This window comes from Fictibacillus barbaricus (assembly GCF_031457135.1).
GTDB lineage: Bacteria > Bacillota > Bacilli > Bacillales > Fictibacillaceae > Fictibacillus > Fictibacillus barbaricus_A.
Map to the genome: position 1 here is coordinate 1 of NZ_JAVDWA010000004.1, position 57,671 is coordinate 57,671.

Sequence of the window (57,671 nt, forward strand, 5' to 3'; positions counted from 1 at the left end):
CGGAAGGTTATTTGTCATGGACAAATTCAGTATAACATGAATAATTGTAGGCTTTTAATGAAAAATGTTGACAAACTATTAGCTGGTTTTGTGGAATAAAATCATACGTTACTCTTCTAAAAAGTCATTAATATATTCTTTCAATTCTTCTTTAACATCTTCAATCGTCTCATCAAGTAATTCACCAATAATTTTACTGCCAGGAATTTTTTTTGAAGTGGGCATTCCTAAAAAATAACGATTGCATTCCCATATGTTAATTGTATGTAAATCAATAAGTTCCTCATTATCTTCAGAAATTCCAATCGAAATCGAGGAACGATATTCAGTCATAAAAGGGTCGTTACCCTCTTTATAAAACCCAGCATCAAAATCTAAATTCTTCTTAGCAAAAACAGGTTTATACTTCAATAACAAACGATCAATATGGTCTTTTAAAGCAGCTTCGGTATTTCTGATTTTCTCCAATAAATCCTCTGAAAACTCTTTTTGTTGATATTTCATATAGAAATCACTTCTTTTCATAAAAGATTGATTAAAAATTCGAGAGTTATTAATTATCTCCTTCTTCAACAATCCTGCCCCGTTAGTGCAATAGTCTGTCTATTAATACGTTCAATATAAAATAAAATATTGATAAACAAACAACAAAATAAACCAATCTAAGAAGATGTTTCCTCCAATTAGCTTTATCCTTTAAGAATACGGACAAAAATATTAAGATACCTACTATTAAGATTTGAAAATACATTGACATTAAAACCACCGTTATCCGTTTAATTTTATATTAGTTTGTACCATACATCTTCGGAGTTCAACTAAAAAAGATATTCTCATCTTCAAGAAACGCACCCGATAGTGGAGAAACTTAACACTTTAACAAAATTCAATCAACAGGCATGTGCCATACTAGTGAATATCTCCAACAAAGGTGTATTTTGAATTGATTACTTGGTAAATAAGTATTATAAATATCAATTAACTCTTTTTTACTAATTTACTAAATACCTATCATTTTTCATATGTTCATGCATAGCAACTATTTCTTCTTCCGTTTTCAATCGCTGAGGTTTTCTCTTTAAATAGTACTTTTTAAAGGAATTGCTGACTGTGTAATTCGGATTCCATTCAATTCATAGTCAAGAGAAACAATCTATCTATTTGGGTCGCAAATCTCAAATGTTGCGTTCCCTCTTTATGCATTAGGAATATCAAATGCAACTTCAAAGGAATTAGGAATTTTAAACGTATTAGCATTTTCCCCATTTTTGTTATTTACATTATTTGCTGGCTTACATGCTGACAGGTCAATCAAGAAGACTACCCTCATCACAGCAAATTTTGGGAGAGACTTTCCCATGGTTTTTTCCCCTTTATGGAAATTAAAAATTGTGCATCAACATAGGGATGAAAGTAGTTAATATACTCCTTACTTATTAATTTCGATGATAATATCATTTTAATTCTATTAAGATGACACATGTCTTAGCGCAAAGTCATATATTAAAAGTAACACCAATAAAGAATCTTTTTATTTAATAAAATAGACTTCACCTTTTAATTGGTTTTAAGGATGCGACAGCATCCTAAGGAGGAAAAGAAATGAATAGAGAAAAAGAACAAAAAAATGTAAGTCCTTGGATGAAGCCGTTAAGTCCACCACCTCCTCTCGGGTGTCAACAAACAACTGAATCTTAACTTGAAAATAGATAAAGCCAGCATGTTAAGCTGGCTTTTCATTATTTGCTTATTATTATTTTTCCTGCCCGTTTGTTTAATAAAAAGAGCTGCAGCATAGCTCCGATGATTCAATAAAAGCGCCCGATTGCGTAGTAACATTTGTGGTTAACTTATCCCAAATTGGTCATTATCTTTTTACTCTTCCTCAGCAAAACGTTTCTTCTGTCTAATGTGATGAAATATTTTCATCACATTTAACATCAGACTTATTCATTATTATCCTAAGTTCTCTTCTTGTATCAGGATGTAATATGAGGTGATCTGTTAAATCTAGTTGAGAATTTTTAACTTTCTTCCCCCATTTCCTTGAAAAAGACTGCCAATCACAAACCATTTCAATGAGATATTTTCTAGGCATTGGCAGTGCCTGTTTATTCTTTGGATCAACAACCCAATAATCCGAATGATGTTTATTCTTGTGTTGATGGTGTAGCCAAGCATACTTCCATTTCAATTCTTCATTGGCACTTATTTCTCTATCGGTGGAGAATTTTATCGCGTAAGGTAAAAATTCAGCTGGAGAAAATTTTGACAAATCGTGTGTGATTCCTTGTAGATAAAGCCCTTCTTTCCAACATTCAACAAGAACATTTATTTTATGTTCAATAATATATACAAGGTTTTTCAAACAAGATTTTAACATTAAAACACCTCCAAAATCGTTTGCTTCTTCCTACCCATTAAAAAAATCCCACCCCCAAGACATTTGTCTTGGGGACGAGATTATATAATCGTGGTACCACCCCAGTTTATTCATATGTCACCATATTAACCTTATCAGGTACGGCAATATTGCTTATACCTTAGCTCTATAACAGGAGCTCTGTCACGCTATCACCCATTAAAGGATCCAACTTGACACTCAGAGACTTGTTTCAATCGATGGTCCTTACTCCCTTTTCAGCAAACAGGAGCTCTCTGTAAAGAAACTTTCGGTTTACTCTTCTCTTCATCGCATTTTATTTTAATTATGGTGACATTTTCTGTAAATTAGTGTAAATTCAATGCATAAATTCTTAACTACATTGTATTTGGACTTTACTAGAAAAAACACAAATTCATACTTCAAGGGCTGCGCCAAATATTAGAGCATTACAACCTCAATATTATCTACTTAAAAGTCATGCTTGGTTACGGTTAATTGGATAATGACCCCAAAAGGATCTCGCACTATGCTATAGCCAGGGCTAAATGAATTTGCTTTAAAAGGTTTTAAGATATGGACTTGATTATGCTTAATTAGATTATGATAGATTGTTTCAATGACTGAGAAATCTTTAGATTGAATACATAAAGATGAGCTATTACTTAATTGCCATGGACGAGTTGAGTCCATTTCTTCTTCAGCAATCATGATTTTGTTACTGCCAATTTGTAAAACAGAATGCGTTATATAGTCATCCTGACCTTCTTCATACTCAAACCGCGGATTAATCTCTTTCATTTCTTTATAGCTTTTCTTAAATAAGACCTCTGCCCCTAAATACTGTTCATAAAATGCAATTGCAAGAGCCCCGTGCCCATTAAACGATAAAAAAGGAATTACTTCAAAATTCATTCTATTGCCTCCTTTGTAGATGTTCTTTACACTTATCAGTATAAAATCATAAGGTGACAGGAGCTGGCACCTATAAGGAGATTTTTTATGAAAAAAGTTGAGCGTTTAAATCAGATGTTACATTTTATCAATCAAAAACAAATGTTCACATTGAAAGATTTAATAAATGAATTTCAAATTTCTAAAAGGACAGCGCTACGTGATATTGCATCATTAGAGGAAATCGGTGTTCCTCTTTTAGTAGATTATGGTCGGTATGGAGGGTATCGATTACTGAAATCGATGACATTACCACCGATTTCCTTTACGAGCCACGAGGTATTTGCGCTTTATTTTGCCATGCAAGCGCTGCAAAGCTTCACAAGTAGTCCTTTTCAAATATCTTTTCATTCTATTAATGAGAAGTTTTTAAATGGCGTTTCACAAAAGCATCGTGATCAAATCGAAAGCTTTCAAAAGAGAGTATCTTTCTACCACACTGAACAGATGTATGAATGTGTTTACCTGGAGGAACTCTTGATAGCTGCGGTTCACACTAAAGCTTTAAAACTACAATACACAACCCCCTATAAAACAACAACCCGGTGCATACTGCCTATATCCATTTATGCAATGAAAGGTTATTGGTACTGCCAAGCTTATGATTTAGATAAAAAAGCTTATCGTGTTTTTCGCTGCGACAGAATTACCTCATTAGAAGCAATAGAACTTGACATTGCCGAAGATTTAAAAGAAATAAATATATATAACGTCCATAGTCTCTGGAAACCCTCAGAACAAGCCTCCCGTTTTAAATGCTTGATTACAGAAACAAGTTTAGAATTATTTAAACAACAACAATATCCTTCCATGAAAGTAGTACATGAAAATGAAAATATGTATTTGATGGGAACGTATGAGCCAACTGAAACAAAATTTATCATTCAGTATTTATCTAGTTTTGGTAAGTCTATAAAAATAGTGGAGCCAGCCTCTCTGAAAGAACAGTTAAAGCAGTACTATTTAGATTTAATAAATCATTTGTAATGTGTATGTAAAATAATCAAATATGACTATCAGTAGAAAGGACACTCCGTCATAGGGTAGGAGAAACCATCACTGTGATTTAACACCTTAAACCTTTGTGTACTGATTAGTAATGGTTTTCCCATTTACTATTTATGTAGAATTAGTATTACCAAATATGAATTAATGTTGACATCCGCTATAGTAACAAGAGATGGATGGCATTTGGAAAATATACCCTTTTAGACATTACTTATTTTTTTCGGATTCATTATTAAAAGAAAGAAAAAAATCCACAAGCCAATTATTTTTATCAAGTATAAGGTGTGAAGTTAGTAGGGTTAACAAATATGTAATCGCTCCATATTCTTCTTGAATCCCAAATATATAACCTACACAAAAAAATAACAGAATTGAGAACAGAATCAATAAAACTAAGTGTGTAATACCTATTTTCATCATGTAATCTCCTTATGATATTGGATTTATCCCCGTAATTATACAAAAGTCATCATTTCATACCTTATTCAAAAACCCTGTTACATTTCTAGGTAACTAGTCTTCAGATGACTCATCATATCGTTCTTCAATTCTTGCACCCTTAAGCTTTATAACTAAATCAAGTAAATGATAATTTTTTTTCTTTAAAAACAGCATTTCAATGACGAAAGCAAATAGACATAACCCCATTACTGAATCAATTATATTTTGAACTAACATTGAACCAATTTTTAGACTACGAGTGATAATATCAGTAAATAAAATAAGAAAGAAAAACACCCGCAATATTTTTTGCTTTTTTGAAAGATTAGATACAGGTTCAAAAAAAGTATTTAACTTCATAAAAATTTCTCCAATTTACCTTTAATTTATATATTTCATTATACCTCAAATATGTTGATGACTGCTTTTTCATTCTACCGATTATTGGTATTTCTTCATCAACTAACTCAGCTTCGTTAGTTCAGTAACTTCAAATAAAAAAAGAGTACTTCTCCTTCTTGAAGAAAAGCACCCGTTAGTTGAAGAAAGTTATATTTTGTTAACTTTTGTACTATCTATTACATAGTCCACCTTTGGCATTTTATCGTAATTCGGTAGGTGGTTTTGTTTTTGGTACCATTGATATGCTTTTAATATTCCCACCTTCAGGTTAATTTCAGGTGAATACAACCCTGAATTTTTAAGTTTTTCCGTTGACATCAAAAACGTATTATCACGAAATGGGAAAAACTCCCTTGGCACAACTCCTATTTCATTCATTTTGGTCGTTGAAATTTCCACCTTAGGGACCTCTTGTTCTAATACCGAAATAGCTGTTTTGATTAATTGTCGCCAAGATACCTCTTCAGAGTTTGCCAAATTATATACCTGTCCAATTGAATTCTCGTTAAAAATCGTACTTGAAAATACGTTAACAAGGTCATCAATGTGTATAAACTGTACTAAGGTGTTACCATCACCTGGATAAGGTATAGGTAGTTTATATTGAATACGTTCAAACAGAAATGCTTCTCTATACAGGTTGTTCCCTTCCCCATAAATATATGGAGGACGAAAAATGATTATAGGGAACCCTTTGATTTTGTATAATTGAATCAAATAATCTTCTGCATTTTTCTTATCTTCACCATATTGTCCCCAATTTGGGTTGTAACCCGTTTCAGCAGTCTCTGATAAACGTGATTCAGAAGATTTATAGACCGCACCAGAGCTACAAAACACATATCTCTTAAGTCTATTTGGATTTATCACAGAAGTTAGAAATCGAACATCTTCCTCGGTATAAGCGGAAATGTCAAATACATAATCATACTCTATTTCATTTAAAGTATTAAATAGTTCATTTTTATTTCTCCTGTTACAAATATAATGTTTATGAACTCCCTCATAGTCAATAACTCGTTTTCCTCTTGTTAGGATATCTACTTCATAACCCTTAGAAATTAAATGAACCACTAATGCCTTACTAACAAATTCAGTTCCGCCCATAACTAGTATTCGACTCATATATCCAACTCCTAAGATAAAGTTTCTATTCTACACTTACTCAACAATCCTACACGTTCGTTGGATAAGTTCAATAAAAATTACACTTCTACTTCTTGAAGAAATGCACCGTTGAATAAAAAAGTTATTACTAGAATTTCATTTTGACCGCACGAGTTGCTACAAAGCATTTTATAAATTTATCGAGTGGTCGACTTCCACCAAAATCATCTTCGTATAAACCTGCAATAACAAAACCAGCGTCAATCTGCCCCTGTATTTGTGCCTCTAAACTATGACCGTACTCAATAGTCTTATTAGCCATCAAATGTTCAGTTATTTCTTCACTAGTCATCTGATCTAGCGTGGATGAAGGAATTGAGTTTTTCACAACAAGATTCCCCTTCATATCCTCTTCGTCATCAAAAATAAACAATAGAGGATTAGTAAATCCCGAAATAAGAACGCCCTTGTCTTTTAATACTCTAGATGCTTCCTTCCAAACAGGAGTTATATCTTCAACAAATAAGTTTGCTACTGGATGCACAATAAGATCAAAAGATTCATCACCAAATACAGATAGATCAGACATATCTCCCTGTATCGTAGTTAGCTCTAAATCATTTTCCGTAGCAACTAATTCATCTTTTTCTAATTGTTTTCTAGAAATGTCCAAAACGGTTACTTCTGCCCCAGTGGCTGCTAGGACAGGGCCTTGTTGTCCACCTCCAGAAGCTAGACAGAGTATCTTTAGTCCTTTTAAAGAACTAGGAAACCAACTTTTCGGTACTGGTTTTCCTGCTGTTACAGTAATCTTCCATTCTCCTATTTTGCTCTTTTCGATAATCTCTTTGGATACAGCCTTTGTATATACCGAACCTTCTTCTACTTTTTTGTCCCAAGCTTTGCGATTCTGTTTCACAATGTTCATATATCTATCTCCTAGTTGTTTGGATTGTCTTTAGTTCATTCCATTCCATAAAAAAAGCATTTCTCCTTCTTGAAGAAATGCACCCGATCGTGGAATAACACTTTACAAAATTGCTTCGCTTTTTAATCCATGTTTCAACGTTGAAGTCTTTTACTTTTGAGTAAACAATTTTGGTGTCTAAAAAAGTTTTAAAAATTCTTTTGCTGCTTTTGATAAGTAACTATTCTTTCTCCAAATTACTTTGGGTTCAGATATTAAGGTCTGATCCTTTAGCTGAATGACTCTCAATCCTCCCATAGAATGGAGGGATAATAACGAGAGGGGTAAGATCGTTGCACCAAACCCCGATGAAACGAGACCCAGTAACATAATTAAATCCTGACATTCGCATAATATATTTGGTTCTAAATCTAACCGTTGAAATTCATTGACAATTTGTCCATAGGCACCTAAACCATAGTTTGGTCGCAGAAGGATCAATGGCAAATCGATGATTTCCTCTAACCTGCATTGTTCTGATCCACTCCACGTCCATTTTTCAGGCAAAACAAGCACATATGGATCACTTTTCAATGTCATTTGAGAGATGCTTTTTTCTGTTATTGGACTATTTGTTATCGCAATCTCAATCTGACGTTTCGATAACATTTTTATGAGATGAATCGTTTCACCCTCCCATACTTTGAATGTAAGACCAGGATTTTTCTCACGAATCTCTACCACCTTAGAAAGAATTAAAGATGCACAATAAAGATTGGATCCAACAGATAAAATCCCACTGGCGCCTTTCCTCAATTCTTGAACTTCAACCATTGTTTCATCAAGTTTATTTAATAGTTCTTTTGCTCGAAGAAGTAATCTTTCCCCCTCCAAGGTTAAATTAAGACTTTTGTTATCCCGATCAAATAAAACGACGCCTAGCTCTTCTTCCATTTGTTTGAGTTGTTTGCTCAAAGGGGGTTGAGCCATATTTAATTTCTTTGCAGCGGTCGTGATTTTACCTTCTTCTGCTATAGTTACAAAGTATTTTAACTGTCGAATATCCAAGATGAAACCTCCATCATACCCAAAAGATATAGTAAAAAGATAAAACAGATATTTTAAGTATCGATAAATTGAGTATACACTAAGATTTAGTGTGATTCATATGTTGAAGGAGTGTGACTTTGTTGTTCAAAAAAAATACCATACAATTTCCAAAGCTTTTATCGGTTGGGAATATATCGAATGGATTTGTGGCCTGGCTTTTTGGTTCAGCAGGACCATTATTAATTGTATTACAAGCTGCTGCAAAAGGTCATTTGTCTGGTAGCATAACCAGCTCATGGATTTTCGCCATTTATGGAATGGGGGGACTCCTAACGCTCATCGTCTCCTTATATTATGGGCAGCCCATAGGCTACGCCTTTTCTATACCTGGAGCCATTCTTGTCGGCTCAAGCTTAACCCATTATTCTTTCAACCAGGTGGTTGGTGCCTATATTATAACCGGGATCCTTATTTTTCTTTTAGGATTATCTGGTTTTGTTACAAAATTGATGAAGGTTTTGCCTATGCCGGTTATGATGGGAATGGTGTCAGGCGTCTTACTCCCTTTCGGAACTGGAATGATCGGCTCGGTTGTAAAAAATCCTTTACTCAACGGAATCCCGTTATTTGTCTTTTTTGCTCTTTCTTTTTTCTTGCGATTTTCAAAAAAATTTCCGCCTATATTAGGGGCCATCATTGCAGCAATTCTTTGTCTTAAATTTTTGCCGAACGTTTCTGTACAGCCTCTTCATATAAAAATGGGCATTCCCCATTTTATCATCCCATCATTTAGTTTTTCCGTTGTAGGGGAACTTGTCATTCCGTTACTCTTAACGGTTATTGCCATACAAAATGCCCAAGGGATTGCTATGTTAGAGACCCATGGCTATCGTCCACCGATCAAAGCCATGACCAATTGGAGCGGAATCGGCACCATTATTAATGCTTTTTTTGGAGGCCACCCAGCCTGTATTGCAGGTCCCATGACGGGCTTACTTGTTAATAAAGAATCAGGCAAACTTGAACATAGGTATGTCGCTGCTATTGTATTAGGAGTATTATCCTGTCTATTTGCTCTATTCTCTCCAATAGCTTCGCAAATTCCACATGTCATTCCTGCCTCATTAATTCAATTACTAGGTGGCATCGCCATGATTAGTGTACTGGTTGACTCTTTGAAAATGAGTTTCTCTGGTCCCTTCAAATCAGGCGCCCTCTTTTCTTTTATAATTACAATCTCTGGGATCTCTATTCTCCATATCGGAGCGCCATTCTGGGGTCTGGTTGGGGGTACCTTGGCAACCGTATTCTTGGATAAACAAGATTTTTATTTATCCGAATCAAATGACCAAAAAAATGAAACTAAATTAAGTGAAGCTCTTTACAAGGACAAAATTTCCTAACACCGTTACTTAAGACTTCGGATACATCTCATGACACAATAAACAGACACCTAGACATAGTGCGGTCTAGGTGTCATTTATTTCTTTTTATAGAATAAAAACCTCATTTACTTATGATAAGGCTCTCCACTATTAGTGCCACACTACATCTTCAACAATCCGGCCCAATCCATAAAGAAAGGGTACATTTCATATTACAGAAATGCACCCGTTTTACTCCATTTGAAATATATTCAGTTAATAATTTCGCCCTTGTTTTCGGCCAAATTTTTGTGCCATTCACTTCGCTCCGTAGTTGTCAGTTTCGCCCACTCAGTTTCTTCACCAATAATTCTTAAAGGTTCTTGAGAACGATAAGATCGTGTTAAGTTACCCGGGAACTTTTTGTCAGTAACATTTGGGTCGTTTTCAAATTCACCTGTTGGTTCTATTTTATAAACGCGTTCTCTTCCTTCTCCTTTTGCTAATGCTGCTGCAAGTCCTGCACCATTGGTATTAGCAGTGAAATAAATGTGGTTCATTTTAATCCCAGGTTTGTAATTTGAATTTCCACCCGCTGTCAGCAAATCACCAACCTGTAAATCTGCCTTTGTTCCATGATAAAATGGACCTTCATCAGAAGGTGCACCGCGATATGAGTTTGACAATTCATAATTTCTTTTTGCATTATCAGAATCACCCAACTCCTCATAGCATTTGGCAATGTTTAAATATAACGTTGAGGTTGCACTCTTAACATTATCATCATTTATATTTAGTGCACACTGTAAAGAGGTTTCCATCCATTTCAATTTGTCTGTAATACTCTTTTGTTTACGAGCCAAATGATAAGCTGCAATAAACCTTTCATAGTCGTCTTTTGCTTCGTGCCATGCTTGATGAAACATCGTGATTGCACCTTCAACATTTCCGCCATCTTCCATGTTCATCCCACTCATACAGAGTTTAATAACGACGTTGTTTTGATCAAATTTTATATTCATCTAATCTTACCTCCAAATTAAAGAAATCAAATTTTTGAACTACATTTCTCCAAAACCCTTTAAAATCCCATGCCTTACAGTGATATTTTTCAAAAAATAAATTTTTTCCGCTAACTGTCCGAAACAAACCAATGTAGTATATCTGGATATAAAAATTTTTTTCCCACTTAACCAACTTCACATGATTTTCATAAACTTGTTCTGTTTTTCTTTGAATGGCTAGTACATTTGAAATTAGAAAGTGTCTTCTTGCCTCTAAAGTCATACAGTAGATTAAGAATTTCATCTTTTTTTCATGTTGTATTAAGAGGTTAAACTTTTCAAAGATATTCAATAAAGACACACACCAATCTTATGGTTCATTCAGGCTTGTAAAATAAGAATTCGATTAAAATATTATCATTTCTTATTTAACAATCCTGCTCGTTTGTTTAATAAGTTCCAAAAAAAGGCATTAATCCTTCTTGGATCAACGCACCCGATAGTGAAGTAAGGACTGTATTATAGTTTTGCTATTTTAATAGCTCTTTTTACAGCTTGAGCTAATTGACCTGGGACTATTTTTTTGCCTAACTGAATAATCTGTTCCTCCATTATTACATAACCACGACGTGGTTTTCTTTGATAAGGTCGAACATCATATCCATCTTTCTTATTCCACTCGAATTGAATTAGCTTCAAGTTTTTGGTTGCCTTTCCATAGCCGTTGATTCCCAGAACTCTTTCGATAATTGACTGTTTACTCTCCACATTTGGTTCTTTTGAATGGCATAATTCCATAGACTTTAATAATTTTTCTTAAAATTCAAGTTCATTGTATGGATAATTAACCTTAGAAACTACATCAATCGTTCTATTTAATCCTTCCAATTTTTTAGATTCCCCACAAGAAATGATAATCAAATCATTGAGCGGATTACAATAAATAAGTACAACACCATAACTTTTTAACATTACTAATCCTCGCAACTGAGTTTTAATTAGGGTAACTACCATCATTTTTTCTTCATTTTCTCAATAAAACCTTCTTCAACTATACTGCACGTTTGTTTAATAAGTTCCATAAAAAAAGGCGTTAATCCTTCTTGGATAAACGCACCCGATTGCTCAATAACATTAATTCACATTATTGATGTTTTTTAAGATAATCAAGCAACTGCTTGTAATCACTCGATTTATACAATACCTGTTTAGTGTCAAAAACCACATAGGTAGGCAATTTCTTTAATTTTAGGAACCCGTATCTTTTTTGTGCACTTTTTAATGAAGTTGCAGCATTAATTTTGCTTACATTTAAAATTCCTTGTTTTCTTAAACTGTCGCTTGATACTGTATCTAATTTCTTATCTAATACAAAAAGAGAAAACGTTCCCTCTTTTTCTGCACTTAATGGATGTTGATTTAAATCAATATCTTTCTTTTCTAAACAACCAACTAATAAAAACACAATGGCAACAATCGTAAATCCAATTCTAATCTTCATATATCCCCCTCAATAAATGGTTAACTATACTAATATCTTTTTTCTCATTGCATTTATATGTTCAACAATCCTGCTACGATTGCTTATTACCAATTATTTCAAATTATATCATTGAACTCAATCCTAAATTCAATAAAAAAAGTACGTCTACTAAAACGCACTTTAGAAATATCTACTATAAAAATCCTGTCTTTGCTTCCCACTAAATTGAGCGTATATGATTATAGCACGACTAGATATACGCTTTATGATGTACCTGATGAGATCAATACTCATCCTTCTTCTAGGTTTCCTATTTGTGATAAACAAACATGGGTCTGTATCGTCTCTTGAATCCAGATACCTTTTTAACCATAATGAGCACCGAGTATTAAAGTAAACTTCACGTTCTTTATCACCTTTTCCGTGTACAATAACAGAGTTTGTTATAAAGTTAATATCATTACGGTTTAATTTTACTACTTCCCCAATACGACAACCTGTTGAGTAAAAGAACTCAAACAAAGCATTTTCCATAGTGTTTTGACAAGATTCTCTTAAATGTTCAATTTCAAGTTCAGTTAGGAATTTTGGAATTCTCTTGCCTAGCTTTGGTTCTTTCAATTTTGCTGCAGGGTTCTGATTAATAAAACCTTCATCATGAGTCCATTTGAAAAAAGAGCGAATAAACCTAACTCGGTGCCCTAAGCTTGATTGTTTTAAATGCTCTCCTTTGTCAATTAAATAAGCTTTTAACTGATCGGTAGCTACTTCATTCATATCAATGTCTCCAAAATACCGAAGTAACAAATTATACTGATACGAATACGTTTTTAATGTTATTAATGAATACCCTTCTATCTTTTTATCAAGCTGGTACTTCTCCCACGCGTTCGAAAATAACATTTGACCTCACACTCCATGAACCAATTAAAATTTTATTATAGTATTGGCATGGAAAGGAAAAGCCAAACACTGTTTATTCAACAATCTAATAACTAATCAAAAACAAATTAAAGGATGCTTTTGAATAAAAGCACCCGAATGTTGAATGACTCATAATTGATTTGTAAAGTAAAGGGATTAATTAGGTCTTTCGTATGTCACATAAGTTCCTGCAATAATATCATGGAGTGATCGTTTATCTTTTCTAAATATGACCATGCATACACTAACTATTATGCCAATTCCTAATGTGATTCCATAGACGAGCCCTGCCACTACTAAGCGTAAGATCATCGTTCCTAATCCGAGCTTTTCACTATTGACTTTCGCGATTCGAATTCCTGTGATTTTCTTTCCTATCGTATAACCGTACCAAATGACAGGAACAATCAATGCATAAAGAAAATTAATAAAATTTACGTAAATGTTTTCATTCATATTACCTGTAATAAAGTAACTTATTAATGAAAGAGGTAATGAAACAATAAGTCCATCTAAAATAGTAGCAAGTAATCTAATCAAAAATCCTGCATGTTGTGTAAACAAGATAATTCTCCTTTAATATTTTTGATATTTTATTTTTAATAAATTATCCATTAAATTTAATAAATAAGCACTCCTCAATCTTTTATAAAAATGCATGTCGATTCTAACTCTTTTATACAATAAAAAAAGCACTTCTTCTTCTTGAAGAAATGTAACATTTACTTCAAGAAGAAACTTTCAATTGATACAAATAGGATAAATATAGATACAACTATACTTAGCCAGCCGTAACTTTTTTGTCCCTTTTGAAATTCCCTTAATCCGATTACTAACATCGTAAAACTTAAAAACAATATCATATATGGTTGAAATTTAAAGTTCTCAGTAACCAATCCATACCCTGCAAGTGAAGTGACTATTATTGATAAAATAATCTGCAAAATCTTTAACAATTTAACCTCCCCTTTTTTACCAAGTTACCACATACTCCTAATTGGTTGTTCAACTATCCTGCCACGTTTGCTGAAGTAAAGGTGCAGATCTTCTTCTTGAAGAAATGCACCCGTTAGTTGAATAAGAAACCATTAAAATTTATAGAAATCAATTTAAAGAAAAGGGCGATAAATTAGAAAATAGCCACTTAGAGATACGATTCCAATGCTCAAAACATAAGTTAACTTATTGTTTACTTTTTTATAGAACCAACCGCCTAATATAATTAGACTAAGAAAGTCGAAAATAAGTTGAAACAAAAAAGTATCATTTTTATAAAAATAAATACCCACACCAATTGTTTCTGCAACTAATCCGCTTACTGGTAATGCGTATAATAAACTATTTAACTTATTCGGTTTATTCCAGAAATGAAGTATGTAAGCAATGATACCACCTACTAAGACAACAATATTATACAACATAAATAAATTCCATTGAAAACCTTCAGTGTAAAACCTAGGTATAAAATAACCAAGTAAATATAACAAAAAATAAAAGCTAAAATTCATACTGAACAAGTACAAGATTACGTTAATAGCAGCATTTTTATTTGAAGAACTAAAATATATAACTAATGTTGTCGTAAATATCCAAAAACCAAATAAAGTGGCTATTGAACTGAAATTCCACAGATTGTCGTTCGGAAAAAAATCTGATAGTCGTGTTATTATTCCTGCCAAAATGCCCAGACCAGTAGAGAGAATATATGACTTCAAACTATTCAATTTTATTTTTATCAACTCTTCCATTTATAGTTCAATTGTTTTTCAGAATAATTAAACAATCCTGCTACGTTTGTTCAATAAATACAATAAAAAAGAGCATTTCTCCTTCTTACAGAAATTCACCCGATTGTTGAATAAGAAAAGTCTCATTTTTTTACATCAGAAAATTCTTTTAAACTTCTCTGCATCAAGTCTACTTGTTTTAAAGTAAATATGTATAATAATCCTGTGAATGTACAACTTTGAATCCTACTGCTTTATATAACCCAAGGGCATGGTCATTTTTTGTTTCAACTTCTAGGTGTACCGAATGCCCATCAGAACTTTGATCTTTTATGACTAGGCGCAACACTTTCCTGCCGATTCCTTTACCTTGGTGCTCTGGTAAAATGGAAAATCCATATATCCAAGCTTGCCCATCTTTTCGTGAAACACGAATTTTCCCTACTGTCTTTTTATTCACATCGATCATTAACATATCGGTGTTTCCCTCTTTGTCAAACGAATGTTCCATCGATTGGGCATCTTCTTGGGACATTCCGAATGCTTCAACAGACAAACGTATACGCATGTCCAAATCATCTACTTTTGCTTGTCGAAGTGTTAAACCCTCTACTGGATCTAAGGATCTTTCTTGCCACACCATTTGATGTTCTGAAAATGTATAATTAGCACCTAGTTTATACAAAAAAGCTTTTGCAGCATTTGATTCCGCTGGTGTATTCAATAAGATTTTTTTGTATTGGCTTTGTTTAACTGTATCCATTCCTTCTTGGAACAACTGATGAAAATGTCCCTTCCGTCGCTCACTTGGTTTCACCATGCCGCAAACTTCGACTGTAGAACCAAAAGGATACAAACCTAAAAACGCGACAAGTTCGTCTTTTTCATAATGAAAAAAGTCTAGTTGATAAGATTTGCGATTCTCTAGCATATCCCAGTTAAGTTTCAGCTGTATATTATCATGATTCTCACACACTTTTTGTAGTTTTTTAATATCTTGAAGTTGTTGTTTCGTTAACATAGTAATCTCCTTTATTTTTTAATCTAAGTTACAAGCCTTTATTAGTTCAATAAAAAAAACACATTCGTTTCCTAAAGAAATGCACCCTTTAATGGAATAAAGTTTCCTACTCTTAGTTAAAATCCATTTGGACCATCACCGCTATTCCAATCACCACCATATTTCCCTTGCCTTATACTTGGGTCAACACCATTTGTATGTTTATCATTCCTTCTTTTCTTTCTTCTGAAATCTATAATAAATGCTAACACTAACACTAAAATTACAATGACTAAAATTAACAACCACCACAAAATTAATTCCCCCTTTTTAAAGCGAAATTTTCAAAAATATATTAATTCTTAAATTCATGTATTCAACAATCCTGCTCGTTTGTTCAATAAGTTCAATAAAAAAGTGCAGATCTCCTTCTTAGAGAAATGCACCCTTTAACTGAATAACTCTTTTTATTATCTAACTGACAACATTTTTCTAATAAGTCGTATTTGACCTCTATGATTAATTTCATCTTCAAAGACGTGGAACCAAATAAAATAATTATTAGATTGGTTGTTATCCCATAATCTATTTTCATACAGCCATTTGTCATTTAGCTTAGCAAATTCTTGTAACGTTCTTTGTCGTACTTCTTCAAGTTTATTGATGTAAAAATCTAAGGAATTACCCTTGATATTCTGTCTTCCTTTTTCACCAAGACTATATGGGTCTCCCCATTCAGCCATCTCTTGTTGATTTGGAGTTCTGCCATCAAATATCTCAATTTGAAATCCCTTTTCAATTGCTGCGATGTGTAATAACAATGCTCCTATGCTATTAAAATCTTCACTTGGCAAAAAATCTAATTCTTCGGTAGTTAACCCTTTTACAGCGTCTAACGTTGTCTTTCTAGCATAATCCATCTGTGAAACTAAATGACCTATTTGATGAGTAAAACCCTGTAATTCAGAAATCTTAAAATCCATTGAAACAAACACCCACTTTTTAAATTTACTTCAGAAATAAGGAGTAACTCTAAACAAGTTACTTTACAATCCTGCACGTTTGTTCAATAGTTCCATAAAAAAGGCATTAATCCTTCTTGGATCAACGCACCCCATTTAAGTAAAAATTACTTTTTAGTTTTTTCTTTATTATCAAAGGCAATTTCTATAAAGAATAATAATAAAACGGCAATGATTTCTGTTTTCAATGGAATTGTAATGCTTTCCATATATTCATCTACTGTATGCAATGCTAGCCAAGTAAATGTCCAATCAATAACCATCCGTATAATAAATAATTTATATTTACCTGATACATATCGTGATGAACATGCGATTAAAGTTATAGAGAATAAATCCACCACACCACCAAAAAGAAACAACAACAACACAAATCCTATAAGGGAGTATGGCGACGTATATCGTACTCCAAATAAATTAAAAAAGCCTACAATCCCAAAGAATATACTCCCTATAACAAACGTAAAGGATATGACAACTAAGAGGATTAAAGCTTTAATAACCAATACTTTTTCAAATAAATTCATATCTCGAAATGGATTTTTTTTATTTTTATGATTCATTACTTAGTCACAATTCCTTATTCGTAAACTTTCAAATTTATAACATTTATCGCCCATCATTATAGCATATCTTCTTCCACTAACCTGCCCGTTTGTTTAATAAGTTCCGTAAAAAAAGGCGTTAATCCTTCTTGGATCAACGTACCCGATTGTGAAAGTAGCACTGAATCATCAAATACTCCGAACACACCGAAATTTTGGGAATTGCATAACATGCTATGACAAATTGTTTTTATCGCTAATAAATGAGGTGATGAATTTATGGTTTCATATATGGACTATACATCTCCATCTACTCAATTTACGTTTGATGTAAATAAAAGTCCTTTGTTTATAAAAGATAACGAGAATTTTATCAACGTGCTGGGTATTAAACAGTTAAATACTCTAGAAAATGTGTCTCTACTAGACATTTTCCTTAGCACTAGCAATGTTGTAGAACCCCATTATCACCAAAATGCAGCTGAGCTTGTCTATTGTATTTCGGGTTCTGCTGTTGTATCAATATTTAACCCTTTTACAAAGCAATTACTCAATTTCACAATCACACCTGGACAAGTGGCAAATGTTCCACAAGGTTGGTGGCATTTTGAAATAGCTTTGCAGGATAACACTCATCTTTTAGCCATTTTTGATGCACCTACTCCTGAAGTAATTTTAGGTTCTGACATCCTAAAATTCACTCCTGCAAATATAATGGCTCATACTTATTGCCTTGATGAAAATCAATGGAAGCAAGCAATTGCACCAGTAAAACCTTCAACATATATAGGACCATACAAGGACTGTGAAAGAATTATGGAAAATGTTCAACATCAAAATATCGATCAACAATATCAAAAGCTCCAATATATTCAACAATACCCACAAACTCCATACATTTATCAACAGTACCGGCATTATTGGGGTTAAGGGATTATTTAAATACTGTTAATGGCATGGGAAAACCATGTCTTTTTTTTTATAATTCCAATAAAGCATAAAAGAATTAAACGAAAAGAAAACTTAACTCAATTCTCCTGCCTTTAAATTCAATAACAAAGTCCACTTCTCCATCCTAGAGAAATGCACCCGATAGTCCAGTAAGATTATTTACTAACTAATTTCTCAAGATAATCATACTCTATTGCATTATCTTTCGTTTTAAAGAAAAAACCATTGTATATAATTGTATCACTTGAATTTATTGTAAACTCTTTAGTTACTTTTCCTTCGTTATCAAAAATAGTAGTTCTAAAACTGTAACCCATATACCCAAAAGAAGATTTACCCTTTTGAAATGTAACATCGTTAAAATTATTGATAATATGGTTAATATTATTTTTATCGGTAATTATGGTTTTAATCCCAGTATTTCCATCGAAGATAGTGATTTTAGAAACCTCGGTTGGCTCTATGCTTAGTATTTTATGAGGTATATACGTTAAAGCGAAAATCAAGGCTAGAGTGATTGAGAATCCAATTGCGACCCGTTTAATCCATTTTATTTTATTCAAAACATACACCCTTATTAAATTGTTATTTTTAACTTGCTGTGCTATCCTGCTACGTTTGTTTAATATGTTCCATAAGAAAAGGCGTTAATCCTTCTTGAATCAACGCACCCGTTCGTAATATAAGGTTAGCCAGATTTTCTGGTTGACCTTTTTTTATTTGGTCTTATTATAGCGGTAGTCGGGGTAGAACGTAGCACCCGTGGGACTGATCCCGTCAACAAAACTGTTCACCCCCTACTTGTATAAACATGTTTCAGGCTGGTTGGGACAAGTAAGATCCCGTTTAACTAAAAGAAAAACCTTCCAAGATAGAAATATCGGAAGGTTATTTGTCATGGACAAAATTAGTATATCATGAATAAATATAGGCTTTTAATGAAAATGTTGACAAACTATTAGCTGGTTTAGTTGAATAAGGAGAGATGTACTAAAGGCTTTTTAATATACTGCAAATAATTGTTATTATAACAAATACAAGATAGTATAATGACAACTTTTTAGCTTTCTGGTTATATTCCTCTTTAAGCACTTTTCTCTTTTTCATTTCTTTATTGAAGTACATATACACCTTAATGGTTTCATACAAGCCCAAAACAAGAAAAATAAAAAACAACAAAAAACTAATCAGTTTTATTATAGTTATTATTAACCCCATTATGGTTTCTCCTTAATCAGACAATAACTTTAAAATAATTATAAATTATTATTGGGAAATCCGTATATATTTCTTCAACAAACCTGCACGTTTGTTAAATAAGTTCCATTAAAAAGTGCACTTCTCCTTTTTGAAGAAATGCACCCGTTAGTTTAAGTGAAATTAATCACAATACCAACAACGAAAATAAGGTACCCCTCTCGTATGTAGCTTATTTTAGTTTCTTTGTTGAGGTTTTTGTTAGAATAATGCTCTTATTTTTTCTCTTATAATGTTTATAACTTTTTGACCTGAGTTTACCTCTGTAAGAGAAATATCCCACATCACAGCATTTGTAATTGGATTTGGATCTTTGTTAATTACTTTTATTGTAAGGTCAGTTACGCCATCTAAAGGGATTTGAAAATTCTCCTCGCCTGTGATTGATAACCCTAACGAATAAATGACTGTTCCGCTACTGATGAATTCTATGTCACTACCTTCTGTTCTTGCATCGTTAATTACATCGTCCGGTATAGCGACATAGCCTGTTATGTTTTTATATTTGCCATCTAAGTGATACGTGAATTCATTGTTTTTCGTATTATTCCTACTATACAGATTTATTTGAGGTGTAACCTCTTTTCCGTCTACTGTAAAGCTGGACAAGTTTTCGTCCCACTTTACAGACCCATCTTTTACGATCAGTTCATTCAGAGCTGCGGTTTTTCCTCCCCCTTTTTCTAGATAATTATTGATACCGCCAATAATTATAATAGTACAAAGGGCAAGTACCATAGCCATTATAAATATTTTGCAAATCCGTTTGGGTTTATCTCGGTCACCGGTGACTATTTGCTGTGCCGCATATCCTACCGAAGCACCTAATAAATTGATTATGATATCGTCTATATCAAAAGCTCCCAAACCAGAAAACATTTGTAGGATTTCAAGTATTGTTATAGACAAAATAAAAAAGGTTATAAAACGTCTAAAACTACATCGAAACAGGAGTGGAATGATAATCCCAAAAGGTATGAACGCTACAAAATTCCCAAACTGAAAAAACCAATTTTGAAAGTCTCTTCCCATTGGATAGTGCAATTGAATCGCTCCAGGTATTGGGTTAAATCGTAAGCTAGAGTCATGCCCTAGGGAACCTCTATTGAAACCAAGATACAAGAAATAGAGGATCAAACCTGTATATAATGTTAACAACACAATCGTTATTTTTCGTAACTTTCCTTGATACATAATTACAATCCTTCCTTTTCCGCAGAGACAAGCAAACTGAAACTCCATAATGCCCCTTACGCACTCGCACATTTTCCAATTATACCATTAATAAACAGTGCTGATTGTGGAGTTTCAGTTTTTTAACAACTCTGTTTTACTAATTCTTGTTGAGCTAACCTGCCGCGTTTGTTTAAGGAATTCAATAAAAAAGGTGCTTAATCCTTTGGGGATCAACGCACCTTATAGTTCAAACATAAGCAATTACTGGAGCACTCTATGTTTTTTATTTTCTTTTTTACTTTTAAACTTAAAACAATTTGATAAAAACCAAATAGTAGCCCTACGGTTATTAGGGAAATAAAAGTAGTATACTCACGAGGAATAGTTATATAGATTAGTACCATTAACAGGATGAACACTAGGTAACCTAAAATTACTAGCTTAATTTACTATACAAAGTTACGCACATATTTTGAACTTTAACTTGCTTTGGCGTCTATTGTCTTGGGGATGAGATTATATAATCGTGGTACCACCCCAGTTTATTAATACGTCACCATATTAACCTTATCAGGTACGGCAATGTTGCTTATACCTTAGCTCTATAACAGGAGCACCTGTCACGCTATAACCATTAAAGGTTTCAACGTGCCACTCAGAGACTTGTTTCAATCGATCATTCTTACTCCCTTTCAGCAAATGGGAGCTCTCTGTAAAGAAACATTCGGTTTACTCTTCTCTTCATCGCATTTTGTTTTAATTATGGTAACATTTTCTTCAAAATAATATAAATAGTATTTTATACTTATTAAACAATCGTGCTACGTTTGTTTAATAAGTTCCATAAGAAAAGGCGTTAATCCTTTTTGGATCAAAGTACCCGATTGTTGAATATGTAGCAACTTTTCTTTATCTTTTTGACAGGTAGCCGTCATTGCATGTGTAAATAAACTCTCACACTGGATCTTTGCCCTTTTAAAAAGCAGAACGACTTACCAAGATATAGTTTAAAGTCTATATCTATCCATTAATTAAAATACCTTCCAAAGTTGAATAATCGGAAGGTTATTTGTCATGGACAAATGTAGTATAACACGAATAAATATAGGCTTTTAATGAATAATGTTGACAAACTATTAGCTGGTTTTGTTGAAGTACGAATTACTCATGAAGATAATTAACCATTTTTTTGCAGAATTTTTTTGGAAATCTATTTCTTTTCAAATTCTAATATTCTTTTAACCATTTTTATATTTTAAAAGGGTAGTATGATAGGTGTTAAGAGACATTTTTAAAGGAAGGAGGAAAACGAATGAAGAAATCATTGATTGTGAGTGGCATGGTGTTATCTATTCTCGGTTATGGTGCTCTTGTATCGCATCTCCCTATCCACAATGCTTTCGCTCAAGGTTCCATTGCTGTACCAGAGGACAAAGATGGTCTTGACCAGGTAAAATGGGCCAACAAAGCAACGCTGACATCTGTTGAAGCTCAAAAAACCGCCTTAACTAAGGTCTCTGGCAAAGTGTTAGAAATAGACCTTGATAAGAACCACGGAACGATAGTTTACGATGTTGTCATTTATGACGGATCGACTGTAAAAGAGATTACTCTTAACGCTGACACTGGCAACGTATTGAAAGTGGCAGAAGACGATGATGGTGAAAAAAAGGTAGAACATCTCCATGCAACTTCCGATGTGTCGTCTAAAGAGGATGATGAGTATGGCTATAACCAAGTAAAATGGGCTAACAATGCCAAATTATCTTTAGTAAAAGCAGAAAATTTAGCTCTGGATGAAGTCTCTGGCAAAGTATTAGAAATAGACCTTGATAAGAATCAAGGAACAATTGTTTACGATGTGGTTATTTATGACGGATCGACTGTAAAAGAAATTACCCTTAACGCAGATACTGGCAAAATCCTAAAAATAGCAAAAGACGATGATGCTGAAAAATTAGAACAACTACAGAACAAGTAAGCCCAGCACAAGCTTAAACTTAGGTATGTGCATGAAGCCGCTCCCAAATTGATTATTATGCTTTTGGGGCGGCCCTTTTTAAATTCTGAAATTAGGTTACATTAAAAAAATTTCCGCTTTTCCGCCACCAGATCATGAGCATCTTTACAGTCTGACCGAAAGAGCGAATTTATTTAAAGGAATTAGCACCTCTTTCTAATTGCTTCTGTTCTAATGATTTCTTTATTTGTTACATTGAACTAAAAAGGAGTATGTTTAATGGCTACTAAAAAGATATTAATTATAGAGGATGAAAGAAAAATTGCCCGTATCTTAAGTTTAGAGCTTAATCATGAAGGTTATCAAACGGATGTTGCCGAAAATGGAATGATAGGATTAGAGAAAGTTCTGTCCTCAAAGTGGGACTTAATCCTTTTAGATGTTATGTTGCCAGAAATAAGCGGTATCGAGGTATTAAGAAGGATGAGGAAGAAAGATACATCCACTCCCGTCATACTCCTAACTGCCAAAGATACTGTCCCTGATAAGGTGAACGGACTAGATCATGGGGCAAACGATTATATCACGAAGCCATTCGATATCGAAGAGTTATTCGCAAGGGTTCGGGCATGTTTTCGCATGACTGATAGAAATAAAACCTTTGAACAGTCAGATGTTTTATCTATTGAAGACTTAACCGTGAACCCTGATACCCGTGAGGTTACCCGATATGGCACTTTAATTGAGCTAACACCGAAAGAATTTGATTTACTTGTCTTTCTATTAGAAAATAAAAATCATGTATTATCCAGAGAACAAATCATAAAACAAGTATGGGGTCATGATTATCTTGGTGTTACAAATGCTGTCGATGTCTATATTCGTTACTTAAGGGAAAAAGTTGATAAAACATCGGACAAAAAGCTTATCCAGACATATCGTGGTGTTGGTTATAGCATAAAAGAGTAAGGAAAGGAGTGGAAGGCTTTCTCTTGACTATCGTCATGAGTCTTCGGCCAATTTATATGAAAATCAGAACTAAAATCCATCTATTTACGAGTCTTGTCATTCTTTCCATACTTCTTATCACCAGCCTCTTAATCAGTCTGTTATTTTACGAAAGATCGTTAAGTGAGACCAAGGATATACTAGAGAGTCAGGGTGACCTCATTCTTGAAAACCACTCATCTTCCGAGTTGATGACTAAAAGAAATGACCTTCTACGTCCCTACGTCACAGATGATGGTATGATACGCATCATTTCACCTGAATCGCAAGTGATTAACTCTGCATTCAAAGAGACTAATTTGAAATTAATGAAACCCATCTTTCATGTTAAAGAGGACTTTAGCAGGGAAATAGTCGGAAATCATAAAGTTATGTTGTACCACTTGCCAATCAACAGTGATGGTCATTTTGTGGGATCCATTGAGATTGCTCAAAACTTGGACACATTATACGACAATATGACCTTATTAATGATGATTTTACTAGGTACAACAATTCTAGCCATTTTACTATCTTTTATTGCCGGCAGACTGTTAGCAAATATACTGTTACGGCCGATTTCTTCTATGAGCCAAACGATGAGTGATATTCAACATAGCGGGGAATTTATTAAAATACCTATTCTTAGTCGTTCTAAAGACGAATTAACAATGATGACGGGAACTTTTAATCATATGATTGGTCAACTGGAATCAAACTTTGAAAAGCAGCAACAATTTCTTGAAGATGCATCACACGAACTTAAAACGCCACTTACGATCGTAGATAGCTATACAAAATTACTAAAGCGCTGGGGCTCTAAAGAGCCTGCCATATTATCAGAAGCTATTGATGCTATTCATCTTGAATCTCAGAGAATGAAAGATTTAATCAACCAACTTCTTGCTGTTGCTCACGATAATGAAGAAGTTGCAACAGAGAAGATCCAACTTGTTCCTTATTGTGAAAAACTAATTCAACCATTTATTCGAAGTACCCAAAGAATGATCATGATTTCCTCAAGTGCTGAATCCATCTCATGCTACACCGACCCACCAAAGCTAGAACAGTTACTAAGGATATTAATAGATAACGCCATTAAATACAGTGAAAATGAGATACACATATGTATACAAAAACAGAAAAATATCATCTCTATTACAATAAAAGATGAAGGTGTAGGTATTCCTGCGGATGACCTTCCACATGTCTTTGAAAGATTTTACAGGATCGATAAATCAAGGCATCGAGCAACTGGTGGAAGTGGTCTTGGTTTATCGATTGCCAAGTCGATTGCTAAAAGTCTTAGAGGAACAATTACTGTTGAGAGTATTTTTGGAAAAGGCACCAATGTCCAAGTAAACCTTCCATCCATCTTATAATGAAATGAACACTTTCATAATTTTTTGTATAAATGAAAAAACATTGATAATACGTTTTCAATAGAAAAACGTATTCTGTTCATTTTTAATAAGGGAAGTGCTAATTTTCAATGTTAAAGAAATTTCTAAAATGAGTTCATTACAGGATGAACCATATTCATAAAATTTACAATTTGGACATTAACTTGTTCTTCAAGCTCCACAGTTCCTTGTTCAAGGGCAAGTGTTGCCTGCTTATGTCCTTCTCCATAATCACTTGAAAATATTAAAATATTTTTCAATTACATCACTGGAGTCATTAATAAGCCGCTGATTCCAACTGCTGAGAGAACCTTAGTATTTAATTTCATATTTTCCTCCTCCTAAAAAAATTGGGTTACAAGTTAATAATATCCACCTCTGCTAAAAATTTTCTAAACGATTTCTTAAATATTTCTTAAATTTAATAATTTATGTGCTTTAATAACTTCCTTGAAGATTAATACAGCTAAAAAAACAAGTTCTTTTATGAACGTGAATACGTATCTAACTTCAAAATAAATCAAGACGATTTTGTTATTCCTTCAATCCTACGAATAGATAAGCTTATCATCATATTCCACAATCTGGCCCATTTGTTGAATAACTTAATATGTAAAAGTTTAAATACAAAATTTGTTAATGTAGTTTTATTATATAGTAAACACAAGTCTTTATTTTTTCTCTTACATAAATCATGCACTACTAATGACATTAGAATCTCATTCTCAATACATCTTGCTGCATACGTTGCCAGCTTTGTTCCCTTTCCTCTGGAATAACTCTCAATGGCTTTGATTAAGCCGATCGTTCCAATAGAGATAAGATCTTCTGTATCTTCCCCTGTGTTTTCAAATTTTTTGACGTTGTGAGCGACAAGTCTTAAATTATGCTCGATCAGCAATCCTCTTGCATGCTCATCTCCGTTTGCAATATCTTTTAAGTACTGCTTTTCTTCATTCTCAGACAGCGGCTGTGGAAAAGCATTGTTTTTTACATATGAGACAAAGAGCATAACTTCTTTGAAAAAATAAACCAACACACCTACTAATGACATAACAGCACCTCCAAGGCATATTCCTTTTTTATGTTTATGCTGCCCTGGGCTTGGGTGTATCTGTACTAGGAAAATGGTGAGTGATCCTTTTTTAAAGGCTGTTTTCGCATTCATTGTTGCTATTGAAAGTAGTTGATTTCCGTTTCGGTTGCTCGCTTTCCGCAGGGCAGGCGGTGAGCCACATTCGTACGTTTCACTTTTAAGTGTCTCACCTGCCCGCCTGTCCTGCAGGAGTCTCACACCTTACACTCCAATCAACTGTCAAAGAAGACAATATATAAGATTAAAAGCAACAATCTTTAAGAAAAGAGCTTTTTTAAAAGATGTTTTTAAACTATTAAATCTTTTCAACAAAAAACCGAGTCCTCCACTCTAATGGAACTCGGTTTTATTACTAAAGATATAGGTCATCGTTCTCATAATAGAAAGACAAGCACCAGCTTTTTTGTCTTTCATAGTGGTGGTTTATGTATTTTTCCTTCTTGAAACAATTCTTTTAACATATGACGGGCATAGCCTGTGGCTTGTCCTAATGTTATTTTAGCTGGAAGTGGTGCTTCATTTGCATCCACAATAACATCGATAATGCACGGTTTATTTGCAGATATCGCTTTTTTCAAGACGGGTAGTAGATCATCGGGGTGTTCCACCTTGTACCCCATTCCTCCGCAAATGTCGGCATACCGAGCAAAATCCGGATTATGCAAGTTGGTTCCAAATTCGGCATTGCCCATTACTTCCTGCTCAAATTTTATCATTGCGATTTTGTGATTATTTAAAACAATGACGATTAGAGGGAGTTTGTATTTTACAGCAGTGACAAAGTCATTCATCATCATTTGGAATCCGCCATCTCCGCAAATGGCAAATACCTGTTTATTGGGAAAAGCCATTTTTCCAGCAATCGCTCCAGGTAAACCGCATCCTAATGTTGCTAGCCAGCTTGAGATTACAAATTTTTGATTTGTCATTTTAAAATGGCGGGCCATCCATACGGTAACATTCCCTACATCTACTGACAGAACGGCATCATCATCTGCAACTTCTTGGAGCGCATGAATGACGCGTTGCGGCTTGATAGGAATTGAATCATCTTGTTCCTGCTCTTGTAATTTTTCCCGCCATTCGTTTATATTTTTCTGGCATTGTTTCAAGAAAGTGCCCTCATTGTTATTGTTTATCAATGGTATGAGACGGTTTAACGTCTGAAAAGAATCACCAGCAAGCCCCACATCAACGGAATAGCGTTTTCCAATTTGAGAGGGATCTGTATCAATTTGTAGAGTCTTCGCATTTTTAGGCAGAAATCCAGTAAACGGAAACGAAGTACCAACCATGATTAATGTATCAGCATCCTCCATTGCTGCAGTTGCCGGTTTAGTACCAATTAAGCCTAGCCCTCCCAAACAATAAGGGTGTTCATCTGGAATGACACCTTTACCTGGCAGGCTAAGTATAATAGGAGCTCGCATTTTTTCAGCAACTGCCAGTAGAGATTCACTTGCACCTTTAGCACCTTTACCTGCTAATATTACTGGTCGTTTTGCTTGATTTAAAATCGCTGCTGCTTGCTCTAAATCTCTTTCTTGTGGAAGTATTGTGGACTGTACATAAAACGAATTTGTTTGTCGGGCATGCCTCTGAACTTTAAACTTTGGGACATCATCCGGAATGATTAGAACGGAGACACCTTTTTTGTCGTAGGCTGTTCTAATTGCCTGATTTAATATAACAGGAAGTTGTTCGGCTGACATAACCATTTGGCTATATACGGCCACATCCTTAAAAACATTAACCAGATCGATTTCTTGGAAGAAATCCGTTCCAATTAAATCTGTTTCTACTTGTCCAACAATGGCTAACACTGGTGCTTTATCCAATTTCGCATCATATAGTCCATTTAATAAATGAATGGCACCAGGTCCCGCAATGCCCATACAAACACCTAGTTTACCTGTTAATTTCGCATAAGCGGCTGCTGCTAATGCCCCTGCTTCTTCATGTCTGACTTGAATAAACTGGATTTTATCTTGCACTTTTCTTAAGGACTCTATTAAGGTATTTATTGAATCTCCTGGCATTCCATATATATGATCGACTCCCCAATCGATTAGGCAATCCATCATCATGTCACCTGCTGAAGTATTAAACATCATATATCCTCCTAGTTGTTTATACTAGATGGTATTATTTCCAATTTTTAATAAATCATTATTCGTGCAGCATTTAAACATAAAGTGAGGGTGACTCTTTTAAGTCACCCTCACTTGTTTTTCATTTAATTCACTAATGTATTCAATGCATTTGTGAGAGTCTTGATGATAAATGTTAAATCCTCGTTTTCAAGACTTAATGGAGGTGCTAATGTGAGCACATTGTTAAAACCTGCTACTGTCACACCGTTTTTCCCGATGATCAATCCATTCTTTTTACACAGCCCAATGATACCATTTACCATATCTGTTGAAAGTGGCTCTTTCGTTGCTTTATCTTTTACAAGTTCTATACCGACTAGAAGCCCCTTACCTCGAACATCACCGACATATGGATTGTTTTGCAATTGTGCCTGCAAATCATTTAATAATTGATCTCCTAATTCTCGTGAACGATCGAATAACTTTTCATTTTCCATAATCTCAAGATTTTTCAACGCAAGCGCACAAGCTGCAGGGTTACCTCCGAATGTGTTTACGTGTCTAAAGAAGTCGTATTCATCATTTCCTTTAAACGCTTCGTACACCTCTTTCCTTACTGCAGTTGCAGAAAGCGGCAAATATGCAGAAGTGATCCCTTTTGCCATTGTAATGATGTCCGGCTGCACGTCATAATTCATAAAGCCAAATGGTTTTCCAGTCCGGCCGAATCCGCAGATAACCTCATCTACAATTAATAGTGCACCATGTTTTTCACAAGTTTCTTTGACAGCTTTCATGTATCCATCCGGAGGCATTAACACACCGCCACCGGTAATGATGGGTTCCATAATCATCGCTGCGATCGTCTCGCTGAGCTCCCATGTCATCATGCGCTCGACCTCTTGAACACAGGCCATTTCAAGAGCGTTATCTAGATTAGCATCCGGCATTCGATATGAGTCAGGAGGGGTTACATGAAGAAATCCTGGTGCAAGTGGCTCATATTTGTATTTTCTCTGTGCTTGACCTGTTGCAGCAAGTGCTCCCATAGAACTGCCGTGATAGGCTCGATAACGTGAAACAATCTTATATCGATTATACTGTCCCTTTTGCTGGTGGTATTGTCTTGCGATTTTAAAAGCAGCTTCATTCGCTTCAGAGCCGCTGTTAGAAAAAAAGAGAACATAATCCCCGCCGAGCATTTCATTTAACTTTTCAGCGAGTTTTACAGCAGGCACGTGACTATGGGTTAACGGAAAATAGGCCATTTCCTTCAATTGTTCATAAGCAGCATCTGCAAGTTCGGTTCTGCCATAGCCGACATTTACACACCACAAACCAGCCATTGCATCTAAATATTTATCACCGTTTATATCAGTTACCCAGGCGCCTTTGGAGCTCGAAACGACCATTGTAGCGTTCGGATTATAAGGTTTCATAGAATGCCAGACAAACTGATCATCTTTTTTAAGAACGTCTTGGGATTGATCGATTTGATGAACCATTACACCCACCCCTTTTAATAATCGTAACGAGACGTGATCATTTTTTTACGGGTAAAGAAATTGATGCCATCTTTACCATTCACATGCAGATCTCCATAGAATGAATCTTTCCACCCGGAGAACGGAAAGAAAGCCATTGTTGCAGGAACTCCTACATTAATTCCGAGCATGCCTGCATCTGCTTCTTCACGGAATTGACGGACAGCTTGTGCATTTTTCGTATAAAGTGTGGCACCATTTCCATATCTAGACTTTCTGATGTATTCTAGACCTTCATTTAAATCTTCAGCACGTAAAATACTGAGAACAGGCGCAAATATTTCTTCCTTAGCAATCGTCATTTCTGGTGTGACACGGTCAAATATCGTAGCTCCCAAGAAATTCCCCTCATTAAAATCAGACATTTCTCGTCTGCCATCTCGAATCAAGTCGGCACCTTCTTCAATGCCTTTTTCAATAATCCCGAGTACTTTTTGTCGATGAGAATCTCTAATAATTGGTGTCAATAAAACTTCATCGTCCAATCCACTGCCTATTGTCAGATCATCAGCTTTCTTCCGGATTTCTTCTACAAATTTATCATTATTCCCTACAACTACCACAGCACTGCATGCCATACATCGTTGACCGGCACTGCCAAAAGTTGAGCTTATAATATTTTGAACGGCTTTTTCCGTATCCGCATCAGGCATGACGATATGATGATTTTTTGCTCCAGAAAGGGCTTGAACTCTTTTACCGTTTAATGCTGCTTTTTCGTATACATATTTCGCAACTGGCTGTGAACCTACAAAGGAAATAGCTTTAATCGCTTCATGCTCCAAAAGACCGTTTACGACATCATGAGCACCATGCACAATATTGAAAACACCTTCTGGCAGACCTGCTTCCGTTAATAATTCTGCTAAACGATTGGCAAGAATTGGTGTTCTTTCCGAAGGCTTTAGAATAAACGTGTTTCCACACACAATCGCCAGCGGGAACATCCATAATGGGACCATCATAGGAAAGTTAAAAGGAGTGATTCCACCGACAATACCAAGAGGGTATCGGAACATTTCTGAATCAATTTCTTCTGCAATGTTAGAAAGCGTTTCGCCCATCAAATGAGTTGGGGCACCAGAAGCAAATTCCACACATTCAATTCCGCGTTGAACTTCTCCATATGCTTCTTTGTATGCTTTGCCGTTCTCCTGTACAACTAATTTGGCAAGTTCTTCATGATTTTCTGTTAAAAGGTAGTGAAATTTAAACATGACACGTGCACGTTTCGGAACAGGCACATGTTTCCACTTCTGAAATGCAGCATCAGCTGCCAGAATAGCTTTTTCTAGATCATCTTTCGTTGAAATAGGTACGCGTGCCAAAACTTCACCGGTAGCCGGATTAGGGACCTCCAGATCCTCAGTACTATTCGATGCAACCCATTGTCCATTAATATAATTTTTCAAAAGTTTTGTATCACTTTTCGTCACTGTCATCTTAATCGTGCCTCCTTTAAAATGAATACATGAGCGTTAAAGTCATTATCAGGAATATTAAATAGATTTTCATTATACATAATGTAAAATTATTTACCTTTCTACTTCAACATGATGCAAATTTCATGTCTTCACTTGCTCGTCTGTTTTAACACTTTGCATATGTTCTGATGAAAATAAATAATCATGAACAAATAGCATCAGTTCGATCGCAAGACGTTTTTCTGAATTCGCAATAAAATCTCTTCCTAGTAATCTTTCAAGCTTTTCAATTCGATAATATAAAGTCTGGCGAACTACGAATAGTTGTTTAGCGGTTTCTTTTTTCGACCCGCTGCACGCCAAGTAGGCTTTTAAGGTTTGGAGCAATTTCGCATTATATTTTCTGTCATACTCAATCACTGGGTAAAGGTACTCCATCATCATCTCATGAAGGTTTTCATTTGTCTTAAAGAGACTTATGACCCTGTACATATGTAAATCCTCGTAATAATGGCAAATCCGATCTGTTCCTCTATTTTTTTGCAGCTTAATCGTTTCAACAGCCGTTTCGTAGCTTCTGCCAATTTTATTCAGTGATCGATTGTACTGACCCACTGCAAAATTTGAAAACTTACATGTATGTTTCTTTATAAAATCGGTATGAAAAACCTTGTTCATCCCATTAATTAGACGCTGTTTCCAAGTATCTGCGCTGCGTTTATTCAGTAATATATAGACCATATAACCTTGTCTTTCGGTAGTTATCAAATGGAATCCTTGCTGCTCAAATACGGATCGCAAAAAAAGAATGAGGTATGTAAGATCAGAATTAGTCGTTTGATTTGTAGCCCTGCAAATCAAAACTGTGCCTCCTTGGATACACATGTCGCCTTCATGGTAAATAAGGTTATCCAGTGTCTCCTGTTCACTATAGCCTCCATCTAGCCAATTGTTGATCCACTCATTTTTTTTAGTGCGTCTTTTTTCTTCAACATACAGTTCCCGAAGAAACAATTGAGCGAGTGCGGTCGTCGTTCGATCAAGAATGAGCTGATCAAATTCATTAATTTCACGTTCATTCGAGAAAATAATGATTTCCCCCAATTGCTGTTCGAGTACTTGCAGAGGCTGTTTTACTAGAAATCGAGATTGCGGGTCATTTAAGATGCGCTCCTTAACTTCACGTTCTATTTCTTCACTCGATTCAGGCAGAAAAATAGTCTCATCGTGCGTTGTATTCATAATAATGTGCAGTCCCGTGTACTCATACATCAATTTCAGCATTTCATCGCTATTTTCAATACCTAATAATTTTTGATTAAGCTTTTGTGAATATTCCTCTAAGTCTTGTATCATTTGATAATGCTGGTTTATGAGTTGTACATGTATATCTTGAGTGATATTGACAAATTGTACTTCCTCTAAAAATAAAATAATCGGGAAGTGGTGGCGATTCGCTAAATCTACAACCTCTTTAGGGATAGATGAAGTATACGTGCCGATCTCAATGCAAAGACCGGCAGCACCACAATCAATTAATTGCTGAAGAAAATCTGTCAATAACGATGGATTGTCTTTCCAAACTACTCCTGTAGATAAAATCAATTCATTTCCATTCAACAGCTTCTTAATGTTCAAGACTTCAACGACATGAACCCATTTTACTTGCCGGGTGAGCCCTTCAAGCCCTGCAATCACTTTCGTTCGATCAAATTGATCTCTAAATAATATGTCTTTCACGGCTAAGCTCGAATGATTCTGCACACTTTACCACTCCTACCTTTAGGCAGCCATTAAATGCATAATCTTGTTGTGAGAATGTATTATCCTCTATAGCTTAGGAGATTTTCATATTTAAGTACTTTTCTGCATTCCAGGGAGGCTTCTTTTCCATCAAAGTCTTAGTTACTTCACACGGAAACTAGCTTTCTTCAAATCAATTAGACGGAACGGTTTTGTAGAAGAATCAGATTTGAAAAATACTTGCGGCCATCAGCCGTCTTAATATGAATAGTAACTGCATCATCTTTTGATTTCTCAAACTGGACAAATGCTCCGCTCAAATTTTCCATAACATCTTTAATCTTGTAACCTTTTTCCATCATATAATCCATTTTCTCACGTTCAAGCATGTAATCTTGATAATCCGACATCCACAAACCTCCTCTGTTCCAAAAGGAAAGGAGATGACCCATTTAAAAATGTACTTTGGCTAGGTCATCCCTGTCTCATTATTTAGCGTCTTTCAATTCCACTTCTTGTATTTCATCATTCAAGTCCCAATCTCTTCCTACAGTAATACCAAGATACTTGTCATCACTTGGGTCTTCGATTTCAGCTTGCTTATATTTTTTAAAATACCAATATTTACAAAGAACATAATAACAAGCTGCACCGAGACCAAAACCGATTAGAAAGGAGTAACTCGGAATGAAATAAGAGACGACAGCTCCGATCACCCAAGAAATGAAGCCTGCAACGTTCACTCCGCCTGCATATTTAAACTGACCATCAAATTTGTATAAATCATATACATTTACACGCCGCTTTCTAAGCATGTAATAATCAGCAAAAAGAATGCCTACAATAGCGGAAAGAATTCCTCCTACGATAAGAAGGACCGGAATGATTATCCCGAAAAGACTCCATGGCTGAACGGCTGTACCAACGATACCTGCTGCAAATACACCAGCCCAGAACGGAAATTTAGGTCCGCCTACATTTGAAAAAATCGTCGCAGCCGGAACGATATTCGCTGCGATATTTGTTGACCATTGCGCTAGTACGATCATAAGAAGGAGTACGCCAAGTATTAGACCTGACGCTGTTTCTTGCAGCGCTAATACAGGATCATAGTTTTTTACTGCGATGTAAGCAACAGCACCAATGATAATCATAAAGGTCTGAGTCAATGGCAAAGCTACTAAATTTCCTATTAGAGCGCCCTTATTTCTTTTGAACCAATTCCTTTCAAACTTTGGCGCTTTTATAAAGCGGGATATGGTAGGGATATCTGCTGATAATGTCGCCCAGAATCCCATGTTGCTGAATATGACAACGAGGAAAGCTGTAAATGCTGCTGATCCAGTTGCAGGATCCTCTGCCCAGCTCCATACATTCCTGCCTTCAGCTGCCGCTGTTCCAGCAAGTTCCGTATACATCCAAATCGAAATGAGTAAGATTGTAGGAGCTGCCATGTCAGCAAAACGTTCTACAGCTTTTATACCAAGAGCTGTATTTACTAATTGAAGCAGTGAGAATATCAGGAAGCAGACAAACCAGTTATTAAAATTGAATAACATTCCTAAAATGCCATTCATTGCAGTCGCACCAAAATAGGTGTTGATGCCGAACCACATTGATGCAGCTACGCCACGAACAATTGAAGGGATATGTGTCCCAATTGTGCCGAATGGTGCACGCATATAAACAGGAAATGAGAGACCATGTTCAATCCCGATATCCGCAATGAGTGAAATAAATAAACCGATGGCAACTGAACCAATTACTGTTGCAAGGACAACTAAAGGCAGGGGCAGCGACATAACACCAGAGCCACCAATTGCGAATGTTGCAAGGACAACCACCATACCGACCCACATGAATGAAAAGCCTAGTGTTGTAATTTTCCTTCCATTCTGGCCAATAGGTAACAAGTCAGGAGACTTCAAATAACTTTCTTGTTTTTTCATAAACAATCACTCCTATATCCTATTTAATTGCAATTAGTGTTTCATCTGGCTGAATCTAGCACCCTTTTCGCTGTCATAATAGTTTCTTGCCTCCAAATAAAATCTTTCAAATGATTAAATTGGCAGTTTTTCATCTATTGAACTAAGTGTTTCATTATATTTTGCTCGTTTTATATAATTTCCGCTTCCAGGTTTACCAACAAACTGCTTATCACGTATTACAAATTCACCTCTTGATAGAACAGAAACTGCTTCTCCCGTTACTTTCATTCCTTCAAAGGCATTGTAATCTACCGCCATATGGTGCGTTTTTGCAGAAATCGTCCGTTCAGCTGTTGGATCAAAAATAACTAGATCCGCGTCAGCACCGACCGCTACTGTTCCTTTTTTCGGATATAAGCCAAACAGTTTCGCAATTCTCGTTGACATAATATCAACAAATTGATTCAGCGTTATTCGCCCCTTCAGTACACCTTCTGAAAAAAGAATACTAACGCGGTCTTCAATCATCGGTCCACCGTTCGGAATTTTAGAAAAGTCTCCTCTTCCAAGCTCTTTTTGACCTTTAAAATCAAAGGAACATTGATCAGAACCCAATGTTTGAAGCTGCCCATTTTTTAAAGCATTCCAAAGCACGTCCTGATTCCATTTTTCTCGAAGCGGCGGTGACCACACATATTTTGCCCCTTCAAAATCTGGTCTTTCTAAATAAGATTGATCAAGCATCAAGTATTGCGGACACGTTTCTCCCCAAACGTCATAGCCTTTATTGCGAGCTTCAGCAATTTTTTGGACCGCCTCTGCACACGATACGTGAACGACATATAGCTGTGATTTTGCTAGTCCTGTTAATTGAGCAGCTCTTCCTGTAGCTTCTCCTTCAATCTCAGGTGGTCTTGTAAGCGCGTGATAAATAGGATCCGTTTTCCCGTTTTCTAATGCTTCTTTAACTAGGTAGTCAATTACATCACCATTTTCAGCATGTACCATTACCAAGCCGCCTAGTTCCTTTGCAGTAATCAAGGTGCGGAATAATGTTTCATCATCTGCTTGGAACACATTTTTATAGGCCATGAAAACTTTGAAAGATGTAATTCCTTCTTCATTTATCACTTTAGGAAGCTGATGGAGGACGTCTTCATTGAGTTCTGAAATCATCAAATGGAAGCTGTAATCAAGAACAGACTTGTCCTTCGATTTTTTGTGCCAAATATCAATCGCGTTTTGTAACGGCTCTCCTTTGCTTGTGAGGCAAAAATCAATCACAGTTGTTGTTCCGCCGAAAGCTGCTGCTATTGTACCTGTTTCAAAATCGTCTTTAGAAACAGTCCCGCCGAATGGCATTTCTAAATGGGTATGTGGATCGATTCCTCCGGGAAACACATAGCAGCCTTTTGCATCAACCACTTCTGCACCTTGAGCATCTAAATTTTTCCCAATTGCTGATATGCGTTCATCTTCTATTAAAATATCAGCCATATACGTATCAGATGCCGTTACAATCGTTCCATTTTTTATTAATTTTTTCACAGTGTCAGTCTCCTTTCATTTTTTGTTCCGTAAAAATGGCTTAGTTACTTTATTGGATTTGCTTGAAGTGAAGAGAGTACTGATTGTCTTTCATTCCATGTCATCGGTTGATGTTCACTAGCAACCTCAATCATGTCAATCGCACCATCAACTGGACACACAATCGAACAAAGGTTGCATCCTACACAATCTTCATCACGTACCTCTAGATAAGAGTTTCCATGACCGTCCTTTAGCATATCGATACATTGATGTGATGTATCCTCGCAAGCTATATGGCATTTGTTGCAATTAATACAAACATCATTATTAATTTTTGCTACAATTTTATAATTGAGATCCAGGTTTCCCCAGTCAGAATACTTTGGAACAGATTTACCAACGATATCCCTTACCGAAGCAATACCTTTTGCATCAAGATAATTGTTCAATCCATCTATCATATCTTCGACAATCCGGAAACCGTGGTGCATGGCAGCAGTACAGACTTGAACATTAGAAGCTCCCATGAGCATAAATTCAACAGCATTCTGCCAATTTGATACTCCCCCCATTCCGGAAATCGGAACGTTGATTCGGGTGTTTCTTGCACATTCACCAACCATATTGAGTGCGATCGGCTTTACAGCAGGTCCGCAATATCCACCGTGTGCCCCTTTTCCCCCTACATGAGGAATTGTGTTCCATGAATCAAGGTCGACACCTGCTAAACTATTAATGGTATTAATCATACTGACCGCATCCGCTCCTCCACGGACTGCTGCTTCAGCTGTAGATGTAATATCCGTAATATTGGGAGTCAGTTTTACTATGACTGGCGTCTGTGCAGCTTCCTTCGCCCAATAGGTTTGCTTTTCCACAAGTTCTGGAACTTGACCTGAAGCAGATCCCATTCCACGTTCAGCCATACCATGTGGACAGCCAAAATTAAGTTCAAGACCATCTACCCCTACTGCCTCTACTTTTTTAACGATTTCATGCCATTTTTCTTGTTTAGGTTCTACCATAAGTGAAACAACAACTGCATGGTTCGGAAACCTTTTCTTCGTTTCATAAATTTCTCGTAAATTGACTTCTAGAGGACGGTCAGTAATCAATTCGATGTTGTTAAACCCGGCAACACGCTGACCGTTAAAACTAACGGCAGCAAATCTTGAAGATACATTCAAAATTGGATCGCCTAGTGTTTTCCACACAGCACCTCCCCACCCAGCTTCGAAAGCTCTTTGCACCTGATACCCAGAGTTAGTAGGAGGTGCTGAGGCTAGCCAAAATGGATTAGGTGATTGTATTCCAGCAAGGTTAATGCTTAAATCTGCCATTGTTTACTCCCCTTTCCGATGTTGCGTGTCCTTAATCTATCAAGCTGTTACAGATTGTTCTTTGTATTGTTTATGAATGGCATACGCCGCATTCTTTCCTTGCTGTGCTGCGGTAACAACCATCGCTTCCCCTACGCCTTTTCCAAAAATAACATCACCGCATGCAAATACTTTTGGATTAGAAGTCTGATAGGATTCAGAAACTTGAACTACGCCTTCTAGATGTTCAAGCTTGAAATGCTCGATCAAACTGATATGCCGTGTTTGCCCAATCGCTTTAATTACGACATCCACTGGCAGCATAAAATTTGATCCTTCTACGGGAAACGGACGTCTTCTGCCATCCTCATCAGGTTTACCGAGCTCCATTTGGATGCACTCAATTGCTTGGACTCGTCCATTGCCGTCACTATGAATTTTTACAGGCTGGGTCAACCAGCGGAATTCAACACCATCTTGTTTTGCAAATTCATATTCAAAATCATACGCTGTCATTTCCTCTAAAGTACGGCGATATAGGATTTTTACATTTTTAGCACCTAAACGAACTGAACATGTCGCACCATCTATCGCCGTATTTCCTGCACCGATAACAACAACATTTTTTCCTGCATACTGATTTGTTATTGGCTTCGTTTTTGTATCTTTTACAAATTCAATCGCATCATGGACACCAATTAAATTTTCCCCTTCAATACCAATGTTTGGAACATGGGCCATTCCTGCAGCTAACACAACACAATCATAAGAACATAAAAGCTCTTCAGCCGAAACATCTTTTCCAACAGCCGTATTCGTTCGAATTTCCACATCAAGCTGACGGACTTGATCAACCTCCCAAAAAGAGATGGATTGCGGCAAACGAAATGAAACAATGCCGTACGTATTTAAACCTCCCGCTTTTTTGGAAGCTTCGAATATGGTGACTTTATACCCGAGCAGCGCCAGCTCTCGTGCTGCAGATAATCCAGCTGGTCCGCTGCCTATAACAGCAACCGATTTTCCGTTGCTTTCACCTTTTCGGAAAAGTACTTGATCATTTTTTATAGCCCAATCTGTTGCATAGCGCTGCAAATCACCGATCATAATTGGTTTTGTGGCTTGATTAAGAACACATGCACCCTCGCAAAGTTCATCTGTTGGACAAACCCTGGCACAACTCGCTCCAACAGGATTTGAGCTCATAATCGTTTTCGCAGATCCTAATAAATTTCCTGAAGCAATTTTTTTAATAAATTTTGGGATATCAATCCCTGTTGGACAAGCTTGAATACAAGGTGCATCGTAGCAATATAAACATCGATTTGCCTCTTCAAATGCATCTTGGTTACTAAGTGCCAGATGATATTCTTGAAAATTTTTTGTCAGATCCGTCATCGATATGTGCAGCTTTTCAGATTTAGACAACTGTTAAGCCCCCTTTTGAGATGATAGAAATATAAGTTTCAGTAAAATAGTTTTTCATCCAAACTCATTAGATTTTATGGAAGCAAAGCCGTCATTTCCCCATACGTTTCTGGACGGCGATCACGGTAGAATTGCCATAAATCACGCACTTCCCGAATCATTTTCTTATTCATTTCACCGATGATTACTTCATCTTGATCTCGGCTCCCAAGAGCTACAAAGCTGCCACGGGGATCAACTAGATAAGACTGCCCATAAAATTCGCCCATATTCCAAGGTCCTTCTGTTCCCACTCGGTTAATCGCACCTAAATAGTAGCCATTTGCAACAGCATGCGCGGGCTGCTCTAGCTTCCATAAGTATTCAGATAGGCCAGCTACAGTAGCTGAAGGATTAAAAACAACTTCAGCACCTTTTAGTCCTAGTAATCTTGCACCTTCCGGAAAATGACGGTCATAACAAATGTAAACACCAACCTTGGCGAATGCCGTTTCAAACACCGGATAGCCTAGGTTACCAGGCTTAAAATAAAATTTCTCCCAAAATCCACAGCCCTCATTTCCCACTTTCACATGCGGGATATGCTGTTTTCGATATTTACCTAAATAGCTGCCATCTGCATCAATGACAGCTGCAGTATTATAATAAGTTGCAATGCCTTCACGTTCATAGATGGGGAGAACGATGACTACCCCAAGTTCCCTCGCTAATGCCATAAACTTATTTGTAGTTGGACCGTTAGGAATTTCTTCAGCAGCGTCATACCATTTCGAATTTTGTTCCGCACAAAAATAAGGACCATAGAAAATTTCCTGTAAGCAAATGATCTGTGCTCCTTTTACAGCCGCCTCTCTTACAAGTTTGATGTGCTTTTCAATCGATTTTTCTTTATGAACCGATACAGGTTCATTTCCATCCACATCATGGATCGCTTGGATCAAACCAATCTTAACTAAATCAGACATTTTCTTTTCCTCCTCTAATTTTTCATTTATGTAAAAATATAAATTGAAGCCACATATCAGAAGAATTTTTTGAATATTATGTCTATTTTAAATGGTTGAAATGATTTTTACATTTTACAAAATGTAAAAATATATAAATAATAATTATCTATTATGTAAAGAAGAGAATTTAATGATGCTGTTTCGGGGAGGGATAAATACAATGAAATGAGTACGAACGTGCTTATTAGTAAACAAGCTCTTAAATAAAAAACTATCATAAGTTTTTTAAAAATTTTGTAGAAATAACCTATGAAAATCCATTATTTTTGTCGTTATTTGAAATTTCAGTTAATTATTCTCAAAAAATTTAACTTTATGTTAAAGTAAAATCAATAAACATAGATTTTTATTAATAGTTAGCGATTGGAAAAGGTGATTATTCAATGAACTGGTTAATGGTTTTAATAGTGTTTATGGGTGGTATCGCTGTTTCTATACAGGCTGGTGTGAACGGAGGTCTTGGGAAGCAAATAGGGGTAATTGAAGGGACATTCCTCTCTTTTCTTATCGGGACGGTTACTTTATTTATAATGATGCTGATTTTTGGCAAAGGAAACCTTTTAAATGTCTCTACTGTACCAAAGTGGCAGCTTATCGGAGGACTTTTAGGTGCTTTTTATGTATATACCTTAGTTCTTACTGTCCCTAAAATCGGTGTCGCATCTGCAATCATTTCCGTAATTGTTGCACAACTGATAACAAGCTCCTTTATTGATCATTTCGGTTTGCTTGGTATGAAGCAAATCCCTATTGATGGACAGCGTATCCTTGGATTTTTATTTCTCATTGCAGCTCTTTTTTTATTTACCAAAAGATAAGCTCTAGAGCAAAATGAAAATTATGGTTTTCAAGCAGAAGTTCTACATACTATAATTAGGCTTGGAATGAGGTGAAGATTTTGAACAAAACAAAAAAGCTGATTGCAGGGGTTTCTACAGCTTCAGTTGCCGCTATTCTTTCTGGCTGTAATAATTATCAGACACAGGATATTCCTCCAAAACCGACGAATAAAGAGTGTCGAGATTGGGAATGGGACGCTGATGATGGCGTTTATGAGTGTGACGATACAAACTCTCATTATTTTGGCCATTACTATCACGGCGGAAGATTCTTTACTAGCAAAAGCAGTTTGCTTAAGAGTTCCTCGTATAAGTCCTATAAAAGCAGCTCCAGTTTTAAAGGCGGGAGTACTGGTTTTGGAAGTGGTAAAGGGTTTGGCGGATAAAAATTGAGGAGTTGTCAAAATGAACTTATTTTTAAATTTTACTTTGTACGCCGCTACAGGTCTTGCTCTTCTTTTCGCAGGATTTGTCGTATTTGAATTAACTACGAAAACAAAAGAGCTAAAACTAATCTCGAATGGCAATACAGCCGCAGCTTTGTCACTTGGCGGAAGATTGTTCGGTCTTTCTTTCGTCATCGGTTCTTCCATCGCAAATTCTTTAAGCCTTATCGACTTGCTAATTTGGGGAACTGTTGGAATCGCTGCCCAGATCATCGCGTTATTTGCAGCTGAACATTTAGCGATTCGATCTAGTATCTCTCAAGCTATTGATGCAGATAATAAAGCCGTTGGATTACTCGTGATGTTTCTCAGTCTTTCAGTCGGCTGGGTGATCGCTCAATGTTTGACTTATTAAAAAGCATGCGGCATAAGCCCGCATGCTTATAATTTTTCTCCAACATACATGACATAGACAGCACGGTCTTCATCTATCTCTGCCGAATCCCTTAAATATTGACCTTTTTGAGGGATATCAACAACATCTTTTAACAAATAGCGGATGACGTCCCAATGGCTGTTTAAAGCTTGAAGATGCAACAAAGGCATTTCACCGGTTTCATGATATTGACGAAACTCAATAAAAATTCCTCTTCCTTTATAACTTTCCTCATCAGCGAATTTTTTAGCTGTTCCCATTTCTTTTATAACTAAAATCTCTTCATTGTCTTTCATTTCGTTTGATTGAAGTTCATACTCCTTACCTTCATGAATGAAAAACTCACAAAGCTGCCGTGCATATTTTTCATCATGATTCATGTTTTCAGGAATTTTATAGCTTAAGAAAGGTTCATATTCATCTAATTTTTCAATGTAATAAGTGAGTTCCATCATTTTCAATCCCTTTTCAATTTGTTATGTTAATGATATCAGTTTTTTATGTCGCGGAGGAACTATGAGCAACTATCGAAAAGAAAGAAACGAATTTTTTAAAAAGTTACCCGAATTTTGGGCAGATATGTACGGACAAGAATATGCATTATTTCAACCGTATATTATTGATGAAAACGAAAAAGAAACGATACACGCTTTTGGCAAGAAAGTGAGTCATATTTTATTTAAAACGGCTGCACTTCTGCAATCTCCAGATCTGACAAATGAAACATTAAGATTATTGGGATTTCCGGATTCTATATTCCAGTTTCTCAGATTCCAATCACCTCTGCCAAAAACGGTGATTGGCAGAATCGATTCAATCGAGACAGAAAATGGACATAAAGTGATGGAATTTAACAGTGATACCCCAACGTTTATTTATGAGTGTTTTAAAGTAAATGGTATGCTATGTAATCATCACCATCTTATAAATCCAAATAGGGAAATGGAAAATGATTTATCAAATGCGGTGAGAACAGCCATCCTGTCATCTTACCGCCAGCTGCAAACCGATCATTCTCCAAATATTGTTTTCACTTCACATGAAGAGAATATAGAAGATAGACAGACCGTACTTTATTTAAAAGCCTTAGGTGGTTTTCCTTCACAATACATACCATTAGAGCAACTGGTAATTCAAAAAGAACATGGTTTGTTTGATCCATATGGAAAGAAAATAGATATCTTGTACAGACAAACCTTTCCGATTGAAATGCTCATTCAAGATAAAGATTTAGAAACAAATGAAGAAATCGGTTTGCAGTTAACTGATTTAGTTATTCAAAATAAACTTGCCATTATTAATCCCCCTTCCGCTTTTTTATTGCAAAGTAAAGCGGTATTAGCTGTCATCTGGGGATTGCATGAAGAACGTTCTCCGTTTTACACCCGTGACGAGCACGTATGGATTGAAGAACATTTTCTCCCTACCTATCTAGAACCAGATACGTTTTTAAAGAAGAAAGAAAAATTCGTTCAAAAACCAGTATTCGGCCGTGAAGGAGATACGGTTCGACTATTTGACGAGAACGGAAAACTTTTTGATCGTGACAAACATGAAAGTTACGAATCCTATATGAGTGTCTATCAGAAATACACCCCATTGCCAAAAATGACTTTTGAAACGGAAAAAGGTTTCGTTGAGGGCTATAGGATGACGGGAACATTTTTGATCAACGGTAAACCAAGTGCATTCGGATATCGCGTCGGCAATCGGATTACAGATAACCTCTCCTACTTCTTACCTGCAGGCATGAAGAAATAAGGATGTACTCACATCCCTTTACTGCTCTCAAAAGTGGTGAATACAAATTACCTTTTAGAAACGCTCTTTTCGAAAAGATTGTTGCTATTAAGAGGTTTCAAGTATTTCTTCTTTGAAAGTTAATTGGAGCGTAAGGGCGAGACTCCTACAGGATGAGTGGGACAGGTGAGACAATTCAATGTCGCATGGCGACGAATGGCTCACCGCACACCCTGAGGAAAGCGAGCCACTGCAGAGGAGATTAACATCATTCAAAAGCAACAAAGTTTACGAAAACAGCCTTTAGAAAAGAGCCTTCTGTGCAATCTGCACAGAAGGCTCTTTGTTGTTACATCATGGAAGACATATTGGATAATACCTTTTCTTGTGCACTTTCATAAAGAGACTTTACTCTTTTATCGTCAGCGTATCGTTCTTCTGAACGATGGTTTCTCTTGATCGAAAAGGTTATGGTTACAAAAAATAAATGCAACGTAAACATAAAATGAATCACTCCTATAATTTTAATTAGTTTTAGACTTTCTCGATTTCACCAACCTGGTCAGGTCGAGTCTTTCTCCGTTAAAAACCATGTTAATAGTGTAATGCTGATCATAATCATCACAATTCCCTCCTTTGTTTGCTGCTGTTTTCTTAAACTTTTCTGCTCTTGAAGTAATTGAATTCCGCTCCTAAAAGAAACATTCTTTTAGAAAAGAACTAAATAAAAAACACCGCAGAGCAAACCTGCGGTGTAAAAAAAGGCACAAAAAAACCGCAGGTATTCGACCCGCGGTGTCTTTACACATAATTAAATAGACAAACTGCTCCATGGGATGGTCGAACACATTTCCATATGAAATTGTATATTGCTGATTACTTTATACATCATTTTGTTCAACCTCCTCGTTTTTTTACTTTACTTAGCAAATTATACACATTTTACCAAGTGTTGTAAAGTATTTTTTATTGCCTTTAAAAGGATATGCAAGCTGCTCTAAATGTTTCCAACCATTTTTCTTTTTTTAAAAATAAGGCTATTTCACTAAATTACTTTTATGTGTACACTTTCACAATCTTTTATTATAATTATTCTGTAAAGGGGGAAATGCAAGATGATACATCCTAAAGTAATACTTGCTTCAACACGGCCAATATCACTTACCGCTTCTGTAATACCAGTATTGTTTGGAACAATACTAGCCTTACAGTGGACAAACATAGACTGGCTTACATTTTTATTAACTTTAATCGGGGCTGTGTTTCTGCAATGCGGAACAAATCTTGTAAACGATTATTTTGATCATGTAAAAGGTGCGGATACACTAGGAAGTTTAAGTCCCTCTGGTGTTATTGACAGAAAAGAAATGACGCCGCGCCAAGTGTATGCCACAGGACTCATTTTCTTTGCATTAAGCATTATTATCGGTCTAATATTAACCGCTTTAACAGGTCCAGTGGTTTTATTATTTGGTATTCCATCACTTTTAGTTGGCTATTTTTATACGGCAACTCGATATGCTCTTGCTTATAATGGATTAGGTGAAGTGGCGTCAGGCAGTACGCTTGGCATTTTAGCGGTTGTTGGTTCATTTTATACTCAGACACTTAACGTTAATGCTGAAATCTTTTTAGCGGCTATACCAAATGCTCTTTTGGTGATGTCCATTCTGCATGCTAATAATCTGAGAGACTTTGATACAGATAAACAGATCGGCAAAACGACAGTAGCAGGTTTAATCGGCAGAAAAGCTTCCCGTGTTGAGTTTTATGTCTTAATGCTTGGCACTTATTTCAGCTTGATTGGACTTATTTTCATGAATATACTCCCTGTTTGGAGCTTGATCGCTGCAGTTACATTGCCAATTGCTATAAAAGGATTAAAAATTGCGGTTTCAACATGGGATGCTAAGCAGCTTAATAAAGTTTTAGGTTTAACAGCCATGCTGCACATGGCATTCGGAATTTTATTATGTATCGGTACGTTAACAGGTATTTTATTATAAAGTTTGTTTTCGCAATCATTCTTGTTTTTGAGTGCAGTTGATTTCCGTTTCAGGATGCTCGCTTTCCTCGGGGCGTGCGGTAAGCCCACTCGTCGCTCTGCGACATTGAATGGTCTCACCTACCCCGCTGATCCCGTAGGAGTCTCGCACACCTTACACTCCAATCACCTTGTCAGTGGAGCTAAATTACAGAATTACACCATTAGCAACAATCTTTTTGAAAAAAGCCATTATAAAAAATTGAATTAGAAGATGATGACCCAAACGATGATGCATTTATCGTTTGGGTCATTTTTTATATAGAGGATAACCCATGAATTTAATAAAAAATAATCGTTTTCATTTCATAAAAAACGACTCAGAAGTGAATTTGTTTCACTTTTGAGCCGCTTCTTTTTTATTGCTTATCCTTTTCCTGCTTGAAAGCTTGGATATAAGGTCATTCCGCCATCAGCAATCAGTGTTAACCCAGTTACGTAGCTGGCTTGACTTGACGCGAGCCATGCAGCTGTAGCGGCGATTTCTTCTGGTTCACCGATATAACCCATTGGAATCAGTTTTTCTACTCCTTCTTTTTTCTCTGGATCGGCAAATTTTTCTGCGTTGATGGGAGTATTGATCGCACCCGGTGCAATACTATTGACTCGAATTTTTTTAGGTGCATATTCTAGCGCTAATGTTTCCGTCATTAATTTAATGCCGCCTTTACTTGCAGCATAATGAACGAAATGCGGCCACGGTATAATTTCGTGAACGCTCGACATGTTAATGATGACTCCTTGAATGTTATGATCAACATAATAATCCAGTGCTTCTCGGCAGCCTAAAAATTGCCCCGTAAGGTTTGTAGAGATGACCTTGTTCCAGTCTTCCAAAGATAGCTCGTGCGATGGAACTTCATTTTCAATTCCTGCATTGTTAATCATCACATCGAGCGAACCAAACTCATCTACTGCCGTTTTTATTAATAACTTGACATCCTTTTCTTTCGTAATATCTCCTTGAAAAATTAAACCTTTCCCTCCTTTTTCCTGGATCTCACTCACGATCATATTTGCATCAGCTTTTTGTTTATCATCAAAATAATTGATAACAACATTCGCTTGTTCTTCACCAAATCGAAGAGCACACGCCTTTCCGATTCCACTTGCTGCTCCTGTAATAACTACTGTTTTTCCTTTAAGATCTGGATACATTAAACAGCCACTCCTTCTCTATGATTTTGTGTAGCCTAACATCACGCCGCCGACAATAATCAGCACACAGCCTGATATAACCCATATGATTTCTTTTTTGCTTCGTTTTTCTCCTAAAATAAAAATTCCGCCTAATGTCGAAATAATGATACCTGTCTGAGAAAGCGAAAAGCTTGTAGCGATCCCGATCAAAGGAAGCGCAAGGAGCAATGTTAAATTCCCTGTACTCCAAATTAAACCGGTTAAAATATTCCTTACTGAATACTTATTGAAAGGCTTATGTTTGAAGGACATAATGAGTGCTCCGATAAACATTCCAACAGCCTGAGGAAGAATCGCTTCCCAGCCGCTTATCTCAAACCATCTAATGAGTACAACATATGTAACATACCCAACCGTGGAAATGAGCAAGATTGTAATACCCTTTTTCAAGTTTTGATTGTCTTCTTCACTGCCTTTCTTTCCGCGCAATGAAGTTAAAAGAGCTCCTCCGACTATTGCACATATGGCAATAATACCGATGATAATCTCAGTTTTTGTTTTCCACTCATGAAAGACAATAACGCCAAACAGTGTTGTGCCGAATAACTGCATTCCAGTTGAGAGAGGAACAATTTTTGAGACGCCTAAATAATCAACGCTGGCGAATTGATTCCTCTGGCCAATTACCCAAAACACACCTGATATAGCACCGATCGCAAAGACGGTCATGGTGATGTGCGGTTGAACAACGAAGAACGCCACGATGGAAAATAGCAAGGCTCCAAGGGTCATCCCAAACGTTTGACTATGAAAGTCACCACCTAGCTTTTCACTAACTAATACAATACTTCCCCAGCAGACCGCTGTTATTAGTGCCCAAACAATACCCAAAAAATCCACTTCTTTCTCTAAGATAGTCGTTAAAACTTAGTATGACCTATAATGGTCATGCAGTATTCATACCCGTTTAGAGGGAAAACAAAAACAAAAAACCGTTCCTTTTAAAGGAACGGTAATTGAAATTATTTATTTATTATTAATTTGAAATTTCTTGAAGTTTTACTTTGCACTTTCTTACAGTATTGTACATCAGTGCTGTGAATGATAAACATATAAGAGAAGCACTGCCTAAAGTAACGGATTGGATAAAGCTTTTATCTTCGGGAAGAACTAATCCTACATAAAAGAATGTGCTAACTGCCAATAAGATGAACCCAAAACGCTGGTAGTCAGCTATTTTGTTTTTTAATTCTTTCGTCATATTGTTATTCATAGTAGCTTCTACCTCCTAATCACTAACATTAGGATAACATAGGCTGAGCTAACATAACGGGAATACTTTTGACAAAAACGTGAAGAAAATTTGTCTAAATTGTTATATCGCAAAAGAAAAAAGTGGTCCATTGGGTTGAATTAACATCCCATGAACCACTTTTGTTTTTAGCTTAATTTAATGCATTTTTCAAATCTTCAATAAGGTCTTCTACATCCTCAATACCAACTGAAATTCGGACTAATCCGTCTGTAATTCCTAGTTCAGCTCTTCGTTCAGCAGGAATAGATGCATGTGTCATTCTAGCAGGTACAGAGATTAAGCTTTCTACCGCTCCCAAGCTTTCTGCTAAAGTAAAATATTTTACTTTTTGCAGTACGGCATTTGCTTTTGATTCACTGCCTACATCAAAAGATACCATTCCGCCGAAACCGCCTGATTGCTTTTTAGCGATCTCATGCTGCGGATGCTCTTCAAGTCCTGGATAATAAATTTTTTCAACAGATGGATGATTTTTTAGAAACTCAACAATTTTTTTCGTGTTGCTTTCATGTGCTTCCATTCGTAATCCAAGCGTTTTAATTCCTCGGATTAGCAACCATGAATCTTGAGGTCCTAATACACCTCCAGTTGAATTTTGGACAAAGTGCAAGTCTTCGCCTAACTTTTCATCATTAACAACGACAAGCCCCGCTACAACGTCACTATGGCCACCAATATATTTTGTTGCTGAATGCAATACGATGTCAGCGCCTAATTCAATTGGGTTTTGCCAATATGGTGTGTTGAACGTATTGTCTACCATGAATAGCAGATTTTTCGATTTTGCCCATTTTGCAGCTGCTTCTATGTCCGTTACTTTTAATAATGGATTTGTTGGTGTTTCAACATAAAGAGCTTTTGTGTTCGGTTTTAAAGCCGCTTCAATTTTTTCAACATCAGTCGTATCCACAAAAGTAGATTCAATTCCTAATCGATTCAGGACCTTAGACATCACTCGGTATGTTCCGCCGTATACATCATCTGTTAAAATCACATGATCACCGGTGTTAAACATCATCATAACAGCAGTAATAGCGGCCATTCCTGAACCGAATGCAAATCCTCGTTTACCGCCCTCTAAGTCTTTAATTAATTCTTCAAGCGCATTTCTTGTAGGATTTCCTGTTCTCGAATATTCATATCCTTTATGAACACCTACTTCATCCTGTTTATACGTGCTTACTTGATAGATCGGAAATGACACCGCTCCTGTTTGTTTATCAGAAGGAATGCCTCCGTGGATTAGTTGCGTTTTTCTTTTCATATCAGATGCCTCCTTCATAAATTTTCTTGCTTAAATATCGTTCTGAACTGTCTGCAAATATAGTAACGATCACATCACCGTTCTTAGCAGTTTGTGCTTCGATGAGAGCTGCGTGCAGTGCAGCACCTGAAGAACTTCCTGCCAGCAAGCCTTCTTTTTTTGCCAGTTCAGATACCCTGTTAAACGCGTCAACGTCTGTTATTGTGTGTATGCTGTTAAAGTATGACGCATCCATATAATCAGGTAAAAATTCCATTCCGATTCCTTCTGTTTTATGCGGACCAGATTCTCCCCCATTTAAAATAGATCCTTCTGGTTCAACAATAACTGTCTTTAATTGAGGATTCTTTTCTTTTAAATAACGAGCTGTCCCCATGAAGGTACCACCTGTTCCAGCTCCGGCAACAAAAATGTCTACCTTGCCATCCAAGTCTCTCCAAATCTCAGGTCCAAGCGTTTTGTAATACGTGTTTGGATTGTCCGGGTTTGAGAACTGTGAAGGTGAAAACGAATCTGGAATTTCATTTAATAATTCTATTGTTTTTTGAATCGCGCCTTTTATACCCTGAGCAGTTGGCGTGTGAACAATTTTAGCTCCGAGTGCTTTCATAAGTTCTTGCTTTTCTACGCTGAATTTTTCAGGAATAACAAATAAAACATTAATTCCTTTATTAATTGCAGCTAACGCAAGCCCGATTCCCGTATTTCCAGCAGTGGGTTCAATGACTGTTCCACCAGGCTTCAATTTTCCAGAAGATAAAGCTTGTTCAAGCAGTTCAATGCCTAGACGATCCTTTACACTGCCTCCTGGATTCATAAACTCCAATTTTGCAAAGAGACGGACGCCTTCTGGAAGAGAGAACTGAGTTATTTCCATCAGTGGAGTATTACCGATTAATTCGTGCACATTTTTATATACCTTCATCTTGCCCGACCTCTATTCCGCGAATACGATATGCCATTCATCTTTTTTAGAAAGCATTTTACGAGCAATCTCTTTTGCGCCTTCAAGGCTGTGATTTGCTGCCCAGCCGCATTGTACTTCATTACAAGCTGGCACTTCTGTTGCTTCTAAAACGTCATGAAGTGTTTTTTCAAGCACTTCTAAAATTTCATCATAGTTATCATGGTTGATAACCGATAAATAGAAGCCAGTTTGGCAGCCCATCGGACTAATATCTACTACCGTAGAATGGTGATTACGAATATTCTCAGCCATTAAATGCTCGATAGAATGAAGTCCTTCCATTGGCATATGATCTTTGTTAGGCTGACAAAAACGGATATCGTATTTATGGATGATATCTCCGTTCGCACCAGTCGTCGTACCCGCCAGTCGAACATATGGTGCAGCTACTTTTGTATGGTCAAGGTTAAAGCTTTCAACGTTCATTTTTTTAGTCATTATTTATTTCAGCTCCTCTACAATTTTTTGTACTAGTTCTGCTGAATGCTTAGATGCTGTTTTTAAAAACTGATCATAAGACAAACGTGCGTCTTTTCCAGCAATGTCGGATAGTGAGCGAATAATAACGAATGGAACTCCGAACTGATAAGCAGTTTGAGCAATTGCTGCCGCTTCCATCTCTGCAGCAAAAAGCATTGGAAACTTCTTTCTAATGTCCTCTACCCGCTCATGATCACTCATAAAAGAATCACCAGATGCAATAAGACCTTTAACGACTTGAATATTTTCAACTTTTGATCCTGCTTTTACTGCCGCATCCACTAGCTTTTCATCCGGCAAATAATTTGCAGGCATTTGCGGTACTTGGCCATACTCATAGCCAAAGATGGTTGCATCCACATCATGATGGCGAACTTCAGTAGAGATAACGACATCCCCAACGTTTAAGTCTGTGTGGAAGCCGCCTGCTGAACCCGTATTCAAAATAACGTCAGGCTCATACATCTGAATCATTAATGTTGTACCAATCGCAGCATTTACTTTACCGATTCCTGATTTCAGCAAAACGACTTCTTGATTATTTAATAATCCTTGATAAAACTCACAGCCCGCTAGTTTTTTTTCTTCAAGATCTTTTAGCTGCTCTCTTAATAGAACAACTTCTTCTTCCATTGCTCCAATAATTCCAATTCTCATAAAGGTTAATTCTCCAATATTATTTTTTTACCGCTTCCATTAGCCAAACATATTCGTTTAGTTTTTGAAATGAGACATCAAAATGATGCTTTTTGAAAATATCTTCTAACACACCAATAGTTGTATAGTATTCTGTTTGAAGATCTTTTAATAAATTCAAATATCCTTGATTTTTCACTTTTTCATGACGTTCTTTCTTGTCAGTATCATGCAGGAAGGCGGTATCCGCAAATACAATTTTACCATCTTTTTTAAGCAGCTGGCTATAGAGTCCCACCGCTTTGTCTTTTTCTTCATCTGTCAAGTGATGGAACGCATACGTACTTACAATTGTGTCTGCATGTTCAACTTGCGGGAAAGATAAGAAATCTCCATCATGCAGTTCCAATTGAGGATTACGTGCTAAAGCTTTTTCTCTCATTCCCTTTGACGGTTCAATTCCAATCACTTTCTTTCCACTGGATATTAATTTTTCGCTTAAGTTCCCAGTACCTACTCCGAATTCTAAAACGATATTTCCTGATCTTTGTACAACAGTATTTAAAATTTCATTATATTTATGAAAAACTTCTTTATATTCCTGATCGTCCCCTGAAACTGTTTCATCATATGATGATGACCACTCATCAAAAAGATCAATAAATTCTCGTCCCATTTTTTTCACTCCACCATTAATTTATATAATTCCTATCAACATACTATGAATTAAAAGTTTACAGGTTACAAATTAACACATTTTCAATAAATTTTCAAATCAATCAACTTTAAAATATTAAAAAAGCCGCAAACGAAAACACTGAAAATGAAATAAAAAAAGACAATCCACTTTTAAGTGAATTGTCAATCATGCTATTGTGCACGTGTTACACTGGTAGGTTTCCATCCTTTTTCAGGAATCCACTGTAATTGAACATCGTATTTTACTTTATCTACTTTTGATTGAACAGTCCCTTTTGATAAATCAGGTCCTCCGCCATTTCCTAACCAAAAAATCGTCATTTGATCCTCAGGAATACCTGTTGCATAAGAGAGCGCACTAACCATCTCTTTCCAATCTTGTGATTGATCATCATACGTTTTTTGATGCGGTTCGCTTTGTGAAGTTCCTATCGGTTCCCAAGGACCTTCTGGACCGCCTCCTTCGGGTGTATCTGCATTCGAGTCAGCTTGATCCCCCTCAGAATCTGATTGATTGTCCGAATCGCCTTCTGTTTTAGTTTCATCACTTTTCTGATCATCTTTATCTGATTCCATCTCTATGGATGAATTATCATCTTCTTTGTTAACTGTTTTGGTTTGAGATTGCTGTGTTTCGGATCTTGAAGTTGAAGCGGTTTCTTCATCGCTGCCCGAAAACAAATTATATACAACCACAACGATTAACAGAATTACCAATCCAATTGCAATGTTTAAAAAACGATTTTGTTTTCTTTTTTCTGATCTCGTTGCATATCTTTCGTTTCGTTTCATGATTTCCTCCCAGTCAAGTAAAATGGACTTAATCTATTTTACCATGACTATAGAGTTCAGGCCTATTTCTTTTACCCTATTTTTATCCATCAATTACTTAATTCTCTTCTGAAATGTCCATGAGTTCTCTTGCGATTTCGGAAAAAATCGGGATAGTTCTATTTGTTTGATCGTGCTTTAAATCGACAACCACAAGAGCAAAACGGGGTTTATCTGCAGGAAAGTAACCGGCAAACCATTTATTATTCAGAGTTGACGCCGTTCCTTTTTGTGCTGTCCCAGACTTTCCTGCTACTTGAAACGGCAATGATTGAAGTGCATGTCCTGTCCCTCGTTCGTCTTTAACTACATCAACAAGCAGTGCTTGTAACCTCATCATTGTATAAGGGGACAGAGACTCTGAATTCTGTTCATGATCACTAAACGTAATGAGTTCCGTTTCATTGGCAAAATTAACAGATTCCGCAGCTTTTACTTCCTTCCATGGTCCGCCTCTTGCGATGGTTGCCATCATATTCGCTATCGCTAAAGGTGTTAGTTTAACATCCAGCTGTCCAATAGCTGTTTGAGAGATCGCTAATGGACTCCGGTATTCTTCTATCTTTTTTTTCTGGCTAAAGACTTGTCCATATTCTTCATTGTAAAAATGTGAAAAATGATCTAGATGATAAATTTTACCTGACCATCCGTTTTTTTGCAGAAGTCCTAATTTCGATGCATATTCGCTTATCCATTCCGGATTTGAATCAGTAATCTCATTCGCTAGATCCCCAAATGTTTTGTTGCAGCTTTGGGCAAAACTTTCTTTGAAATTCAGTAAACCTAGCTGTCTTTCATCTTTTTTGCCATAAATATTTAAATTACAGTCATATTGTCTATTGTCTTGAATCTTGTTATCTTCAATGGCGGCTGCTGCCGTTACGATTTTAAAAATGGACCCCGGGATTTGCTGTGCCGTCATCTTATCCTCATTCTTAAAAATGGTCTTACTCGTAAAAAGCGGCCGGCTTGCCATTGCCAGCAGTTCACTGGAATTAACATCCAACAAAACAGCTCCGCCGCTTTCCAATCCATAGAAGTCGATGTACTTTTCCATAGTTTCCTGCATCTTCTTATCAATTGTTGTTTTGACATGCAAGGGATATAAAGGATTGGTTTGTGATCTATATTTCACATCGAGACCAAACAAAGGGTTACCTTGCCGGTCAACATGATAGATAAATTGAGACTCTCCTTCTGATATCAAGAAAGGATCAAAGGTATACTGCAAACCGTTCTTTCCTGTTTTTGTTGTAATGGTTACAGTACCTTTATCCAGCTTATCAGGGTATTTTTGATTGATTAATTTGGGGTCTTCTCCAACTGCTCCTAATATGTGATTCGCGAAAGGCAGAGGTTTACGTCTAGTAACTAACTGGGCATACAAACCTGGAATTTCTAAAGAATTGATTTTATTCATCTGTTCAACAGTAATTTCATGCTGGATAGAAAGTGTGCCAGGTTTTGAAAAGTGGGCCAACATCTCTCTCAGATTTTCAGGTTTTACTTGTACGATCTCCGCAATTTTGGCTATTGGCCATTTATCCTTTATAAGGCTAGGAAATACAACGATTTGAGGTTTAACATCTGTTGATAATAGCTCTCCATTACGATCTATAAAATAACCTCTTCCATCATTTATCGTAAATCGGTGTGTGCGCTGACTTACACTTTCTTCGATAAGATTTATTTTATGCTTGGAAAAAGAATTAGTTGAAATCAGTTGAATATCAGCTATACGGTAAATCAATAGGAGAATTAATGATAAAAATACGATTGCTATGAACATCAATCTTTTTTGCGAAATCATTGTGGTCACCATCCTAACCACATTTTCACCCCAACTAAAACTTCTTAAACAAAGGATGTTTTCGAATTCATTATTGCTTTTGAAAGTCGTTGATTTCCGTTCCAGGATGCTCGCTTTCCGCGGGGTGTGCGGTGAACCTCCCTGGCGCCTTGCGCCTTCAGGGTCTCACCTGTCCCACTGATCCCGCAGGACAAGGAAGGCTTCGTCAGCTATATATCGCACGAAGAAAATGTGATTTTCATTTTCGAGGAGTCTCGCACCTTGCACTCCAATCAACTTTTCATTGAAGTCACACTACAAAAATGACCTAGAAACAACAATCTTTTAGAAAGGCTGTTTTTGTAATCTTTTAGTTGCTTTTGAATGAGATTAATTTCCGTTGCATGTCTCGCTGCAGGGTGTGCGGTGAGCCCTCGGTAGAAGATGACCGATCCTGCTCCAGCTTCTGCAAGAACATCCTCCCTAAGCTAGCTTCCTCGTCGCATACCTTTCAAGATGAATATTCAGGTTGCTGGTATGCAGGAGTCTCGCCCTTCCTCTACAATTAACTGTTCAAATGAAGAGTTCTACCAAGTCTCTCGGTAGCAACAATCTTTTAGATAAGAGCTTAACGAAAAGTCTTTCAAAAATGCAAAAAAAAAAAGACTTGCAAGATGCAAGCCTTCTTCTAAACTTTATTTTACTTCTAAGATTACAACGCTGATCTCTCCGCCAGGTGTTTGAACATTTACTTTATCACCAGGCTTTTTGCCTAATAAGCTTTTTGCCATTGGAGAATCATTTGAAATTTTGCCTTCAAATGGGTCTGCTTCAGCACTACCTACGATCATATATGTTTCCTCGTCGCCATCTGGAAGCTCTTGGAATTTAACAGATTTACCAATGGAAACGTTATCAGAATGGTCTTTATTATCTTCAATAATTACCGAATCACGAACCATTTTTTCTAATTGTACGATACGTGCTTCAACAAATGCCTGCTCGTCCTTAGCTGCATCATACTCAGAGTTCTCAGATAAGTCACCAAAGCTGCGAGCAACCTTAATGCGTTCTACTACTTCTTTACGTCTTTCTGTTTTTAAAAATTCTAATTCGTTTTCTAGCTTTTGTTTACCTTCTAGTGTCATATAGTGTTTTTTCTCGTCTGCCATGTTTTTCACTCCTTCAATAATCAGTACCCTTGTTACGTTATATGATATTTCCAGCAGGGTATGTATAAAATAATTGGACAACAGTGGACGGGCATACTATTAAGTCTAAGGTTGTCCATGTATGCTGAAAAAATGAGGATTGGTTTCCTCATTTTTTCAATAATGCTTTGTCTTCCAAAATCGTTTTAATTTTTGTAACCATTAAGTCAATTGCAACCAGGTTTTGTCCACCCTCTGGAATAATAATGTCAGCGTATCTTTTCGTCGGTTCAATAAACTGGTTATGCATCGGCCGCACGACTGAAGTATATTGGTCGATAACGGAATCAATGGTTCTGCCGCGATCACGTATATCACGTACCATTCTTCTTATGACACGAATATCAGCATCTGTATCAACAAACAATTTGATATCCATTAAATCGCGTAACCGCTCATCTTCCAAAATCAGAATACCTTCCAATATTATTACATCTTTAGCATCAACTGGGATAATTTTATCACTTCTTGTATGTACTGTATAGTCGTACACTGGTTTTTCAATCGATTCATAGGCTTGAAGGGCGGAAATATGCTGTATTAGTAAATCATTATCAAATGCTAGCGGATGATCATAATTCGTATTAATCCTTTCATCCATTGATTTTTCTGATTGATCTTTATAATAAGCATCTTGCTCAATAATTAAAATAGACTGATCTGCAAACTGTCGATAAATTTCTTTCGCAACTGTTGTTTTACCAGACCCAGATCCGCCTGCAACCCCAATAACAATAGGTTTTTTTGACATCTTTCTTAATCCTCCAAACTAATGAACCTACTTTGTATTCTTCCTCATACTCACCATCATTCCATCCCCAACAGGCACGATTGTAGAATGAAAGTCCGGGTGCTGCATTAAATAACTGTTGAAACTTCTGATTTTCTTTACAAGCGAACGCAGTCTTCTGCTTTCTAAACCGCTTTCGTCTGCTACAAATCCTCTAAAGAGAATATTATCCGTCACGATAATCCCATCTGATGAAAGCATAGAAGAATAATGATCAAAGAAGTTTTGATATTGTCCTTTTGCCGCATCAATAAAAATAAAGTCATATGGGGCATAGTGTTCTACCTGACTCTGCAATTCATTCGCATCCCCAAGCAATAAGTGGATTTTATCCTGCAGATCCAGTGCAGCCACATTTTGTTTCGCTATATTGAACCGATCTTCATCTCTTTCAATCGTGATGATTTCAGCTGAAGAACATACTAGTGACATTCGAATAGCGGAATACCCTATGGCAGTCCCTACTTCTAATATTCGCTTCGGATTCTTCAATCTGACATATGTTAATAACGTTTCCATTCCTATTAATTCCATGATGGGAACGTCATTTTCTTTTGCATATTGTTCCATTTGCAAAACATGCTGAGTGCGCGCTTGAATTAAGTTTTCGATATATTGATTTACTTCATTTGAGACCAATGTCACACGCCTCCTTCACACTAACCGGTATATTGTAACATAATCTTTATGTGAAGGCGAGAGGATGTGATATTCAAAGATTGATTGGAGATTCCTTTCATCATCTCCATTGTGACCCCTTTATCCATATCTGTAAAAAAAAAGCTCGCCCGAGGAGTTTGATCCTGCGAACCAGCCTTTGCTATTTGCTTTCTTTTTGCTGCCACACGTTCCATTCGTTTTTATATTTTTGGTAAACAGCATTATGTTCTTGAAGTGTTTTTGAGTAAATGACTTCACCATTTGGTCTTGCGTA

At 36.3% G+C, this 57,671-nt stretch carries 57 protein-coding genes, 1 pseudogene and 2 other annotated features (1 of these 60 running past the window's edge); of the genes and pseudogenes, 11 read left to right on the forward strand and 47 right to left on the reverse strand.

The features are described from left to right. Window positions 1–108 precede the first annotated feature (108 nt). The 4 genes from J2X07_RS12420 to J2X07_RS12435 form a co-directional block, all read right to left on the reverse strand. Entirely contained in the window at window positions 109–504 is a 396-nt protein-coding gene (locus tag J2X07_RS12420; RefSeq protein ID WP_310259061.1) for a hypothetical protein, read from the reverse strand. A gap of 691 nt (window positions 505–1,195) precedes the next feature. Continuing rightward, complete coding sequence (locus tag J2X07_RS12425) at window positions 1,196–1,360, reverse strand: hypothetical protein (protein ID WP_310259063.1); 165 nt, start codon at window positions 1,358–1,360, stop codon at window positions 1,196–1,198. A gap of 546 nt (window positions 1,361–1,906) precedes the next feature. Next, complete coding sequence (locus J2X07_RS12430; RefSeq protein WP_310259065.1) at window positions 1,907–2,383, reverse strand: DUF5662 family protein; 477 nt, start codon at window positions 2,381–2,383, stop codon at window positions 1,907–1,909. A 67-nt stretch (window positions 2,384–2,450) separates the two neighbouring features. Continuing rightward, window positions 2,451–2,702: a binding site (T-box leader), on the reverse strand. Window positions 2,703–2,854: 152 nt separating this feature from the next. After that, a complete protein-coding gene (locus J2X07_RS12435; RefSeq protein WP_310259067.1) occupies window positions 2,855–3,298 on the reverse strand; it encodes a VOC family protein in 444 nt (147 codons plus the stop codon). An 87-nt stretch (window positions 3,299–3,385) separates the two neighbouring features. Between J2X07_RS12435 and J2X07_RS12440 the strand changes: the two genes are divergently transcribed. Then, window positions 3,386–4,324 carry a helix-turn-helix transcriptional regulator gene (locus tag J2X07_RS12440; RefSeq protein WP_310259069.1) on the forward strand — a complete coding sequence of 313 codons (939 nt, stop codon included), beginning with the start codon at window positions 3,386–3,388 and terminating at the stop codon, window positions 4,322–4,324. 534 nt (window positions 4,325–4,858) lie between these two features. On the opposite strand, the gene J2X07_RS12445 is transcribed toward J2X07_RS12440, so the two are convergent. The 4 genes from J2X07_RS12445 to J2X07_RS12460 form a co-directional block, all read right to left on the reverse strand. Beyond that, window positions 4,859–5,146, reverse strand: a complete 288-nt coding sequence (locus J2X07_RS12445; protein ID WP_310259071.1) for a hypothetical protein — start codon at window positions 5,144–5,146, stop codon at window positions 4,859–4,861. Window positions 5,147–5,335: 189 nt separating this feature from the next. Next, window positions 5,336–6,313, reverse strand: a complete 978-nt coding sequence (locus tag J2X07_RS12450) for an NAD-dependent epimerase/dehydratase family protein (RefSeq protein WP_310259073.1) — start codon at window positions 6,311–6,313, stop codon at window positions 5,336–5,338. Between the two features lie 130 nt (window positions 6,314–6,443). Next, window positions 6,444–7,223 carry a class I SAM-dependent methyltransferase gene (locus J2X07_RS12455; protein ID WP_310259075.1) on the reverse strand — a complete coding sequence of 260 codons (780 nt, stop codon included), beginning with the start codon at window positions 7,221–7,223 and terminating at the stop codon, window positions 6,444–6,446. A gap of 177 nt (window positions 7,224–7,400) precedes the next feature. Beyond that, window positions 7,401–8,270 carry a LysR family transcriptional regulator gene (locus tag J2X07_RS12460; protein ID WP_310259077.1) on the reverse strand — a complete coding sequence of 290 codons (870 nt, stop codon included), beginning with the start codon at window positions 8,268–8,270 and terminating at the stop codon, window positions 7,401–7,403. A 122-nt stretch (window positions 8,271–8,392) separates the two neighbouring features. On the opposite strand from J2X07_RS12460, the gene J2X07_RS12465 reads away from it, so the two are divergent. After that, entirely contained in the window at window positions 8,393–9,655 is a 1,263-nt protein-coding gene (locus J2X07_RS12465) for a benzoate/H(+) symporter BenE family transporter (protein ID WP_310259079.1), read from the forward strand. 233 nt (window positions 9,656–9,888) lie between these two features. Here J2X07_RS12465 and arr read toward each other — a convergent pair whose 3' ends face one another. From arr to J2X07_RS12515, 10 genes are all read right to left on the reverse strand, one after another. After that, window positions 9,889–10,638 (reverse strand): NAD(+)--rifampin ADP-ribosyltransferase, encoded by a 750-nt coding sequence (gene arr, locus J2X07_RS19985; protein WP_396194145.1) that lies wholly within the window; start codon window positions 10,636–10,638, stop codon window positions 9,889–9,891. A gap of 501 nt (window positions 10,639–11,139) precedes the next feature. Then, window positions 11,140–11,388, reverse strand: a complete 249-nt coding sequence (locus J2X07_RS12475) for a hypothetical protein (RefSeq protein WP_310259081.1) — start codon at window positions 11,386–11,388, stop codon at window positions 11,140–11,142. Window positions 11,389–11,764: 376 nt separating this feature from the next. After that, window positions 11,765–12,121, reverse strand: coding sequence for a hypothetical protein (locus tag J2X07_RS12480; RefSeq protein ID WP_310259083.1), 357 nt, complete (start codon window positions 12,119–12,121; stop codon window positions 11,765–11,767). A 162-nt stretch (window positions 12,122–12,283) separates the two neighbouring features. Beyond that, a complete protein-coding gene (locus J2X07_RS12485) occupies window positions 12,284–13,006 on the reverse strand; it encodes a tyrosine-type recombinase/integrase (RefSeq protein ID WP_310259085.1) in 723 nt (240 codons plus the stop codon). Between the two features lie 177 nt (window positions 13,007–13,183). After that, window positions 13,184–13,594, reverse strand: a complete 411-nt coding sequence (locus J2X07_RS12490; RefSeq protein WP_396194260.1) for an RDD family protein — start codon at window positions 13,592–13,594, stop codon at window positions 13,184–13,186. Window positions 13,595–13,749: 155 nt separating this feature from the next. Further along, window positions 13,750–13,890 carry a YczI family protein gene (locus J2X07_RS12495; protein WP_310259815.1) on the reverse strand — a complete coding sequence of 47 codons (141 nt, stop codon included), beginning with the start codon at window positions 13,888–13,890 and terminating at the stop codon, window positions 13,750–13,752. Between the two features lie 1,063 nt (window positions 13,891–14,953). Continuing rightward, entirely contained in the window at window positions 14,954–15,775 is an 822-nt protein-coding gene (locus tag J2X07_RS12500; protein WP_310259089.1) for a GNAT family N-acetyltransferase, read from the reverse strand. 116 nt (window positions 15,776–15,891) lie between these two features. Further along, window positions 15,892–16,068: a hypothetical protein gene (locus J2X07_RS12505; RefSeq protein ID WP_310259091.1), complete on the reverse strand. Its 177-nt coding sequence runs from the start codon at window positions 16,066–16,068 to the stop codon at window positions 15,892–15,894. Between the two features lie 156 nt (window positions 16,069–16,224). Next, complete coding sequence (locus J2X07_RS12510) at window positions 16,225–16,737, reverse strand: DinB family protein (protein WP_310259092.1); 513 nt, start codon at window positions 16,735–16,737, stop codon at window positions 16,225–16,227. Between the two features lie 146 nt (window positions 16,738–16,883). Continuing rightward, window positions 16,884–17,339, reverse strand: a complete 456-nt coding sequence (locus J2X07_RS12515; RefSeq protein ID WP_310259095.1) for a YrvL family regulatory protein — start codon at window positions 17,337–17,339, stop codon at window positions 16,884–16,886. Between the two features lie 261 nt (window positions 17,340–17,600). Here J2X07_RS12515 and J2X07_RS12520 point away from each other — a divergent pair, with 261 nt between their 5' ends. Beyond that, window positions 17,601–18,251, forward strand: a complete 651-nt coding sequence (locus tag J2X07_RS12520; protein WP_310259097.1) for a cupin domain-containing protein — start codon at window positions 17,601–17,603, stop codon at window positions 18,249–18,251. A 176-nt stretch (window positions 18,252–18,427) separates the two neighbouring features. Here J2X07_RS12520 and J2X07_RS12525 read toward each other — a convergent pair whose 3' ends face one another. Both J2X07_RS12525 and J2X07_RS12530 read right to left on the reverse strand, forming a co-directional pair. Further along, a complete protein-coding gene (locus tag J2X07_RS12525; protein ID WP_396194149.1) occupies window positions 18,428–18,844 on the reverse strand; it encodes a hypothetical protein in 417 nt (138 codons plus the stop codon). Between the two features lie 886 nt (window positions 18,845–19,730). Further along, complete coding sequence (locus tag J2X07_RS12530) at window positions 19,731–20,771, reverse strand: VanZ family protein (RefSeq protein WP_310259101.1); 1,041 nt, start codon at window positions 20,769–20,771, stop codon at window positions 19,731–19,733. Window positions 20,772–21,208: 437 nt separating this feature from the next. Continuing rightward, window positions 21,209–21,459 (reverse strand) — a binding site (T-box leader). Between the two features lie 558 nt (window positions 21,460–22,017). On the opposite strand from J2X07_RS12530, the gene J2X07_RS12535 reads away from it, so the two are divergent. From J2X07_RS12535 to J2X07_RS12545, 3 genes are all read left to right on the forward strand, one after another. Beyond that, entirely contained in the window at window positions 22,018–22,686 is a 669-nt protein-coding gene (locus J2X07_RS12535; protein ID WP_310259103.1) for a PepSY domain-containing protein, read from the forward strand. 258 nt (window positions 22,687–22,944) lie between these two features. Next, window positions 22,945–23,634, forward strand: coding sequence for a response regulator transcription factor (locus tag J2X07_RS12540; protein ID WP_310259104.1), 690 nt, complete (start codon window positions 22,945–22,947; stop codon window positions 23,632–23,634). Window positions 23,635–23,690: 56 nt separating this feature from the next. Next, window positions 23,691–25,034 carry a HAMP domain-containing sensor histidine kinase gene (locus tag J2X07_RS12545; RefSeq protein ID WP_310259818.1) on the forward strand — a complete coding sequence of 448 codons (1,344 nt, stop codon included), beginning with the start codon at window positions 23,691–23,693 and terminating at the stop codon, window positions 25,032–25,034. A gap of 679 nt (window positions 25,035–25,713) precedes the next feature. Here J2X07_RS12545 and J2X07_RS12550 read toward each other — a convergent pair. The 11 genes and pseudogenes from J2X07_RS12550 to J2X07_RS12600 all read right to left on the reverse strand — a co-directional run. Further along, window positions 25,714–26,109, reverse strand: a pseudogene (locus J2X07_RS12550) (sigma factor); the annotation flags it as partial. Window positions 26,110–26,561: 452 nt separating this feature from the next. Then, window positions 26,562–28,262, reverse strand: coding sequence for a pyruvate oxidase (locus tag J2X07_RS12555; protein ID WP_310259821.1), 1,701 nt, complete (start codon window positions 28,260–28,262; stop codon window positions 26,562–26,564). A gap of 125 nt (window positions 28,263–28,387) precedes the next feature. Then, on the reverse strand, window positions 28,388–29,749 hold the full coding sequence (locus J2X07_RS12560) for an aspartate aminotransferase family protein (protein ID WP_310259106.1): 1,362 nt from the start codon (window positions 29,747–29,749) through the stop codon (window positions 28,388–28,390). A 14-nt stretch (window positions 29,750–29,763) separates the two neighbouring features. Then, window positions 29,764–31,230, reverse strand: coding sequence for a CoA-acylating methylmalonate-semialdehyde dehydrogenase (locus tag J2X07_RS12565; RefSeq protein WP_310259108.1), 1,467 nt, complete (start codon window positions 31,228–31,230; stop codon window positions 29,764–29,766). Between the two features lie 123 nt (window positions 31,231–31,353). After that, window positions 31,354–32,976, reverse strand: a complete 1,623-nt coding sequence (locus J2X07_RS12570; RefSeq protein WP_310259110.1) for a PucR family transcriptional regulator — start codon at window positions 32,974–32,976, stop codon at window positions 31,354–31,356. Between the two features lie 176 nt (window positions 32,977–33,152). Further along, the gene (locus J2X07_RS12575) at window positions 33,153–33,365 is read right to left on the reverse strand and encodes a hypothetical protein (RefSeq protein ID WP_310259112.1); all 213 of its coding nucleotides are present in this window, start codon (window positions 33,363–33,365) and stop codon (window positions 33,153–33,155) included. A gap of 78 nt (window positions 33,366–33,443) precedes the next feature. Continuing rightward, entirely contained in the window at window positions 33,444–34,904 is a 1,461-nt protein-coding gene (locus J2X07_RS12580) for an NCS1 family transporter (RefSeq protein WP_310259114.1), read from the reverse strand. Window positions 34,905–35,018: 114 nt separating this feature from the next. Further along, complete coding sequence (hydA, locus tag J2X07_RS12585; protein ID WP_310259116.1) at window positions 35,019–36,434, reverse strand: dihydropyrimidinase; 1,416 nt, start codon at window positions 36,432–36,434, stop codon at window positions 35,019–35,021. 44 nt (window positions 36,435–36,478) lie between these two features. Further along, window positions 36,479–37,756 carry an NAD-dependent dihydropyrimidine dehydrogenase subunit PreA gene (gene preA / locus J2X07_RS12590; protein WP_310259117.1) on the reverse strand — a complete coding sequence of 426 codons (1,278 nt, stop codon included), beginning with the start codon at window positions 37,754–37,756 and terminating at the stop codon, window positions 36,479–36,481. A gap of 39 nt (window positions 37,757–37,795) precedes the next feature. Further along, window positions 37,796–39,133: an NAD(P)-dependent oxidoreductase gene (locus J2X07_RS12595; protein WP_310259824.1), complete on the reverse strand. Its 1,338-nt coding sequence runs from the start codon at window positions 39,131–39,133 to the stop codon at window positions 37,796–37,798. 104 nt (window positions 39,134–39,237) lie between these two features. Further along, window positions 39,238–40,128: a nitrilase-related carbon-nitrogen hydrolase gene (locus J2X07_RS12600; RefSeq protein ID WP_310259119.1), complete on the reverse strand. Its 891-nt coding sequence runs from the start codon at window positions 40,126–40,128 to the stop codon at window positions 39,238–39,240. 425 nt (window positions 40,129–40,553) lie between these two features. Here J2X07_RS12600 and J2X07_RS12605 point away from each other — a divergent pair, with 425 nt between their 5' ends. The 3 genes from J2X07_RS12605 (at window position 40,554) to J2X07_RS12615 (ending at window position 41,810) form a co-directional block, all read left to right on the forward strand. Next, window positions 40,554–40,988, forward strand: a complete 435-nt coding sequence (locus tag J2X07_RS12605; RefSeq protein WP_310259121.1) for a DMT family transporter — start codon at window positions 40,554–40,556, stop codon at window positions 40,986–40,988. A gap of 71 nt (window positions 40,989–41,059) precedes the next feature. Further along, window positions 41,060–41,395: an aminotransferase yhxA gene (locus J2X07_RS12610; RefSeq protein WP_396194155.1), complete on the forward strand. Its 336-nt coding sequence runs from the start codon at window positions 41,060–41,062 to the stop codon at window positions 41,393–41,395. A gap of 19 nt (window positions 41,396–41,414) precedes the next feature. Then, complete coding sequence (locus tag J2X07_RS12615) at window positions 41,415–41,810, forward strand: DUF350 domain-containing protein (RefSeq protein WP_310259124.1); 396 nt, start codon at window positions 41,415–41,417, stop codon at window positions 41,808–41,810. Window positions 41,811–41,836: 26 nt separating this feature from the next. Here J2X07_RS12615 and J2X07_RS12620 read toward each other — a convergent pair whose 3' ends face one another. Next, window positions 41,837–42,286 carry an RNA helicase gene (locus tag J2X07_RS12620; protein ID WP_310259125.1) on the reverse strand — a complete coding sequence of 150 codons (450 nt, stop codon included), beginning with the start codon at window positions 42,284–42,286 and terminating at the stop codon, window positions 41,837–41,839. A gap of 61 nt (window positions 42,287–42,347) precedes the next feature. Between J2X07_RS12620 and J2X07_RS12625 the strand changes: the two genes are divergently transcribed. Next, entirely contained in the window at window positions 42,348–43,592 is a 1,245-nt protein-coding gene (locus tag J2X07_RS12625; protein WP_310259127.1) for a glutathionylspermidine synthase family protein, read from the forward strand. A gap of 328 nt (window positions 43,593–43,920) precedes the next feature. Here J2X07_RS12625 and J2X07_RS12630 read toward each other — a convergent pair whose 3' ends face one another. Next, window positions 43,921–44,073 (reverse strand): YrzI family small protein, encoded by a 153-nt coding sequence (locus J2X07_RS12630; protein WP_310259129.1) that lies wholly within the window; start codon window positions 44,071–44,073, stop codon window positions 43,921–43,923. Window positions 44,074–44,686: 613 nt separating this feature from the next. Between J2X07_RS12630 and menA the strand changes: the two genes are divergently transcribed. Continuing rightward, complete coding sequence (gene menA, locus J2X07_RS12635; RefSeq protein ID WP_310259131.1) at window positions 44,687–45,577, forward strand: 1,4-dihydroxy-2-naphthoate octaprenyltransferase; 891 nt, start codon at window positions 44,687–44,689, stop codon at window positions 45,575–45,577. Between the two features lie 404 nt (window positions 45,578–45,981). On the opposite strand, the gene J2X07_RS12640 is transcribed toward menA, so the two are convergent. From J2X07_RS12640 to mltG, 14 genes are all read right to left on the reverse strand, one after another. Then, a complete protein-coding gene (locus tag J2X07_RS12640; RefSeq protein ID WP_310259133.1) occupies window positions 45,982–46,773 on the reverse strand; it encodes a glucose-1-dehydrogenase in 792 nt (263 codons plus the stop codon). An 18-nt stretch (window positions 46,774–46,791) separates the two neighbouring features. Further along, complete coding sequence (locus tag J2X07_RS12645) at window positions 46,792–47,646, reverse strand: GRP family sugar transporter (RefSeq protein WP_310259134.1); 855 nt, start codon at window positions 47,644–47,646, stop codon at window positions 46,792–46,794. A 145-nt stretch (window positions 47,647–47,791) separates the two neighbouring features. Continuing rightward, window positions 47,792–48,028, reverse strand: coding sequence for a YrhC family protein (locus J2X07_RS12650; RefSeq protein ID WP_310259136.1), 237 nt, complete (start codon window positions 48,026–48,028; stop codon window positions 47,792–47,794). 172 nt (window positions 48,029–48,200) lie between these two features. Continuing rightward, on the reverse strand, window positions 48,201–49,334 hold the full coding sequence (locus tag J2X07_RS12655; protein ID WP_310259138.1) for a bifunctional cystathionine gamma-lyase/homocysteine desulfhydrase: 1,134 nt from the start codon (window positions 49,332–49,334) through the stop codon (window positions 48,201–48,203). A gap of 1 nt (window position 49,335) precedes the next feature. Beyond that, a complete protein-coding gene (locus J2X07_RS12660; RefSeq protein WP_310259140.1) occupies window positions 49,336–50,259 on the reverse strand; it encodes a PLP-dependent cysteine synthase family protein in 924 nt (307 codons plus the stop codon). Between the two features lie 12 nt (window positions 50,260–50,271). Beyond that, complete coding sequence (locus tag J2X07_RS12665) at window positions 50,272–50,739, reverse strand: S-ribosylhomocysteine lyase (RefSeq protein WP_310259142.1); 468 nt, start codon at window positions 50,737–50,739, stop codon at window positions 50,272–50,274. A gap of 3 nt (window positions 50,740–50,742) precedes the next feature. After that, window positions 50,743–51,438, reverse strand: a complete 696-nt coding sequence (mtnN, locus tag J2X07_RS12670; protein ID WP_310259144.1) for a 5'-methylthioadenosine/S-adenosylhomocysteine nucleosidase — start codon at window positions 51,436–51,438, stop codon at window positions 50,743–50,745. Window positions 51,439–51,457: 19 nt separating this feature from the next. Further along, window positions 51,458–52,093: a class I SAM-dependent DNA methyltransferase gene (locus tag J2X07_RS12675; protein ID WP_310259146.1), complete on the reverse strand. Its 636-nt coding sequence runs from the start codon at window positions 52,091–52,093 to the stop codon at window positions 51,458–51,460. A gap of 194 nt (window positions 52,094–52,287) precedes the next feature. After that, complete coding sequence (locus tag J2X07_RS12680; RefSeq protein WP_310259148.1) at window positions 52,288–52,908, reverse strand: YrrS family protein; 621 nt, start codon at window positions 52,906–52,908, stop codon at window positions 52,288–52,290. Window positions 52,909–53,005: 97 nt separating this feature from the next. Then, entirely contained in the window at window positions 53,006–54,757 is a 1,752-nt protein-coding gene (locus J2X07_RS12685) for a peptidoglycan D,D-transpeptidase FtsI family protein (RefSeq protein WP_310259150.1), read from the reverse strand. A gap of 674 nt (window positions 54,758–55,431) precedes the next feature. Next, complete coding sequence (gene greA, locus J2X07_RS12690; RefSeq protein WP_310259152.1) at window positions 55,432–55,908, reverse strand: transcription elongation factor GreA; 477 nt, start codon at window positions 55,906–55,908, stop codon at window positions 55,432–55,434. 148 nt (window positions 55,909–56,056) lie between these two features. After that, complete coding sequence (udk, locus tag J2X07_RS12695) at window positions 56,057–56,698, reverse strand: uridine kinase (protein ID WP_310259154.1); 642 nt, start codon at window positions 56,696–56,698, stop codon at window positions 56,057–56,059. 27 nt (window positions 56,699–56,725) lie between these two features. Continuing rightward, the gene (locus tag J2X07_RS12700; protein WP_310259156.1) at window positions 56,726–57,382 is read right to left on the reverse strand and encodes an O-methyltransferase; all 657 of its coding nucleotides are present in this window, start codon (window positions 57,380–57,382) and stop codon (window positions 56,726–56,728) included. A 175-nt stretch (window positions 57,383–57,557) separates the two neighbouring features. Continuing rightward, window positions 57,558–57,671: the final stretch of an endolytic transglycosylase MltG gene (mltG, locus tag J2X07_RS12705; protein ID WP_310259158.1), read on the reverse strand. Its footprint extends 1,014 nt past the window's final position; only the last 114 of its 1,128 coding nucleotides appear in the window; the start codon falls outside the window, past its right edge — the gene reads right to left on this strand; it ends in the stop codon at window positions 57,558–57,560.

What these genes read in the sequence shown, in the direction of transcription:
- J2X07_RS12435 (WP_310259067.1), bottom strand. Translation starts at nt 3,298, where the DNA reads ATGAATTTTGAAGTAATTCCTTTTTTATCGTTTAATGGGCACGGGGCT.
- J2X07_RS12615 (WP_310259124.1), top strand. Translation starts at nt 41,415, where the DNA reads ATGAACTTATTTTTAAATTTTACTTTGTACGCCGCTACAGGTCTTGCT.
- J2X07_RS12680 (WP_310259148.1), bottom strand. Translation starts at nt 52,908, where the DNA reads ATGAAACGAAACGAAAGATATGCAACGAGATCAGAAAAAAGAAAACAA.
- J2X07_RS12555 (WP_310259821.1), bottom strand. Translation starts at nt 28,262, where the DNA reads ATGTTTAATACTTCAGCAGGTGACATGATGATGGATTGCCTAATCGAT.
- J2X07_RS12540 (WP_310259104.1), top strand. Translation starts at nt 22,945, where the DNA reads ATGGCTACTAAAAAGATATTAATTATAGAGGATGAAAGAAAAATTGCC.
- J2X07_RS12650 (WP_310259136.1), bottom strand. Translation starts at nt 48,028, where the DNA reads ATGAATAACAATATGACGAAAGAATTAAAAAACAAAATAGCTGACTAC.
- J2X07_RS12480 (WP_310259083.1), bottom strand. Translation starts at nt 12,121, where the DNA reads ATGAAGATTAGAATTGGATTTACGATTGTTGCCATTGTGTTTTTATTA.
- J2X07_RS12605 (WP_310259121.1), top strand. Translation starts at nt 40,554, where the DNA reads ATGAACTGGTTAATGGTTTTAATAGTGTTTATGGGTGGTATCGCTGTT.
- J2X07_RS12440 (WP_310259069.1), top strand. Translation starts at nt 3,386, where the DNA reads ATGAAAAAAGTTGAGCGTTTAAATCAGATGTTACATTTTATCAATCAA.
- J2X07_RS12665 (WP_310259142.1), bottom strand. Translation starts at nt 50,739, where the DNA reads ATGACTAAAAAAATGAACGTTGAAAGCTTTAACCTTGACCATACAAAA.
- J2X07_RS12535 (WP_310259103.1), top strand. Translation starts at nt 22,018, where the DNA reads ATGAAGAAATCATTGATTGTGAGTGGCATGGTGTTATCTATTCTCGGT.
- J2X07_RS12455 (WP_310259075.1), bottom strand. Translation starts at nt 7,223, where the DNA reads ATGAACATTGTGAAACAGAATCGCAAAGCTTGGGACAAAAAAGTAGAA.
- J2X07_RS12545 (WP_310259818.1), top strand. Translation starts at nt 23,691, where the DNA reads ATGAAAATCAGAACTAAAATCCATCTATTTACGAGTCTTGTCATTCTT.
- J2X07_RS12515 (WP_310259095.1), bottom strand. Translation starts at nt 17,339, where the DNA reads ATGAATCATAAAAATAAAAAAAATCCATTTCGAGATATGAATTTATTT.
- J2X07_RS12675 (WP_310259146.1), bottom strand. Translation starts at nt 52,093, where the DNA reads ATGGGACGAGAATTTATTGATCTTTTTGATGAGTGGTCATCATCATAT.
- J2X07_RS12430 (WP_310259065.1), bottom strand. Translation starts at nt 2,383, where the DNA reads ATGTTAAAATCTTGTTTGAAAAACCTTGTATATATTATTGAACATAAA.
- udk (WP_310259154.1), bottom strand. Translation starts at nt 56,698, where the DNA reads ATGTCAAAAAAACCTATTGTTATTGGGGTTGCAGGCGGATCTGGGTCT.
- J2X07_RS12500 (WP_310259089.1), bottom strand. Translation starts at nt 15,775, where the DNA reads ATGTTAACGAAACAACAACTTCAAGATATTAAAAAACTACAAAAAGTG.
- J2X07_RS12520 (WP_310259097.1), top strand. Translation starts at nt 17,601, where the DNA reads ATGGTTTCATATATGGACTATACATCTCCATCTACTCAATTTACGTTT.
- J2X07_RS12485 (WP_310259085.1), bottom strand. Translation starts at nt 13,006, where the DNA reads ATGTTATTTTCGAACGCGTGGGAGAAGTACCAGCTTGATAAAAAGATA.
- mtnN (WP_310259144.1), bottom strand. Translation starts at nt 51,438, where the DNA reads ATGAGAATTGGAATTATTGGAGCAATGGAAGAAGAAGTTGTTCTATTA.
- J2X07_RS12660 (WP_310259140.1), bottom strand. Translation starts at nt 50,259, where the DNA reads ATGAAGGTATATAAAAATGTGCACGAATTAATCGGTAATACTCCACTG.
- J2X07_RS12625 (WP_310259127.1), top strand. Translation starts at nt 42,348, where the DNA reads ATGAGCAACTATCGAAAAGAAAGAAACGAATTTTTTAAAAAGTTACCC.
- J2X07_RS12620 (WP_310259125.1), bottom strand. Translation starts at nt 42,286, where the DNA reads ATGATGGAACTCACTTATTACATTGAAAAATTAGATGAATATGAACCT.
- J2X07_RS12560 (WP_310259106.1), bottom strand. Translation starts at nt 29,749, where the DNA reads ATGGTTCATCAAATCGATCAATCCCAAGACGTTCTTAAAAAAGATGAT.
- J2X07_RS12580 (WP_310259114.1), bottom strand. Translation starts at nt 34,904, where the DNA reads ATGAAAAAACAAGAAAGTTATTTGAAGTCTCCTGACTTGTTACCTATT.
- J2X07_RS12530 (WP_310259101.1), bottom strand. Translation starts at nt 20,771, where the DNA reads ATGGAGTTTCAGTTTGCTTGTCTCTGCGGAAAAGGAAGGATTGTAATT.
- J2X07_RS12450 (WP_310259073.1), bottom strand. Translation starts at nt 6,313, where the DNA reads ATGAGTCGAATACTAGTTATGGGCGGAACTGAATTTGTTAGTAAGGCA.
- greA (WP_310259152.1), bottom strand. Translation starts at nt 55,908, where the DNA reads ATGGCAGACGAGAAAAAACACTATATGACACTAGAAGGTAAACAAAAG.
- J2X07_RS12655 (WP_310259138.1), bottom strand. Translation starts at nt 49,334, where the DNA reads ATGAAAAGAAAAACGCAACTAATCCACGGAGGCATTCCTTCTGATAAA.
- J2X07_RS12630 (WP_310259129.1), bottom strand. Translation starts at nt 44,073, where the DNA reads ATGTTTACGTTGCATTTATTTTTTGTAACCATAACCTTTTCGATCAAG.
- J2X07_RS12640 (WP_310259133.1), bottom strand. Translation starts at nt 46,773, where the DNA reads ATGTATCCAGATCTTAAAGGAAAAACAGTAGTTATTACAGGAGCAGCA.
- arr (WP_396194145.1), bottom strand. Translation starts at nt 10,638, where the DNA reads ATGAATATAAAATTTGATCAAAACAACGTCGTTATTAAACTCTGTATG.
- preA (WP_310259117.1), bottom strand. Translation starts at nt 37,756, where the DNA reads ATGGCAGATTTAAGCATTAACCTTGCTGGAATACAATCACCTAATCCA.
- J2X07_RS12510 (WP_310259092.1), bottom strand. Translation starts at nt 16,737, where the DNA reads ATGGATTTTAAGATTTCTGAATTACAGGGTTTTACTCATCAAATAGGT.
- menA (WP_310259131.1), top strand. Translation starts at nt 44,687, where the DNA reads ATGATACATCCTAAAGTAATACTTGCTTCAACACGGCCAATATCACTT.
- J2X07_RS12600 (WP_310259119.1), bottom strand. Translation starts at nt 40,128, where the DNA reads ATGTCTGATTTAGTTAAGATTGGTTTGATCCAAGCGATCCATGATGTG.
- J2X07_RS12420 (WP_310259061.1), bottom strand. Translation starts at nt 504, where the DNA reads ATGAAATATCAACAAAAAGAGTTTTCAGAGGATTTATTGGAGAAAATC.
- J2X07_RS12595 (WP_310259824.1), bottom strand. Translation starts at nt 39,133, where the DNA reads ATGACGGATCTGACAAAAAATTTTCAAGAATATCATCTGGCACTTAGT.
- J2X07_RS12495 (WP_310259815.1), bottom strand. Translation starts at nt 13,890, where the DNA reads ATGATATTGTTTTTAAGTTTTACGATGTTAGTAATCGGATTAAGGGAA.
- J2X07_RS12575 (WP_310259112.1), bottom strand. Translation starts at nt 33,365, where the DNA reads ATGTCGGATTATCAAGATTACATGCTTGAACGTGAGAAAATGGATTAT.
- J2X07_RS12445 (WP_310259071.1), bottom strand. Translation starts at nt 5,146, where the DNA reads ATGAAGTTAAATACTTTTTTTGAACCTGTATCTAATCTTTCAAAAAAG.
- J2X07_RS12685 (WP_310259150.1), bottom strand. Translation starts at nt 54,757, where the DNA reads ATGATTTCGCAAAAAAGATTGATGTTCATAGCAATCGTATTTTTATCA.
- J2X07_RS12425 (WP_310259063.1), bottom strand. Translation starts at nt 1,360, where the DNA reads ATGGGAAAGTCTCTCCCAAAATTTGCTGTGATGAGGGTAGTCTTCTTG.
- J2X07_RS12565 (WP_310259108.1), bottom strand. Translation starts at nt 31,230, where the DNA reads ATGACAGTGACGAAAAGTGATACAAAACTTTTGAAAAATTATATTAAT.